Annotated in this window: 55 protein-coding genes and 4 pseudogenes (2 of these 59 cut by a window edge); 31 read left to right on the top strand and 28 right to left on the bottom strand. The window is 65.6% G+C overall.

All coding sequences use genetic code 11. From position 1 onward, the window contains the following. The 3 genes from NCCP691_RS01615 to NCCP691_RS01605 all read right to left on the bottom strand — a co-directional run. Positions 1 to 281 carry the 5' portion of an MFS transporter gene (locus NCCP691_RS01615; protein ID WP_220806478.1) on the bottom strand. The gene continues 943 nt to the left of window position 1, outside the view, so the window shows 281 of its 1224 coding nt (coding positions 1–281); its start codon is at positions 279 to 281; its stop codon lies beyond the left edge, outside the window. A gap of 146 nt (positions 282 to 427) precedes the next feature. Further along, positions 428 to 1990, bottom strand: coding sequence for a methyl-accepting chemotaxis protein (locus tag NCCP691_RS21490; protein ID WP_274387216.1), 1563 nt, complete (start codon positions 1988 to 1990; stop codon positions 428 to 430). 175 nt (positions 1991 to 2165) lie between these two features. Next, the gene (locus NCCP691_RS01605) at positions 2166 to 3281 is read right to left on the bottom strand and encodes a helix-turn-helix transcriptional regulator (protein ID WP_220806477.1); all 1116 of its coding nucleotides are present in this window, start codon (positions 3279 to 3281) and stop codon (positions 2166 to 2168) included. A 312-nt stretch (positions 3282 to 3593) separates the two neighbouring features. On the opposite strand from NCCP691_RS01605, the gene NCCP691_RS01600 reads away from it, so the two are divergent. Next, positions 3594 to 5387: a hypothetical protein gene (locus NCCP691_RS01600; RefSeq protein WP_220806476.1), complete on the top strand. Its 1794-nt coding sequence runs from the start codon at positions 3594 to 3596 to the stop codon at positions 5385 to 5387. 74 nt (positions 5388 to 5461) lie between these two features. On the opposite strand, the gene NCCP691_RS01595 is transcribed toward NCCP691_RS01600, so the two are convergent. From NCCP691_RS01595 to NCCP691_RS21280, 3 genes are read right to left on the bottom strand one after another with little or no spacing between them, the layout of a single operon-like run. After that, a complete protein-coding gene (locus NCCP691_RS01595; protein ID WP_220806475.1) occupies positions 5462 to 6040 on the bottom strand; it encodes a YceI family protein in 579 nt (192 codons plus the stop codon). A 25-nt stretch (positions 6041 to 6065) separates the two neighbouring features. Next, positions 6066 to 6626 carry a YceI family protein gene (locus tag NCCP691_RS01590; protein WP_220806474.1) on the bottom strand — a complete coding sequence of 187 codons (561 nt, stop codon included), beginning with the start codon at positions 6624 to 6626 and terminating at the stop codon, positions 6066 to 6068. After that, a complete protein-coding gene (locus NCCP691_RS21280; RefSeq protein ID WP_274387215.1) occupies positions 6623 to 7225 on the bottom strand; it encodes a cytochrome b in 603 nt (200 codons plus the stop codon). Before NCCP691_RS21280 ends, NCCP691_RS01590 begins: the two co-directional genes overlap by 4 nt. A 121-nt stretch (positions 7226 to 7346) precedes the next feature. On the opposite strand from NCCP691_RS21280, the gene NCCP691_RS01580 reads away from it, so the two are divergent. Then, the gene (locus tag NCCP691_RS01580; RefSeq protein WP_220806472.1) at positions 7347 to 8297 is read left to right on the top strand and encodes a LysR family transcriptional regulator; all 951 of its coding nucleotides are present in this window, start codon (positions 7347 to 7349) and stop codon (positions 8295 to 8297) included. 50 nt (positions 8298 to 8347) lie between these two features. Then, positions 8348 to 8764, top strand: coding sequence for a secondary thiamine-phosphate synthase enzyme YjbQ (locus NCCP691_RS01575; protein WP_220806471.1), 417 nt, complete (start codon positions 8348 to 8350; stop codon positions 8762 to 8764). Positions 8765 to 8804: 40 nt separating this feature from the next. Here NCCP691_RS01575 and NCCP691_RS01570 read toward each other — a convergent pair whose 3' ends face one another. The 6 genes and pseudogenes from NCCP691_RS01570 to NCCP691_RS01545 form a co-directional block, all read right to left on the bottom strand. Continuing rightward, positions 8805 to 9575: an SDR family oxidoreductase gene (locus tag NCCP691_RS01570; protein WP_238482264.1), complete on the bottom strand. Its 771-nt coding sequence runs from the start codon at positions 9573 to 9575 to the stop codon at positions 8805 to 8807. Positions 9576 to 9613: 38 nt separating this feature from the next. Then, entirely contained in the window at positions 9614 to 9937 is a 324-nt protein-coding gene (locus NCCP691_RS01565) for an ester cyclase (protein WP_220806470.1), read from the bottom strand. Between the two features lie 30 nt (positions 9938 to 9967). Beyond that, positions 9968 to 10612: pseudogene (locus NCCP691_RS01560) on the bottom strand (NADPH-dependent F420 reductase); the annotation flags it as partial. A 221-nt stretch (positions 10613 to 10833) separates the two neighbouring features. Continuing rightward, positions 10834 to 11331 (bottom strand): carboxymuconolactone decarboxylase family protein, encoded by a 498-nt coding sequence (locus NCCP691_RS01555; RefSeq protein WP_220806468.1) that lies wholly within the window; start codon positions 11329 to 11331, stop codon positions 10834 to 10836. 44 nt (positions 11332 to 11375) lie between these two features. Further along, positions 11376 to 11630 (bottom strand): Atu4866 domain-containing protein, encoded by a 255-nt coding sequence (locus NCCP691_RS01550; protein WP_220806467.1) that lies wholly within the window; start codon positions 11628 to 11630, stop codon positions 11376 to 11378. A gap of 267 nt (positions 11631 to 11897) precedes the next feature. Beyond that, positions 11898 to 13094 (bottom strand): MFS transporter, encoded by a 1197-nt coding sequence (locus NCCP691_RS01545; RefSeq protein WP_220806466.1) that lies wholly within the window; start codon positions 13092 to 13094, stop codon positions 11898 to 11900. Positions 13095 to 13470: 376 nt separating this feature from the next. Between NCCP691_RS01545 and NCCP691_RS01540 the strand changes: the two genes are divergently transcribed. Next, a complete protein-coding gene (locus tag NCCP691_RS01540; RefSeq protein ID WP_220806465.1) occupies positions 13471 to 14028 on the top strand; it encodes a flavin reductase family protein in 558 nt (185 codons plus the stop codon). Between the two features lie 85 nt (positions 14029 to 14113). On the opposite strand, the gene NCCP691_RS01535 is transcribed toward NCCP691_RS01540, so the two are convergent. Further along, positions 14114 to 14533, bottom strand: coding sequence for a DoxX family protein (locus NCCP691_RS01535; protein ID WP_220806464.1), 420 nt, complete (start codon positions 14531 to 14533; stop codon positions 14114 to 14116). A gap of 186 nt (positions 14534 to 14719) precedes the next feature. Here NCCP691_RS01535 and NCCP691_RS01530 point away from each other — a divergent pair, with 186 nt between their 5' ends. After that, entirely contained in the window at positions 14720 to 15310 is a 591-nt protein-coding gene (locus tag NCCP691_RS01530) for a glycosyltransferase (protein ID WP_274387214.1), read from the top strand. A gap of 55 nt (positions 15311 to 15365) precedes the next feature. On the opposite strand, the gene NCCP691_RS01525 is transcribed toward NCCP691_RS01530, so the two are convergent. Continuing rightward, a complete protein-coding gene (locus NCCP691_RS01525; RefSeq protein WP_220806462.1) occupies positions 15366 to 15917 on the bottom strand; it encodes a Cif family virulence factor in 552 nt (183 codons plus the stop codon). 989 nt (positions 15918 to 16906) lie between these two features. Here NCCP691_RS01525 and NCCP691_RS01520 point away from each other — a divergent pair. Next, positions 16907 to 17065, top strand: a complete 159-nt coding sequence (locus tag NCCP691_RS01520; protein WP_220806461.1) for a DUF4148 domain-containing protein — start codon at positions 16907 to 16909, stop codon at positions 17063 to 17065. Between the two features lie 5 nt (positions 17066 to 17070). Next, positions 17071 to 17319, top strand: a complete 249-nt coding sequence (locus tag NCCP691_RS01515) for a DUF4148 domain-containing protein (RefSeq protein ID WP_220806460.1) — start codon at positions 17071 to 17073, stop codon at positions 17317 to 17319. Here NCCP691_RS01515 and NCCP691_RS21575 read toward each other — a convergent pair. Further along, positions 17302 to 17379 (bottom strand): annotated as a pseudogene (locus tag NCCP691_RS21575) (DUF3649 domain-containing protein); the annotation flags it as partial. The gene NCCP691_RS01515 and the pseudogene NCCP691_RS21575 overlap by 18 nt on opposite strands. Before the next feature lie 86 nt (positions 17380 to 17465). On the opposite strand from NCCP691_RS21575, the gene NCCP691_RS01510 reads away from it, so the two are divergent. Next, a complete protein-coding gene (locus NCCP691_RS01510; protein WP_220806459.1) occupies positions 17466 to 18197 on the top strand; it encodes an SDR family oxidoreductase in 732 nt (243 codons plus the stop codon). 114 nt (positions 18198 to 18311) lie between these two features. Here NCCP691_RS01510 and NCCP691_RS01505 read toward each other — a convergent pair. The 3 genes and pseudogenes from NCCP691_RS01505 to NCCP691_RS01495 form a co-directional block, all read right to left on the bottom strand. Further along, positions 18312 to 18694: pseudogene (locus NCCP691_RS01505) on the bottom strand (type II toxin-antitoxin system VapC family toxin). Further along, positions 18691 to 18894, bottom strand: a complete 204-nt coding sequence (locus tag NCCP691_RS01500) for a type II toxin-antitoxin system VapB family antitoxin (RefSeq protein WP_220806458.1) — start codon at positions 18892 to 18894, stop codon at positions 18691 to 18693. The pseudogene NCCP691_RS01505 and the gene NCCP691_RS01500 overlap by 4 nt, the downstream one beginning before the upstream one ends. Before the next feature lie 208 nt (positions 18895 to 19102). Beyond that, entirely contained in the window at positions 19103 to 20248 is a 1146-nt protein-coding gene (locus tag NCCP691_RS01495) for a DUF3616 domain-containing protein (protein ID WP_220806457.1), read from the bottom strand. A gap of 414 nt (positions 20249 to 20662) precedes the next feature. Between NCCP691_RS01495 and NCCP691_RS01490 the strand changes: the two genes are divergently transcribed. The 3 genes from NCCP691_RS01490 to NCCP691_RS01480 all read left to right on the top strand — a co-directional run bounded on the left by NCCP691_RS01490 (position 20663) and on the right by NCCP691_RS01480 (position 23748). After that, positions 20663 to 21865 (top strand): NHL repeat-containing protein, encoded by a 1203-nt coding sequence (locus tag NCCP691_RS01490; protein WP_238482263.1) that lies wholly within the window; start codon positions 20663 to 20665, stop codon positions 21863 to 21865. Further along, positions 21862 to 23316: a HupE/UreJ family protein gene (locus NCCP691_RS01485; protein ID WP_220806456.1), complete on the top strand. Its 1455-nt coding sequence runs from the start codon at positions 21862 to 21864 to the stop codon at positions 23314 to 23316. The genes NCCP691_RS01490 and NCCP691_RS01485 overlap by 4 nt, the downstream gene beginning before the upstream one ends. A gap of 117 nt (positions 23317 to 23433) precedes the next feature. Further along, on the top strand, positions 23434 to 23748 hold the full coding sequence (locus tag NCCP691_RS01480) for a hypothetical protein (protein WP_220806549.1): 315 nt from the start codon (positions 23434 to 23436) through the stop codon (positions 23746 to 23748). Between the two features lie 36 nt (positions 23749 to 23784). On the opposite strand, the pseudogene NCCP691_RS01475 reads toward NCCP691_RS01480, so the two are convergent. Further along, positions 23785 to 24688 (bottom strand): annotated as a pseudogene (locus NCCP691_RS01475) (LysR substrate-binding domain-containing protein). 153 nt (positions 24689 to 24841) lie between these two features. Between NCCP691_RS01475 and NCCP691_RS01470 the strand changes: the two are divergent. Beyond that, complete coding sequence (locus tag NCCP691_RS01470; RefSeq protein ID WP_220806454.1) at positions 24842 to 25075, top strand: hypothetical protein; 234 nt, start codon at positions 24842 to 24844, stop codon at positions 25073 to 25075. A gap of 21 nt (positions 25076 to 25096) precedes the next feature. On the opposite strand, the gene NCCP691_RS01465 is transcribed toward NCCP691_RS01470, so the two are convergent. Next, the gene (locus tag NCCP691_RS01465) at positions 25097 to 26014 is read right to left on the bottom strand and encodes a LysR family transcriptional regulator (protein WP_220806453.1); all 918 of its coding nucleotides are present in this window, start codon (positions 26012 to 26014) and stop codon (positions 25097 to 25099) included. 120 nt (positions 26015 to 26134) lie between these two features. On the opposite strand from NCCP691_RS01465, the gene NCCP691_RS01460 reads away from it, so the two are divergent. After that, entirely contained in the window at positions 26135 to 27070 is a 936-nt protein-coding gene (locus NCCP691_RS01460; RefSeq protein WP_220806452.1) for a 2-hydroxyacid dehydrogenase, read from the top strand. Between the two features lie 35 nt (positions 27071 to 27105). Then, the gene (locus tag NCCP691_RS01455) at positions 27106 to 28086 is read left to right on the top strand and encodes a Bug family tripartite tricarboxylate transporter substrate binding protein (RefSeq protein ID WP_220806451.1); all 981 of its coding nucleotides are present in this window, start codon (positions 27106 to 27108) and stop codon (positions 28084 to 28086) included. A gap of 32 nt (positions 28087 to 28118) precedes the next feature. On the opposite strand, the gene NCCP691_RS01450 is transcribed toward NCCP691_RS01455, so the two are convergent. Then, positions 28119 to 29036 carry a LysR family transcriptional regulator gene (locus NCCP691_RS01450; RefSeq protein WP_220806450.1) on the bottom strand — a complete coding sequence of 306 codons (918 nt, stop codon included), beginning with the start codon at positions 29034 to 29036 and terminating at the stop codon, positions 28119 to 28121. Between the two features lie 123 nt (positions 29037 to 29159). On the opposite strand from NCCP691_RS01450, the gene NCCP691_RS01445 reads away from it, so the two are divergent. The 4 genes from NCCP691_RS01445 (at position 29160) to NCCP691_RS01430 (ending at position 31004) form a co-directional block, all read left to right on the top strand. Further along, positions 29160 to 29759, top strand: coding sequence for a short chain dehydrogenase (locus NCCP691_RS01445; protein ID WP_220806449.1), 600 nt, complete (start codon positions 29160 to 29162; stop codon positions 29757 to 29759). Positions 29760 to 29943: 184 nt separating this feature from the next. Continuing rightward, a complete protein-coding gene (locus NCCP691_RS01440) occupies positions 29944 to 30162 on the top strand; it encodes a DUF3072 domain-containing protein (protein ID WP_220806448.1) in 219 nt (72 codons plus the stop codon). Positions 30163 to 30169: 7 nt separating this feature from the next. Beyond that, positions 30170 to 30451, top strand: coding sequence for a DUF4326 domain-containing protein (locus NCCP691_RS01435; protein WP_220806447.1), 282 nt, complete (start codon positions 30170 to 30172; stop codon positions 30449 to 30451). A 259-nt stretch (positions 30452 to 30710) separates the two neighbouring features. Continuing rightward, entirely contained in the window at positions 30711 to 31004 is a 294-nt protein-coding gene (locus NCCP691_RS01430; RefSeq protein WP_220806446.1) for a hypothetical protein, read from the top strand. A 236-nt stretch (positions 31005 to 31240) separates the two neighbouring features. Here the strand turns inward: NCCP691_RS01430 and NCCP691_RS21485 are convergent, their stop codons facing one another. After that, a complete protein-coding gene (locus NCCP691_RS21485) occupies positions 31241 to 31918 on the bottom strand; it encodes a hypothetical protein (RefSeq protein WP_220806445.1) in 678 nt (225 codons plus the stop codon). Between the two features lie 224 nt (positions 31919 to 32142). On the opposite strand from NCCP691_RS21485, the gene NCCP691_RS01420 reads away from it, so the two are divergent. Continuing rightward, a complete protein-coding gene (locus NCCP691_RS01420) occupies positions 32143 to 32973 on the top strand; it encodes an Ntn hydrolase family protein (RefSeq protein ID WP_220806444.1) in 831 nt (276 codons plus the stop codon). 86 nt (positions 32974 to 33059) lie between these two features. Here NCCP691_RS01420 and NCCP691_RS01415 read toward each other — a convergent pair whose 3' ends face one another. Then, on the bottom strand, positions 33060 to 33338 hold the full coding sequence (locus tag NCCP691_RS01415; RefSeq protein WP_220806443.1) for a DUF1488 family protein: 279 nt from the start codon (positions 33336 to 33338) through the stop codon (positions 33060 to 33062). Positions 33339 to 33686: 348 nt separating this feature from the next. Here NCCP691_RS01415 and NCCP691_RS01410 point away from each other — a divergent pair, with 348 nt between their 5' ends. After that, positions 33687 to 34523 carry a hypothetical protein gene (locus NCCP691_RS01410; RefSeq protein ID WP_220806442.1) on the top strand — a complete coding sequence of 279 codons (837 nt, stop codon included), beginning with the start codon at positions 33687 to 33689 and terminating at the stop codon, positions 34521 to 34523. A gap of 18 nt (positions 34524 to 34541) precedes the next feature. On the opposite strand, the gene NCCP691_RS01405 is transcribed toward NCCP691_RS01410, so the two are convergent. After that, on the bottom strand, positions 34542 to 34796 hold the full coding sequence (locus NCCP691_RS01405) for a hypothetical protein (RefSeq protein ID WP_220806441.1): 255 nt from the start codon (positions 34794 to 34796) through the stop codon (positions 34542 to 34544). A gap of 154 nt (positions 34797 to 34950) precedes the next feature. Here NCCP691_RS01405 and NCCP691_RS01400 point away from each other — a divergent pair, with 154 nt between their 5' ends. The 4 genes from NCCP691_RS01400 to NCCP691_RS01385 all read left to right on the top strand — a co-directional run bounded on the left by NCCP691_RS01400 (position 34951) and on the right by NCCP691_RS01385 (position 41387). Next, complete coding sequence (locus tag NCCP691_RS01400) at positions 34951 to 35421, top strand: hypothetical protein (protein WP_220806440.1); 471 nt, start codon at positions 34951 to 34953, stop codon at positions 35419 to 35421. A gap of 166 nt (positions 35422 to 35587) precedes the next feature. Further along, a complete protein-coding gene (locus NCCP691_RS01395; RefSeq protein ID WP_220806439.1) occupies positions 35588 to 37387 on the top strand; it encodes an ATP-binding response regulator in 1800 nt (599 codons plus the stop codon). A 100-nt stretch (positions 37388 to 37487) separates the two neighbouring features. Continuing rightward, complete coding sequence (locus tag NCCP691_RS01390; RefSeq protein ID WP_220806438.1) at positions 37488 to 38597, top strand: glycerophosphodiester phosphodiesterase; 1110 nt, start codon at positions 37488 to 37490, stop codon at positions 38595 to 38597. Positions 38598 to 38798: 201 nt separating this feature from the next. Continuing rightward, entirely contained in the window at positions 38799 to 41387 is a 2589-nt protein-coding gene (locus tag NCCP691_RS01385; RefSeq protein ID WP_220806437.1) for a sensor domain-containing protein, read from the top strand. Here NCCP691_RS01385 and NCCP691_RS01380 read toward each other — a convergent pair. After that, the gene (locus NCCP691_RS01380; protein WP_220806436.1) at positions 41353 to 42072 is read right to left on the bottom strand and encodes a methyltransferase family protein; all 720 of its coding nucleotides are present in this window, start codon (positions 42070 to 42072) and stop codon (positions 41353 to 41355) included. The genes NCCP691_RS01385 and NCCP691_RS01380 overlap by 35 nt on opposite strands. 118 nt (positions 42073 to 42190) lie before the next feature. On the opposite strand from NCCP691_RS01380, the gene NCCP691_RS01375 reads away from it, so the two are divergent. From NCCP691_RS01375 to NCCP691_RS01355, 5 genes are all read left to right on the top strand, one after another. Next, positions 42191 to 43438, top strand: coding sequence for an RDD family protein (locus NCCP691_RS01375; protein ID WP_220806435.1), 1248 nt, complete (start codon positions 42191 to 42193; stop codon positions 43436 to 43438). Positions 43439 to 43694: 256 nt separating this feature from the next. After that, positions 43695 to 44459, top strand: a complete 765-nt coding sequence (locus tag NCCP691_RS01370; RefSeq protein ID WP_220806434.1) for a DUF3348 family protein — start codon at positions 43695 to 43697, stop codon at positions 44457 to 44459. Then, positions 44456 to 46624, top strand: a complete 2169-nt coding sequence (locus NCCP691_RS01365; protein WP_220806433.1) for a DUF802 domain-containing protein — start codon at positions 44456 to 44458, stop codon at positions 46622 to 46624. The genes NCCP691_RS01370 and NCCP691_RS01365 overlap by 4 nt, the downstream gene beginning before the upstream one ends. Then, complete coding sequence (locus tag NCCP691_RS01360) at positions 46624 to 47259, top strand: OmpA family protein (RefSeq protein ID WP_220806432.1); 636 nt, start codon at positions 46624 to 46626, stop codon at positions 47257 to 47259. Before NCCP691_RS01365 ends, NCCP691_RS01360 begins: the two co-directional genes overlap by 1 nt. Further along, entirely contained in the window at positions 47256 to 48008 is a 753-nt protein-coding gene (locus NCCP691_RS01355) for a DUF2894 domain-containing protein (RefSeq protein WP_220806431.1), read from the top strand. Before NCCP691_RS01360 ends, NCCP691_RS01355 begins: the two co-directional genes overlap by 4 nt. A 9-nt stretch (positions 48009 to 48017) precedes the next feature. On the opposite strand, the gene NCCP691_RS01350 is transcribed toward NCCP691_RS01355, so the two are convergent. Beyond that, a complete protein-coding gene (locus tag NCCP691_RS01350) occupies positions 48018 to 50513 on the bottom strand; it encodes a hypothetical protein (RefSeq protein ID WP_220806430.1) in 2496 nt (831 codons plus the stop codon). 450 nt (positions 50514 to 50963) lie between these two features. Here NCCP691_RS01350 and NCCP691_RS01345 point away from each other — a divergent pair, with 450 nt between their 5' ends. Next, positions 50964 to 51347: an OsmC family protein gene (locus NCCP691_RS01345; RefSeq protein WP_220806429.1), complete on the top strand. Its 384-nt coding sequence runs from the start codon at positions 50964 to 50966 to the stop codon at positions 51345 to 51347. Between the two features lie 52 nt (positions 51348 to 51399). Here NCCP691_RS01345 and NCCP691_RS01340 read toward each other — a convergent pair whose 3' ends face one another. Continuing rightward, entirely contained in the window at positions 51400 to 51648 is a 249-nt protein-coding gene (locus NCCP691_RS01340; RefSeq protein WP_220806428.1) for a hypothetical protein, read from the bottom strand. Positions 51649 to 52090: 442 nt separating this feature from the next. Further along, a complete protein-coding gene (locus NCCP691_RS01335) occupies positions 52091 to 52975 on the bottom strand; it encodes a DUF4142 domain-containing protein (protein ID WP_220806427.1) in 885 nt (294 codons plus the stop codon). Positions 52976 to 53089: 114 nt separating this feature from the next. On the opposite strand from NCCP691_RS01335, the gene NCCP691_RS01330 reads away from it, so the two are divergent. Beyond that, positions 53090 to 53681: the 5' portion of a DUF3306 domain-containing protein gene (locus NCCP691_RS01330; RefSeq protein ID WP_220806426.1), read on the top strand. Its footprint extends 5 nt past the window's final position; the window shows 592 of its 597 coding nt (coding positions 1–592); the start codon lies at positions 53090 to 53092; its stop codon lies beyond the right edge, outside the window.

Below are 53681 nucleotides of genomic sequence, written 5' to 3'. Positions count from 1 at the left end.
CCGCCGATGAGCAGCGCGCTCACCAGCAATTGCCCGGCCAGGCAGCATGCCAGCACCCGCCGCCGGTCGAAGCGGTCCGCGACCTGGCCGGTGACGAGCGCCAGCGCCAGCGCCGGCAGGAATTGCGCCAGGCCCACCATGCCGAGATCGTAGGCGCTGTTGGTCAGGTCGTACATCTGCCAGGCCACCACCACCATCATCATCTGGCTGGCCATCGTCGTGGTGAAGCGGCTGATGAAGAAATTGCGAAAGGCGGGGTATTCGGCGAGCGGGCTTCTCATGCTGTGGCGGATGTGAGCGGGCGTGCGGCGGCCTGCGGAGAAGCGGGCGGGCGCGGCATTGTCTATGCAATGGAAGATGCCTGCGCGGGATGAAGGTTCCGGATACCGCGCGCGAGGCGGGCAGGGCGCCCGCCCGCCGGCAGCGCTCAGGCGCGCGCCGCCTCGTCGCCGGTCTTGAACACGCTGACCGCTTCCGCCAGCGCCCGCGCCTGCTGATTCATCGACTGCGAGGCCGCGCTCGCCTGTTCCACCAGTGCCGCGTTCTGCTGGGTCGCCTCATCCATCTGCGTGACCGCGCGGTTGACCTGTTCGATATTGGCCGCCTGCTCCTGGCTGGCGCGCGAAATCTCGTTGATCACCTGCGTGACGCGCGCCACGCTGTCGACGATCTCGTGCATCGTGGCGCCGGCCTGATCCACCAGGCGGGCGCCGGCCTCGGCGTTCTCGACCGAAGCGCCGATCAGCGCCTTGATTTCCCGGGCCGCGCTGGCCGAGCGCTGGGCGAGGCTGCGGACTTCCGCCGCCACCACCGCGAAGCCGCGGCCCTGCTCGCCAGCGCGCGCGGCTTCGACCGCCGCGTTGAGTGCCAGGATATTGGTCTGGAAGGCGATGCCGTCGATGACGGTGATGATGTCCACCGCCTTGCGCGACGATTCGTTGATGCTGCCCATGGTGTCGACCACCTGGCTCACCACCGCGCCGCCCTTGCTTGCCACTTCCGAGGCGGCGCTTGCCAGGCTGTTGGCGTTGCAGGCGTTGTCGGCGTTCTGCCGCACGCGTGCCAGCAGCTCTTCCATGGTCGACGCGGTTTCTTCGATCGTGGCCGCCTGCTGCTCGGTGCGGTTGGACAGGTCGAGATTGCCGGCGGCGATTTCCGACGAAGCCGCGACCACGCTTTCCGAGCCGCTGCGAACCTGGGCCACCAGCGTGCCGAGCGCGTCGCGCATTGCCGCGAGCGCGCGCAGCAGGTCGCCGAACTCGTCCGCGCGCAGTTCCGGCTTGCGCGGGCTGAGGTCGCCGTTGGCGATGCGGTTGGCCATGCCTGCGGCCTGCTGCAGGGGATTGCGGATCGACCGGATCAGGAAATGGGCGCCGATCAGTGCGCCGATGATGATGGCGATGATGAAGAAGATCGAGATCTGCATGACGCTGGCGGTTTCTGTCGTCAGCTCCTTGCGCAGCTTCTTCGTGATCTCTTCCTGCAGCGCGACCTGTTCCTGCAGCGCGCCCATGTACTCGCTCATGGCGGGCGTGAGCTGCTGCATGTACAGGCTGTCGGCCTCGGCGCTGTTGCCCGCCGCCCTGAGCTCGCCCAGCTTGCGCAGCAGGCCGAGGACCACGCCGCGCTTGTCGGCGATCTTTGCGAGCTGGCGCCGCTCTTCATCGGTGCTGGCGAAGGTTTCCACCTGTTTCTGGATCTCGGCGATGCGTGCCTGGTCCTTCGCATTGAGGTCCTTGAAGGCTTCTGCCAGCTCCGGGCTGCCGCTGAGGACGATCGCGCTCATGCGCGCGCCGACCGTTTCCGCCAGTCCGGCCCACTGGGCGACCAGCTTGACCTTTTCCAGGCTATTGAGCGTGAGCTGCTCGGATTTACCGCGGACCTCGGCGGTGCGCGCGCCCGCAAGCACGAGATTGACGATCAACAGAACGATAAACAGGGCGACCGACAGCCAGAGTTTGGTGGCGACCTTCAGGTTGCTGAATTTCATACGGGCGATTGAGGTGTGCCGCTGCCGACACGGCACTGAAAGTTGAGGAGGGAAAGCAGGCATCACCGATGCGGGCCGGCGGCCGACAATTGCCGGAAAGCAATTATAACGATGTTAGCGCCCCGGCCGGCGCCGGTCGCAAAAAAACCACACCGGCACCGCGGCGCCGTGGGGATCAGCTGTCGACGACGTTATGCGGCAAGTGAAGCAGCAGGCGGATCAGGTCGGGCTGGCGGTTGGTCGAGGTCTTTTGATAGATCGCGCGCAGCTGCTTGCGCACCGTATCGTGCCGGGTGCCGAGCGCGTCCGCGATTTCCTTGAGCGCCAGCCCTTCGGCCAGCAGCGTGGCCACCCTGCACTCGGCGGGCGTGAGTCCGAAGGCGGCATAGAGCAGGTCGGAGTCGATGCCCGGCGCGGACATCGGGTGATAGAAAAACAGCATCACGATCGGACGCAGTCCGAAGCTGCCCATCACATCCTGCGGCGCGAGCATGCTGAAGAAGGTATAGAGACGTTCGTCGCGGCCGCCCTCGCCGGGGCAGCTGTCGATCACCGGCAGGGTATGGAAGCGTGGCGCGGCGGGGGCGGTGTCATCCGCCGACTTCAGGGCCTGCTCCAGTGCCATGCACTTGCCGAGCAGTTCGTCCTGCTGAGGGGCCGGCAGACACAGCTTCCCCGCCTCGATGCGCACCAGGCGGGTCTGACGCAACAGGCGCTGTGCCGACTCGTTGATGTGCACGACCTCGCCCGCGCTCGACATCAGCACGACCGGCTGGCGCAGCTTGCTGACCAGCGTATGCCCGACCAGCGCCTGCGTGGAATAGATGAAGTTCTTCACGCCGAGGCGGCAGGCGCGGGCAAGATGCGGCATCAGCCGGTCGAGAAAGGCAACCGATTCCGGAGGCAGCGGACCCTCGGCCGCTCCCCGCATCACGGCGAGAATCAGGATCGCGTCGCTGCTGTCGACCACCTTGCAAGCGGTCAGATAACGACGGTCATACGGAATCAGGAACTCCTGATAGAACGGGTTTTTCGCGACGAAGTCTTCGTCGAGCACCTCGTGGCAATGCAGCCATTCATAGACGGGACGTTGCAGGATGATTTCCAGGCGCGGATCGATGAAACGATACCGCTGCATGTAGGCCAGTTCGCCCTGCACCGGCAGATTGGCGCCGTCGCTGTAGGAGAGGGTGCCGTGGCGCTTGTCGATGCCGAGCATGTGGATCGACTTGGCGCCGATCGTAGTCGTCAATTCTTCATAGAAGCCGCGCCACTCAATCCGCGACTCCATCTCCTCATACGCTTTTGTGATGAGTCGTTCGAGAGCTCGGTCGGACAGGTCCATCGGTGCGGCCTCCACGCGATTATTCCACTTGTGCAACGAGTATCGCACTGCAAGGCCCTCATGGGAATTGATCGCGTAAATTGTCATTCTTGAAAGTGCTCGCGGTCATATGCCTGCCGCTCGACCGGCGCGCATTCCCCAATTGGGGAATGGACTGCGAATTGATCGAAATCAATAATTGCCCGAAGAAAATGAAATCCGGGCGGGCGACCTAACAGAGAAATCGCCCGTCTGCCTATCAACCAGCAGGGAGGCGGCATGCAATTTGAGATGAAGAGAATGACGGCGGCGTGCGTGACGGCACTGGCTGTTGCAGGGTGCGGCGGCGGCGGGAGCAATACTGCGAGCGGCGGAGGGGCTACCGCACCCGCCAGGACCCTGACGCTCTCCGGCACGGCGGCTACCGGCCTGGCAATGTCGGGAGGAGCGGTTATCGTGAAGTGCTCGTCTGGTACCGGTACGGCGACCACAGGCGCAAGCGGGAGTTATACCGTTTCCATCACTGATGGCGTCCTCCCGTGCATGATCGAAGTCTCCGGGACCGTGGACGGCACTGAAATCAAGCTGCACTCGATTACTGAAGCCGGCACGGCGTCCGGCAATAACATTGCCGCCATCGCCAACGTTACTCCGCTCACCGAGCTGATCGTCGCAAAGCTGGCCGCAGCAATCCCCTCCGACTTGTTCGCTTCATTCAACTCGGGCACGCAGATATCCTCCGCCGACCTGACTGCGGCCACGACGGCGGTCGTGACGGCGCTTAAGGAGGCAACCGGTATCGATCTCGGCAGCATCGACCCGTTCAAGACAACGCTGGTTGCCGCTACACCGTCCGCACCGAATGCCGGCAACGACTACGACAAGGCGCTGGATGCGCTGAAGGAAAAGGTGTCCATTGAAACGCTGCCGCAGGTTGTTGCGCAAGTGGCCGCCTCCGCGACCAGCTCAGCCACGGATAGCGACACAGTGACCCTGAAGGATGTGATGAACGGCGTCAGCAGCGGTGCGCTGGAAGGCTGTCCCTCCGCGTTGTCCGGCAAATACCGGACGATCGATTACTTCGGGCGTACGCGGGTGGCCTACCTCGATTTCAACAAGGACAATCCTGGCTGGTTCAGCCCCGACAAGGCGACCAAGATATTCCCGATCACCAAATCGTCGACCGACGCCTGCCGTTTCACCGCCGCTGGCCCGAACACTGCTGGCGAAAACGTTACCTACGATATCGTTATCGGCCGTTCCGGCGTCGGTGCGTACACTGCTCGCAATACAACGAGAAACACTGCGACGGTCGGATACATCTTCCCGGTCCAGGCTCACGCTCTCGCGAACGTCGAGGGCGAATGGAACTTCGTGCAATCGGGTGTCTCGCCGCTTGAAAATTCGCTGGGTGAGTTCGACCATTTTTATGGCAAGCTTGGGCTGAATGCGGCCGGCAGCGTGGCGATCTGCGAATATGCGCCGGACGGTTCTTGCGCACCGGACGACGAGGCGCCGACATCGATCGTAGGCCGGACGGATGGCGGTTTCAATCTGACCGATGGCACGTTCACCGTCCCGGTTTATGCGTACAAGGCGCCGAACGGCAGCGTTGTGCTGTTCGGCACCACCAATCCGGAAGGCGCCACCGACGCCAGCGTGGAGCGCAGCGTTATCGTCGCCACCCGTGTGCAGACTCTCAGCCTTCCCGCGGTGAGCACGACCGAGTCGAAGTACTGGGACCTGACACAGATCCGTCGTACGCTGGTCCAGTCGACTCCGCCGACTGTCAACGTAACCGAAAACATCGGGTCGGACGGTACGACCGTCATCGAGACGCTTAGCGCAAATTCGTTCAAGCGCAGGCGTACCAGTGACGGCCGCGAGGACATCCTTACTATCAACAGCCCGTTCAACGGATGGAGAAGCCGTGCTCCGGCAAGCGGTGCGCCAGGCATGAATCAGCTGATGGTCAACGGCCTGGGACTCTCGGTCGCGACGAACAGCGGGCCCACGTCGCCCACCGACGGCTACCAGGGGCACTTCTACGTCATCAGCGTCGTTCGGCCCTGATCCAAAGCGCAAATAACGACCCCGTCTTCGGACGGGGTTTTTTTTCGCCCAAAGGCTAGCGGGACGCTGCCTCCTTATTCCTTGATCGCTTCGAGCGCGATATCGATGCGCACTTCGTCGCCGACGTACGGCGCGTACTTGCCGGCGTTGAATTCGGAACGCTTGACCACGGTGAAAGCGTTCGCGCCGATCGCATCTTTCTTCAGCATCGGATGCGGCATGGCCTGGAAGCTGGTCACGGTCAGGGTGACCGGCTTGGTGACGCCCTTAAGCGTCAGGTTGCCTTCGATCTTCGACGGCTTGTCGCCTTCGAACACGACCCTGGTCGACTTGAAGCTGGCGGTCGGATACTTGGCGGTGTCGAGGAAATCCTCGCCCTGGATGTGCTCATCGAAGGTCGCAAAGCCGGTGTCGACCGACTTCGTGTCGATCACGATATCGACGGAGCCGGTCCTGGCGGCGGCGTCGAACACGACCTTGCCGGTGGTCTTGTTGAAGCGCGACATCTGCGTCGAGTAGCCGAAGTGGCTGTACGAGAAGCGCGGGAAGCTGTGCGAGTTGTCGAGTACGAAGGTCTGCGGCGCGGCCAGCGCGGGCGCGGCGACGGCGGCGGAGAGGGCGAGAGCGGCGAAGAGTGCGGATACGTTTTTCATGTGGGTTGTATGCGTTGAAGTGGGTTTAGTTTGCGGCGGCGGTGATGCGGAAGGTCACGGTCACGTCGTTGGCGACGATGTCGAACTTCGACCAGGAACCTTCGCCGATGGCATAGTCGCCCCGGCGCAGCGTGAAGCTGCCATTGAACACGCCTGTCTTGCCTTGTTCGACAAACGTGGCGGGCACGACGATGTCCTGCGTCTTGCCCTTGATGCTGAGTTTTCCGGCGACTTCGTAGCGGTTGCCGCCGAGCGGCCTGACGCCGGATGAAACGAAACGCGCGGTCGGAAATGCCTTGCTGTTGAACCAGGGCTTGCCCGCGACTTCCTGCTCCGCTTCGCCGGAACCGAGGTCGACGCTGAGCAGATCGACGTCGAAACTGGCGGCGGCCGTCGCCGGCTTGGCCGGGTCGAAGCGCAGCTGGGACGAGAACTTTCTGAACTTGCCATCCATCTTCACGCCCATCTGCTGATAGGCGAAGCCGATGTTGCTCTTGTCGCTTTGCACCTGGGTGTATTCGACCGCGTGTGCGGCCGGAGCCGAGACGGCGAGAGCGGCGAATGCGAGTCCGATGTAATGCTTCATGCGTTTTCCTTGTTGTGACGCCGACCGGGCAGCATGCGCGCGAGCACGCCATCCCTGTCGATGAAGTGATGCTTGAGCGCGGCCGCCAGATGCCCGGCGATCGCGGCGATCAGGATCATGTTGAGTCCCCAGTGCAGGGACTGGAGGAGGTCGCCCAGCTCGCGGTTCTTTTCCACCAGGTCCGGCAAGGGCAGCACGCCGAACCAGACCGTCTGAAAACCCTTGGCCGAACTCATCAGCCAGCCTGACAGGGGGATCGCGAACATCAGCACATACAGCAGGCCGTGACCGGCGTGCGCGGCGAGCCTGATCGCCGCCGGCATCCCGGCCGGCAGCGGCGGAGGGGCCTGCCGGACGCGCCAGGCGAGGCGCACGACCGCCAGCAGGAAGGCGCAGACGCCGGCCCACTTGTGCCATGAATACAGCTTGAGCTTCTCGGGCGAGAGGGCAAGGCCGGTCATGTACAGGCCGAGCGCCAGCAGGCCGACGATCAGCAGCGCCATCGTCCAGTGCAGGACGATCGCAGGCGCTGAATAGCGCTCCGCTTCCGGCCGATGCCGTGCGGCGCTGACGCTGGCGAGAGAAGTAGACGATTCCACGAAGGCCAGGCCCCTTTTCTGAGAGGCATTTGATTGACAAGGCGCCAGTGTATTGACAAAGCCGGCGCCTGCGATCCAACTGGATTGACGGTAATATTCAAAAAATTTGAATGATCGACCGATGCAGAAGCAAAAAACCTCCACTCCGCGCGACGTCCTGACGCCCGAAGCCCTTGCCATGCTGCAGACCATCGCCCGCAGCGGCAGCTTCGCGGGCGCCGCGCGGGAGCTGGGCATGGTGCCGAGCGCGCTCACCTACCGGGTACGCCAGATCGAGGAAGCACTCGACGTCTTGCTGTTCGACCGGCGCTCCCGGCAGGCGAGGCTGACCGAGGCCGGCCTCGAACTCCTGCGCGAGGGCGGACGGCTGCTGACCGAGATCGACGCGATGGCCAACCGCGTCAAGCGCATCGCCACCGGCTGGGAGCCGCGCCTGACCATCGCCGTCGATACCGTGATCGATCGGACCACGGTGCTCGAGCTGTGTGAAAAATTCTTCGCGCTGCAGCCGCCGACGCAATTGCGGCTGCGTCATGAGACCCTGTCGGGGACGCTCGACACCCTCATCACCGGGCAGGCCGACCTGGCGCTGGGCGTGTTGGCCGATGCCGCGCCGGTGGCCGGACTGCAGGTGCGCACGCTCGGCACCCCGCGCTTCGTGTTCGCGGTCGCGCCGCACCATCCGCTGGCACGGGAGCCCGAACCGCTGAGCGATCTGCTCATCCGCCGGCATCGCATGGTCGCGGTGGCCGATTCCATCGCGCGCGGAGGGGGCCTGACGCTCGGGCTGCTGCAGGAACAGGAAGTCTTTACCGTGGCCTCGATGGACGCCAAGCTGGAGGCGCAGGCGCGCGGCCTTGGGGTGGGTTTTCTGCCGGCCGGTCTGGCGGCGCCGCATGTCAGGGCCGGCCGCCTGCTGCTCAGGCGCGTCGAACGCGCCGAACGGGAACTGAATCTGAGCTATGCGTGGCGCCGCACCGGCACGCCGGCGCCGGGAAGGGCGCTCGCCTGGTGGCTGCAGCAGTGCGAACACCCGGCGACCCGCGAAGCCTTGCTCGGCGGCGACCTGTAGCATTCGGGCCGGGCACAGGCGTGCGCAGCCATGTTCAACAAGGATCGGAAATGAGCCATCAATCCATACTGGAATTTTCCACGCCCGGGCGCGGCACGCGCGACATTACCGGCGCGGTGGCGGAAGTCGTGACGCGGTCGGGGGTGCGATGCGGCCTGGTGCATGTGTTCGTGCAGCACACCAGCTGTTCGCTGACGATCACGGAGAACGCCGATCCCGATGTCCGGCGCGATCTCGAAACCCTGATCGCGCGGGCCGCGCCGGATGGCGATCCGGCTTACCGGCATGACCTGGAAGGGCCGGACGACATGGCGGCGCATGCCCGCAGCGTGCTGACCGACACCGGCCTGACGGTGCCGGTCGGCGGCGGCCGGCTGTTGCTCGGGACCTGGCAGGGGATTTTTCTGTGGGAGCACCGTACCGCGGCGCAGCGGCGCAAGGTGGTGGTCACCGTGCTGGGCGACTGATCACCGGCCACCGTCGTGGCGGCCGGCCATGGCGAGGACATCAGATGACGTTGAGCAGGCCGCCGTCGACGATCAGCGAGATGCCCGTCACGTAGCTCGACATGTCGGAGCCGAGCCACACCACTGCATCGCCGATCTCGGACGGCTTGCCCAGGCGCCGCAGCGGCGTGCGCCGGCGGAAGCCTTCCGCCGCCTCGGCGATGCCGGGGCTGTTGCGCAGCAGATGGGTATCGATGGTGCCCGGCGCGACCGCATCGACGCGGATGCCGTCCGGGCCCAGCGCGTCGGCAAGCGCCTTCGCCATCACGACCACGCCGCCCTTGCTGGTGGAATAGGCAACCGTCATGCCGGCGCCGGCGATGCCGCCCATGCTGGCCATCAGGACGATGCTGCCCTGCTTGCCGCCGGCCTTCATCTGGCGCGCGGCGGCCTGTGCGCTGAACAGGGTGCCGTCGAGGTTCACCGACATCAGCCGGCGATAATGATCTTCGTCGACATCCGCCCCGTCGCTCGGCAGCGTGATGCCGGCATTGGCGACCATCACGTCCACGCCGCCGAACTCGGCCGCGGCATCGACCAGCGCATCCACGTCGGCCTTCTTGCTCACATCGGCCCTGACGAAGCGGGTCGCCACGCCGAGTGCCTCGATCTCCTGCGTGGTGGGCGTGCCGCCCTCGCGGGGAATTTCAGCGATATCCGATACCAGTACCGCACGGGCGCCGTGGCGGGCGGCGGAGACGGCGATCGCACGGCCGATGCCGCTTGCCGCGCCGGTGACGACGACGACCTTGTTCTCTAACAGATTGCTCATGATGTTCTCGCTTTCTCGGTAAGGGGGTGGTCGCGGTCTCAGGCCGGCAGCGCGCCGAGCTGCTGCATCAGCGAATACAGGTGGGCCACGCCCCAGTGCTCCGTGATGCGGCCGTTCTGCACGCGCATCACATCGACGGTGTCGAAGTGGATCTTTCGGCCGGTGGGCGCCCGCAGGGCCTTGTACAGGGCGCGGGCGCCGGCCTTGTCGGGCGTGCCGCCGGGCTGCGGCGTATGGTCGAGAAAATCGTCGGCGAACAGTTCCTCGAACAGTTCGAAATTGCCGCCGCCCTGGACTTCTTCGGTATTGCGGCGGACCACCGCCTTGGCGGCTTCGCTGATCGGATTGATAGTGGCAGTCATGTCATTCTCCTTAAGATGTGTGTGAGGGGATCAGGCCAGTTTGACGAGGTTGACGGCGGGCAGGGGGCCGCCGGGGAATTGCTGCAGGGCGCCGCCGACTTCGAGGCTGCCCAGATCGATGCTGGCGAAGCCGAGACGGTCGGCCAGTGCCGCAACGATCGTTTTTGCCGGCGCGTCATCGCCCGAGATGAACACCACCCGGCGTCCGCCGTTCTGCTGCGGGTCGGCCGCGAGCACGGATGCAAGCAGGGTATTGAAGGCCTTGACCACACGGGCGCCGGGAACGAGGCCGGACAGCACCTGGCTGGAATTGCGGCCGCCGAGCTCCGCCAGGCGGAAGCCGGGCAACAGCACCGGGTTGGTAGCGTCGATCAGGATCTTGCCGCGCAGGTCGATGCCTTCCAGCGCCGGCCTGACGGCGGCCCAGGTCACGCTGAGGAATACGATGTCGGCTTCCGCTGCCTGGCGCACGGTGCCGGCGCGGGCATTCGGGCCGAGCTGGTCGACGACGGCGGCGAGCGAATCCGGGCCGCGGCTGTTGCTGAGGATGACCGGTATTCCCGCACGCGCCAGCTGCTTCGCCATGGCCTGGCCGATGGCGCCGGCGCCGATGATGCCCACGCTGCCGATCGTGTTCTGCTTGTTCATGATGTTTTCCTTTCTCGTTGAGTGGCGCCGCTGGCGCCGGGCTGTTCAGGCTGCGGATCTCGTGTTCCGCTGCTGATGAAGCCAGTGTAGATATCCCCGGCAGAGTGATAAACAGGCGATAACGCGCATCACTGTTCCATTCAGGGTGATAAAAGGAGGGCCCGGGCTGGCGCGGCCGGGGTGGGGCGAGGAGCGGGAAGGTGACGGCGGCGGCCGGATGCCCGTCGACGGAACCGGCCGCCCTCGTGCTAGGGGCGCACGCCGTTGGCGGCGAAGACTTCACGCAGCGCATTGGCCGCGTCTATCGCCCTGGGAAAGCCGGCGGTGACCGTCGTCAGGTAGACGATCTCCTTCAGCTCGTCCGGACTGACGCCGAGCCGGAGCGCATAGCCGGCATGAACCTTGAGGACGGTGAGATTCCCCTGCGCGGCGAATGCCGCCACGGCGGCGAGCTGACGGGTGCGGTCGTCGAGGCGGCCCCGTCCCCATACTTCGCCCAGCGAATAGCCGACAATCGCGTCCGCCAGGAACGGGAAGTCCTGGCGAAGGGCATTCAGCACCGGCTGCCCCGCGCCGCCGGACAGCTTGTTCATGACTGCCTGGCCGGCCGACTGGCGGTCGTCCCCGCCGGCTGAGGCCGCGTCGGCCCGCGCCGGAGCAGGGGGGGCGACATCGGAAGACAAGGCCGGCGAACAGAGGAGGCCGGCGGCCACTGCCAGTACTCCCGAAGCGATGCATTTAGTCATAGCGTTTCCTTTCCAGTCGTGAGTTGAACAATGGGGCGGGCCTGCTACTTCCGCTTGCCGTCCCGCTCCCGGTACAGAACCATCCCGGCGTGATAGAGGACGTCGTCCCTGAAGTCGCCGTCGGCGGTGAAGCCGGTGTCATCCCAGTACTCGATATGGTCGCCCGTGATTTCATAACGCCCCTGATAGGCGCTCTTCCTGTCGCCCCGGGCCTCGTCGTAGCGGCCGTTCGGCAACAGCTCGTGGCGGATATACCCGTCTTTCGTGACCCACATTCCCACATATGGATGTGCTTGCATGACTGCTCCTTTCTGTTTCGATGACAGAGCCTCTGTTTCGCCGCCGGCGGTCAGGGATGCCGCCGCAAGCAGCGCGATGAGCGCCCGGGATGTTTGCGGAAGCCGGCGTGCGCGTGCAGCAGACGCATCTCGCCGGCAGCCGATGCTGACAAAGCGATGCATGTTGCGAAGGTTCATGACCAATTCCTCCTTCAGTTCCAGTTGCCGATCGTGTTGAAAACATTCGCCGGGGCCGCCTCGTCGGCCCTTCGCCGCAGACACCGCGCGTCACAGACGCCGGGAAAGGTTCACCAGAACGAAGCCGAGCAGGAGCGCGGCGCCGATCCACATTAATGCAGGCGCGATGCCGCCTGCCGCGAATGCACTGACGGCCTGGCCGCCCAGGCTGCCGCCGAGGAACATCGAGAATGCATACAGGGCAGTCGCCGCCCCGCGTTCCGCCGGTGCCGCCTGGCCGATCCGCTCCACCAGCGCGGGGGCGCTCACCGCAAGCGCGCCGGCCAGCAGGAAGAGCGCAAGAGCCTGGTGACTCAGCTGGCCATCGAACAGCGATGCCATCACGGCGGCGCCGGCGGCGACGAGGAAGCCCGCGGCCGCGCGGTCGATGGCGGAAAAACGCTGCAGAAAAGCGACCAGGAAGGGCACGGCAAGCATGGCGGGCAACCCCGCTACGCGCAGCACGAGAAGGCTGTGGGGGTCGTTCGACACCCCGCCGATCGCGATCGCGGTGAACACGCCGACAAAACTTCCGAGCAGCGTCATGGTCGCGAGATAGAGAACCAGGAGACGACGCTGGCAATACAGGCGGGGCATGCGTGCGAGCGCCGAGAGCAGGCTCGTCCCGCCGCTGCCCGGCGTCGGCCGCAGCAGAAAATGCGTGCCGAGCGCGACAATGCCCAGCGCCGGCGCGCAGGCAGCGAAGGCGGCTTCCCAGCCCAGCGCCGAGACGACCTGCTGGGCGGCGAGCTGCATCAGCACGGCGGACGCGAGCATGCTGCTGGTGACGCAGCTGAGCACGAAGACCCGGTGCCCGGGACGCACGCGCATTGCCACGTATGAGAAAGCCGCCGGGGCGAACGTGGCGGCCGCCGCGCCCTGCAGCGAGCGAAGCACGGTGGCGGAGACGAGGCCTTGGGCCATGGCGACGAGCCCGGTCAGCACAGCCGTCGCCAGCAGGCCCGAGACCATCATGCGCCGCGGGCCATAACGGTCCGACATCGGCCCCGCGAACAGGAAGCCGATGGCATAAGCGATGCCGAAAGCAGTGGATGTCCACGCGGCCGCGGACGTCGTCACGGCGAAGTCCGAGGCCATCGCGCCGTACAGCGGCATCACGATGTACATCTGTCCGACGACGAGGATGGACGCGACCAGCAGCACGGACAATACCGCGGCAGTCGAGTCCCAGTCCGACGTGTTCGCGGCGGAGCGGGAGGGTGTTGCGGGGGCAAGCGTTTCGCGCATGATCGACCTCTCGTGTGGGTAGCCTGACGAAGCGCCGGCACGGCTGGCGAAACCCGCCGCCGCACCGGCGCTGATCCATGACGACCATGCTAGTTATCAGGTGGCGGCGGGTAAATGGCGAAAGATATGGACGCCTTGCCTATTCCTGCAGGCGCGTGCCGGGCATGGTCGGGGACAAGGCAAGCCGGCGCCTGTCACGGTAGGCTGGCAGCGGTGTATCCGACAGGACGACCGCCCGCGCGCGTCCCGTGGAGCAATAGGCAGCCTGCGGCGAGGATCAGGCATGGTCCGGCCGGCGGCGACCATCTAGACTTTTCCCATGCATGCGGCGGCACGGGCCGCATCGATTGCACAACACTGGCGGAAGGAGAACGAGATGTTCAAGAAACTCAATCCTGCAAAGTCCTATCGTTTGCTCGAATCCGGTCCGATAGTCCTCGTGACCACGCGCGCCGGCGGGAAAAACAATGTCATGACCCTGGGGTTTCACATGATGATGCAGCACGAACCCGCGCTCGTCGGCTGCATCATCGGTCCCTGGGACTACAGCTATCAGGCCCTGCGCGAAACCGGAGAATGCGTGATCGCACTGCCCACCGTCGACCTCGCGCAGCAGGTCGTCGACATCGGCAACTGCTCCGGCGAAGAGGTCGACAAGTTCCGGCGGTTCGGACTGACTGCCCGGAGCGGCGAGTCGGTCGAGGCGCCGCTGATCCGGGAATGCGTGGCGAATCTCGAGTGCCGCGTCGTCGACGATGCCATGGTCGACCGCTACAACATGTTCATCCTGCAGGTGGAGAACGTCTGGGTGGATCGGGCAAGACGCGAGCAGCGCCTGCTTCACCACCGCGGCGACGGGGTCTTCATTGTCGATGGCGAGACGATCGACCTGGGCGAGAGAATGGTGCGCTGGCGGTACCTGATGGACGACTGAGCATGCAGCGTCGACCAATGCGGAAGCGGGGAGCGGCCGCTGCCGTTCCCCGCTTGCCGATGTCGGCCGCCGCGCGGCGGATCGCTCAGGCCGTGGCCGGCGCGGGCCGGGCCTTGCGTGCATCGAGGCTGTAGAGGCCGGCGCCGAATGCGGCAACCTGGAGCAGGCCGCCCGCCATCGCGAAGTTCTTCAGCAGATGGATCAGCTGGTTCTGGTCACCGATCGCGTTGTGGAACACCAGGCCGGTGACCACCGAGAAGGCGGCGAGCAGCAAGGCTACCAGGCGCGTCTGGAATCCGAGCACCAGCAGGATGCCGCCGCCCACTTCGACGGCGATTGCCAGCGCCACGCCCAGCGCAGGCAGCGGCAGGCCCATGGCGGCGATATAGCCGGCGGTCGCGGCCGGCGCGGCGATCTTGCCGAGACCGCTGATGATGAAAATCGCCGCCAGCAGGATACGGCCGATCAGGGGGAGGGTGGAAGCTTGTTGATTCAGGTTGTTCATGACGGCTCCTTCAGGATGTATGTCGGTTGGATGTGGATTGCTTCGATCGCTGCCGATTGAAACCGGGGTTTCGTTCAAGCTTTGATGAGAGGAGTCTAGCTATCGCAGCCGCCGTGATAAACGCGATATATTCGGCACGAGTATTCATGGAACGGTGATAATCCCCGCAAAACCTCGAATATTGAGGTGCCGGCCGGCACGGAATACCGCGCCCGCAACCTCGAGCCTTACAGAGGCTTTCATGTTTTCATGCGCTCGCTGCCCGCGATCCTCGCCCGGTGGCCGGACCTCCAGGTGCTGGTGATCGGCGGCGACGAGGTCAGCTATGGCAAGCCTCCGCCCGAAGGTTTCGCCAGCTACCGGGACGCCCTGCAGACCGAACTGGCCGACAAGAGCATCGACTGGAACCGCGTACACTTCCTCGGCAAGCTTCCGTTCGCACGCTACGTGCAGGCGCTGCAGGTGTCCAGCCTGCACGTCTACCTGACCTACCCGTTCGTGCTCTCCTGGTCGATGCTTGAAGCCATGGCCGCGGGGACGCCTGTTCTCGAGTCCGCCACGGCGCCGGTACTTGAAGTGATCCGGGACGGAGAAAACGGCTTCCTGTTCGATTTTTTCGACACAGCCGGGCTTGCGGACCGCGTCTGCGATCTGCTCACGCGGCGCGACGAGCTTGCGGCCGCGGCAGCCGCGGGGCGCGCCACGGTAATCGGGAATTACGATTTCGAGCGCACCGGCTTGCCGGTCTATCAGTCGATGTTGCGGCCGCTGGGGTGAGGCCGCCCCGGGCGTGCCGGGCGCATCCGGCACGCGGCCGAAACCGGACGGCTTGTTACTTCGCCCGATGGTAGACAGAAGCTTCGACCGGCTTGGCCGAGTTATGCTCCTTGTAGATCTTCCAGCCGTCGGCACCGCAACGCCACAGGATAGACGAGCGCGAGATCAGGTGCATCACGTCGCCCTGTTTCGGCGTCACTTCGAACACGAACTCCATCACCGAGTGGCCGTAGCCGGGGCCCACCGGCACCGCGGTCGGTCCCTCGGTAATCTTGTGCTTCACGCTCCTGAACTTCGGCACCAGTCCGTACCAGATCGTGCCGTAGTCGTCGGCGGTGTTCCGGACCTTGAGTTGCGGGTCGAAGTCGTCGAACAGATTCAGGTCGTCGCGCGTGAAATCGTAGTACTTGCCCACGTCCTGCCGGAAGTTGAAATCGGGGTCGCCGGCGTCGCGCTCCCAACCGATCATCAGCCAGTCGTGATGCAACTGTGCGATGCCCTCCTGGCCGGAAGCCGGGCAGTCGTTGCGGGGCTCGGCAGACAAGGCGGACGAGCAGAGGAGGCAGGCGGCGAGTGTCAGTGCGGCCTTGGTCATGGCTTTGGTCATAACGTTTCCTTTCCAGGTCGTGGTTGATGAAGCGTTGATCGGATTGTCTTCACGGTCGCGCGTGCACCCGCTCCGGATCGCGGACGCCCGGTGCAAGGCAGGGAACGCCCTCCGGGATCGCATCCGATGGATGCTCGCTATGGGAGGCAGTGTAGAGAAGCGGCAGGAGAGAGGAAATGCTGAGAGGTACGGCTGTCTTGCCTGATTCTCTGAAGTTTGATTCGCGACGGCGCGCGTGCGCGGGCCGGCCCGCGAAGCAGCGCGGAGCCTGCGTCCCAGGTCTTCATTGGCAATGCCGATGCTAGCGGCGATACCGGCCGCGCGGAAGCCATTTTTTTTCGATGGGCGTTATGCGGGAAAGCGATAGTTTCCGGCGGTCGTGGACCTTGCGGACAGAATGCGCGGTGGGCCAGCCACCCGGGTGGAGGGCTGAGAAGAGAACTTGCTGCGCGTCTGGCTCGCGGAGCGTGACAAGCTCAGTGAAGCAAGACCTGATTCGATGACTTCCCTCGTCCGCGATGTCAATAATCTAGTAGGGCACCTCGTGGGGTGTGTGCGAGGGTGACCACAGAAGATCTCCCAAATCGTGAAGCGGCGGAGCGCACAGAGAAGGGCTTCCTTCTCATGATTAAAGATTGGCAGTTCCCATGCTGCTTGTGTCCTCTGCCTGTTCAACCCTATCCATTGCGGGCCTCATCACCACGCCGCCAATTCGCGGTCGGTGAAGTTATGGAGGCGTGTAGAGGGGGGCTCCTGGGACGAGAATGCCTTTCCGTCTACGGTGCTTACCTGAAGCTACGAAGTGATGGAGCAGGGTGCGGACGCGATGCGGCGCCAGCGTGGCCGGATTGCACTTCCAAGAGAATTAGGCAATAACTTCACAAGATCCTGTTATCGCACGCGAGCTGCGCAGCCGTACATTGCAATCGTCCCCGCGCTATTTGAAGGGGCATCCTAACGCTACCTTTACCATACTCGGAGAATTTGAAATGAAAGTGAAATCGATTGTTGCAGCAAGTGTTCTCGTAATGAGCGCCGCCGCGGGCCAGGCCCAGGAGTATGTCGCGCCGGACGCCGGTTTCGTATCGTCCAAAACCCGGGCACAGGTCGTTGCCGAGCTCGAGCAGGCGAAGGCGGATACTCGCTGAACTACGTGAACAGCGAGTATCCGCAGTTCGTGGTCGTGCCCTCCACCGTCACGCGTGAGGCGGTGCTGCGGGAGCTGCGTGAAGCGCAACTGAGGGGAATGGCGGTAACCCAGCGCATGGACGGCGTCGACACGCCGGCGCCGGTGGTGTCGACGAAAACACGTGCCGAAGTGATCGCGGAACTGGAAGCGTACAAGCGTCAGCGTCCCGCTCGCGATCTCTACAGTGGCAACACCTCAGGTTTCGGCGGCTGATCGGTGTTCGCCCGCTCCGGGAATCCCGGTCCACGCGCGTTGCGCGGACCGGGTGGAGAATCAGGCAAGCACTCTATATTGCGCGAGTACAGATCATCTTTGATGTCCATGTTTGAGTTTGGCTTTGAACTCACAAGGAAAGCGATATGAATGACATGAAAGTTATTGCAATCACAGGCGCAAGCAGTGGTATCGGGCGCGCCACGGCACGTTTGCTGGCGAAGAAAGGTCACGCAGTCGTGCTCGGCGCCCGGCGTGAGGTTGAGCTTGCGGCCCTGACGAGGGAGCTTATTGATGCGGGGGAACGAGCGAGCTACTGCGTGACCGATGTGACACGGCGCACTGATCTTGAAGCCTTGGTTGCTCACGCGGTCGCCCACTTCGGACGACTTGACGTGATAGTGAACAACGCCGGAATTGGTCCGATTTCGCGCTTCGACGCGCTGAAAGTAGATGATTGGGACGCGATGATCGATGTGAACCTGCGTGGCACGCTATACGGCATCGCTGCTGCTCTGCCTGTGTTCGCGAGGCAGGAAAGCGGTCATGTAATCAATGTGATATCTACAGCAGGCCTGACGATTTTACCGACAATGGGCATATATGCGGCCACCAAGAACGCTGTGCGCACCGCAACGGAGGCGTTACGACAGGAGGCGGGGCCCAACCTCCGTGTTACCGAGATTTCGCCGGGCATGATCGATACCAACTTCGGAGAATCAATAACCGTTCAGGCAACGCGGACCGAAATCGAAGATCGTTTGAAAGCCATAGCGATTTCGCCGGATTCGATCGCCCGGGGCATACTCTTTGCGATCAATCAACCGCCCGAGGTGGATGTAGGCAGCATCGTAATTCGGCCGACCGCCCAGGGCTGAGATTTGGGATCGCCCCCGCGGGTTGAGCGCAATCCCAGCCTTTTCCCAGGCATCGCCGTTGAATAGACGCATTTCGACAAATAAAGCCAGTCGTGACGTTTGAAGCTGGCGCTGCTAATGCACTGTGGGTTGGTGCAGTACGCCGAACCGTTCGGCCAGTCCGCCCAAGCGTTTGTCGAGCGTCCACAGCGTTGTGCCCGGCGTGACTAACGTGGAAGCCAATAGGACCATGTCGACCAGTCCGCACCCCGGGCCATATAGCTGTTCGCGTTCGATGAACTCCATGACTTCGCGCAAGCTGGCCTGCTGCGTCTGTTGCAGCAGACCGATGTCCTTGAGTGTCTGCGCGCGCGGGGGCGGCGGCGTCCCGCAAGCCAGTTCAACTAGGATCATGGGATGGGTCAGTGCCAGATCCAGGTTAAGGAGGTGTACCAGCGTCTCGTTGCGCTCCGGAAGTGGTCGACCCAGACCGAGGTGTCGACGAGGATGCCTTTCATTGCGCTGGGTCTACACGCCGGCGCGGCACGTCTTGCATCTGCGGCGCGGAAGCACCCAGGGCCGCTAGGCGCTTGGCTGCTTGCACCCGAACGAAGGTCTTGATCGCCTCGCGAAACAGATCCGCCTTGTCCATCGCGGGATCCGCCATTTCCAAGGCCTTTTCATACAGCTCGTCATCAATTGTCACGGTCGTTCTCATGTCAGCTCCTAGCATCATACTGGATGTGAGCGTGCATCAGACTCGACATCACTGCAACTACATATGTGCCGCATCTGGCGTAAAAGACAATGATTTCTGCTTCGCAAAAACGCGGGTAATCTGTATTATGTAAAGCGCGGTCGCCATCTCAGCGCTGAGATTCCCCCGACCGCTCCCCCCGCATCGCCCCCAAGGCAGCCCCCCCGCGTTACCGCCCGTTCTTCTTCCGCCGCGGTAACGGAAAGACGTCGGCAACCACCGTGCTTTCGCCTATCTGCCGGCTTGGCGAGGCGGCGTCGTGGACGACCAGCAGTCCCTCTTCGCTGCCGTTCATCAGCGGGAACAGCGTCATGCCCTCGGGATGATCGACGCCGTGACCGAATGGCAGATCGAGGACGCGTTCGAGTTCGTCCGCGCTGACGATGGACTCCTTGTCGGGCTCCGCGCCGCCTGGCCAGCGAAAAACCACGACCGGACCGTCGAGGTCCATCGTCGGTCCGGCGAGGATCAGCAGGTCTTTGCCCTGCACGCAGAGATCGCGGATGCCGAGGCCGCCGAGGTCCAGAAAATGTTTCCGGTACAGCCGCCCATCGCCATCCTCGACCGGTGCCAGCCGCAGTTGCGTCGGCTGTTCGTCCTCCGCGAGTGCGATTTCGACGATCGCCGCCCAGCCGCGCAGGACCGGCCCGCGCAAGCCGACGAGCAGGTGCTTGCCCGCGACGGCCAGGCCTTCGATGTCGAAGCCATTGTCCTTGCCCGGAATCGCGAGGAATGGCCCGAAGTGTTCGTCATGCAGCAGCAGCAGAGTCAGTTCGTTGCCATGCGCGTCGCCGCGCAGCCGTGCGGCAGTACGCAACCTGCCCTTGTGCTCCGTTTCCCGCACCAGCGTATGGGTGCCGTCCTGCTCGACCACGGGAATCCGGGCCAGCAGATAGCGGTTGCCGTCGGCGCTGACGGAGGCGAGCCGTTTCTGCGCCTTTTTCGTGCCGTCGCCGGCTTTGGGATTCTTTCGCCGCAGGCTGTGGGATCCGGCAATCCAGAGATACTTGCCGTCGCATGCCAGGCCTTCGATGTCCGCTTCATGCAGTGCTTCCGGGTCGCCGCCGGGAGGCAGAGGCAGCGCCAGAAAATCGGCCAGCGAAAACTGCACATGGCCGTGCGTCATGCTGCTCGTGCCCGTGCTGTCCTCGGGCGACAGGGTCAGCCTTTCGAGACTGAGCGATTCATCGTTCGCGACCCACAGGTTGTTTCCCATTCGCAGGGCAACCGACAAGCCGTCCCGCAATTCCTTGTCCCTGGTCAGGTCATCCCGCTCGGGATGGAATTCGAGCAGAACGATCGCGGATGGATGCATGGTATTCACCCCGGCATGGAAAGATTCGAGCATATCGCCGTGCGCACCGGTGCGGTCGACAACGCACAAACACCATGTGCGGGGCAACCTGCGGTCATCCATCAGCGGCTTTGAGAATTATCAGCGCCTGACCGGGACCGTCAACTAGTTTGATTTACATGCGCCCGGCTACCGGCGCGCGAACAATCAAGTCCGAGGAGACAAGCATGGTCACGTCCCGCTACCGGGGCCACCGGCTTCGAAGTCCGTCCGTCGCCCACATCTGTCCGGATGCGCCCTCCTGACCAGGAACGCCCGCCGACATCGATGCATCCCGATGCAATCCATTGCCCGCCGGCCGGGCGGCCGGACGGGATGCGCCTGTACTTCTATAAGAACCATAGTCATCAGTGGAGGCACCTGAAAGGAGACATCATGAAAGCATTTCTTGCCGGGCTTGCACTGCTGCTTCCGATCCTGGGCATGGGGCCCAATGCATTGGCGGTGAATGGAACGAACGGAACGAACGGAACAAACGATGGAAACGGCAACGCCGAGTTCAGGGTGGATGCCGGCTGGCCCAAACCATTGCCGAACAACTGGCTGCTGGGACAGGTGGCGGGCATCGCGGTGGACCGGAATGACCATATCTGGATCATCCAGCGTCCCGGTTCGCTGACTCCCGACGAGGCCGGTCTCGCGCAGACACCGCCCCGCTCCGAGTGCTGCCTGCCGGCTCCGTCCGTGATGAAGTTCGACCGCGAGGGCAACCTGCTGCTCGCATGGGGAGGCGCCGCCGATCCCGGCTTCCTGACCGAGCGCTGCACGCCGGCCAGGGGATGCGAGTGGCCGACGAACGAGCATGGCATCTTTGTCGACCACAACATGAATGTCTGGATCGCCGGCAATGGGGCCAATAATCATCAGGTGCTGAAGTTCAGTGCCGACGGCACCTTCCTCCTCCAGGTCGGCAAGGCGGGCGCGACGGGCGGCAGCAATGCGACCACCGGCGGGCTCGGCGACACGCCGCTGCTCGGACAGCCGGCCGACATCGAGGTCGACCCGACCAACAACGAGGCGTATATCGCCGACGGCTACCAGAACAAGCGCGTGCTTGTCGTCGACGGCAATACCGGCCGCTACCTGCGGCACTGGGGCGCCTACGGCGCGACACCGAACGATGCCGACCCGGGCCCCTTCACTGCCGGACAGGCGCCGGCGAGGCAGTTCCGCAACCCGGTTCACTGCGTGCGAATCACCAATGACAATCTGGTGTATGTGTGCGACCGGGTGAACAACCGGGTGCAGGTGTTCCAGAAGAACGGCACCTTCGTGCGCGAATTCTTCACCGCGCCCAACACCCTCGGCAACGGCTCCACCTGGGACCTCGACGTCTCTCCGGATCAGGCACGCATGTATGACGCCGACGGCGAGAACAACAAGGTCTGGATCCTCAACCGGCTCGCCGGCACGGTGGCCGGCTCCTTCGGGCGACATGGACGTTATGCCGGGCAGTTCCACTGGGTGCACAACCTCGCCGTCGACTCGCAGGGCAACATCTATACGGCCGAGGTCGATACCGGCAAGCGTACCCAGAAGTTCGTGCCGGTCAACCGCGGCAACAACGGCCAGCAGTGACGGCGACGGTACAGGCGCAAGGATGCGGCGGGAGGCGCGGCGCCTCCCCGTCGTCGCCGGCCCGGGCGCTGCTGAAGGCTGTCCTGGCCTGCGTGCTGCTTGCCATCGCACTCAGCCCCCTGTCGCTGCGGGCGCACGATGTGCCCGGCGAAATGCGCATGCATGTGTTCGTCAAGCCGGAGGGCGACCGGCTTCACCTGCTGGTGCGCATGCCGCTCGCCCTGCTGCTCAACATCGATCTGCCCAAGCGCGGCCCCGGCTATCTCGCGCTGTCGGAGATCGATGCCGGGATCGCGCGCGCCGTGGCCGCGACAGACCGCGGCATCGTGCTCACGGCGAATGACCGCCGGCTGGCGATGGCTGAGGGCCGGGGCCGCATCTCCCTGCCCTCCGACCGCTCCTTCGACAGCTACGAGCGGGCGCTCGCGCTGCTGGACGGGCCGCGCCTGCCCGACAGCACCTATGTGTTCTGGAATCAGGGGTACTTCGATGCCCACCTGGTTTATCCGATCGACGCCGCGCAGTCCACGTTCGAGGCCAGGTTCGGGATCGCCCCCGGACTGCGCGACCGGCTGAAGATCGACCTGCGTTACATTTCCCGTAGCGGCACGGTGCGTGCTTATGACCTTGCCACTGGCGGCGACGCGGTCGCTCTCGACCCGAGCTGGCTGCAGGCCGCGTCGACCTTCGTCAGGTCGGGCTTCGCCCATATTCTCGACGGCCCGGATCACCTGTTGTTTCTGTTTTGCCTGGTCATTCCCCTGCGCCGCCTGGACTGGACGCTGGCCGGCGTGGTCACCGCCTTTACCGTCGGACATTCGGTCACGCTGATATCGGCCGCTTACGGGCTCACGCCTGCGGGCGGCTGGTTTGCGCCGCTGATCGAATTCCTGATCGCGGCGTCCATCCTCTACATGGCGCTCGAGAATGCCGTCCGGCCTTCGTTGCGCCACCGCTGGGCGCTGAGCGCGATATTCGGCCTCGTGCACGGCTTCGGATTTTCCTTCCTGCTGCAGTCGCAGCTGCAGTTCGCGGGATCGCATCTGCTGCTGTCGCTGCTGGCCTTCAATGTCGGCATCGAGTTCGGACAGTTGCTGGTCCTGGCGCTGGCGCTTCCACTGCTCGTGCTGCTATACCGGTCCGGACTCGCGCCCGAGCGCGTCATCACCCTGACGCTCTCGGTACTCATCGGCCATACCGCGCTGCACTGGGCGGGGGAACGCTTCGAAGCGCTGCGCGATGCCGACGCCGACGGGGCGGCAGCGATGCTCCTGGTGCCCGCGCTTGCGCTGGGCATTGCGCTCGCGCTCCCGATGCGGGCGGCGCGTCGCCGGCGGGAAACTCAGGCGCGAGGCGATGGATCCACCCCGCGGGCCGGCGGCGTACAGGCGGCAAGCGCGGCGTCGCCGGCTCCTCCCGTCACGCATGCATCCACCTCATGCGACCCATGAGTTTTCCGAGATTGAAGCGGCGCGCGGCGGCGGTTAGATTGTGACAGTGCGACGGTCTTGTCCGGCCCACGGGAGACCTTTGCGCCATTCATCAATCCGGGCCGGGGGAGCGCTACGATGATCACCGCCATCACCACATTTCAACTGCCGCAAGCGATCACAAGGGAGGAGGCGCGGCGGATTTTCCTGAGCACCGCACCGAAATACCTGGACGCGGCCGGGCTCTTCCGCAAGTGCTATATCCTGTCGGCGGACGGCAGGACGGCCGGGGGAGTCTATCTCTGGCATTCCCGTGCCGAGGCGGAGGCGATGTACACCGAGGACTGGCGGGTGTTCGTCCGCGAGAAGTACGGCACCGAGCCTTCGGTCACGTACTTCGACACGCCGGTCGTGGTCGACAACCTCACCCACGAGATTCTTTCGGACGCATAGCGCCGCCTGTCCTCGCCGCCTGGCCGGCACGCCCGGTTACATGCCACGCGCCTCGGAACGTACCCACGCCATCATCGTCATGACTTCCGGCGCCGGCTTCGCGTCCGCGTGGATGAGCCAGTAGGCATGGTCGTTCAACGGCCCCGGACGCGGGGTCGAGCGCTATCAGGCGTCCGTCGCCCAGCATCTGCGACACGAGTGCGCGCCGGCCGAGTGCGATGCCCTGCCCCGCCACCGCCGCGTGGATCATCTGATCGTACTGATTGAACCGCAGCATGCCCTTCGGCTGGACACGCTCCCAACCCTGGCTGGACAGCCACGCTTGCCATTGCAGCCACGGCCGATAGGGGCCGTCGAACTCGAGCAGCATCTGTTTTTCCACCGCGGCCGTGCCGTCGAGTGCGGTCAGCCCCAGCGACGGATGAGCAACCGGGACGACGGTTTCGTCGAAAAGATGCTCCGTCCCATCCGGCATCGCGTCGCGGCTACCGTATCGAATTGCGAGGTCGACGCCCTCCGCATGCAGGTCCACCACGCGGGTGCTTGCAGCCAGGCGTACCTCGATATCCGGATGTGCCTGCAGAAAGGCGCCGAGCCGCGGCATCAGCCAGAGGCCGGTGACCCCCGTGGTTGACGTGATGGTCACCACTCGCTGCCCCGTCGTTCCCCTGAGCGCACCGACCACGTCCTGCAGCTGCTGCAGCGCGCTGTCGGCACTGCGGAACAGGCGCTCGCCCTCCGGCGTGAATGCGATGGATCGGTGGCCACGCACCAGCAGCTTCATGCCGAGCGACTCTTCCAGGGTGTGAATCTGGCGGCTTACCGCCGACTGGGTGAGGCAGAGATCGCGCGCGGCCAGGGTAATGCTCATGCGGCGGCCGACCGCCACGAAACCGCGGACCAGATCAAGCGAAGGCAGGCGAACCAAGGGTGCTGACATTCTTCATCCTCATGCGAAAGACGACGAAATCTCGTTTGAGCAGCATACCTGAGCAGCGCTAGATTGACATGTGAAGCCCTCGCTTCGGTCCAGCCGGCAGGCGCAGTGCACTCACGTCCGGTGAACACATGTCCGACATGAACAGGTGAAGCCATGCATCGCATTTCTTATCGCTCAATGTGCGCCAGCATTATTGCGGTGGCCGCGGACTGCGGCGCCGCCATTCGCCACCGCCTGGCGGCGGCGAGATCCCGGCTGCGGCCGCGCGCCGCCTGTCCCGCGTACTGGAACGACGGACTTCTGAAGGACCTCGGCCTCGGCCACGGCGACGAGTACGCGATCGGCGCCGGACTGTACGAAGGCGACGCCACCCGCAGGCGGCGATAGGAAAGCCGGCGGCCTGCTGCTTTACGCGGGGACGGCGGAGCCGCGGGCAGTGCCCGAAAAATGCTGTTTCACGAATCCGGCAACGATCTCCACGGCGGGATTGCTCGACTCCGGGCGCCAGGCGAGGCAGAGTTCCGCAACGATGCCTGAACGCCAGAGCGGCCTGAACTGAACCTCGCGAAACGGCAGCATCATGGCCGAGGCGGGGACGATCGCCATGCCGACGCCGCCGCGGACGAGTCCGAGGATGGTGTGCGTCTGCCCGATATGCTGGACGTGGCGGGTCTGCACGCCCGCGCTCGCGAACAGACCGCTCACCAGTTCATAGAAATATCTGCCGTCGTCCGGCGAGTACATGATGAAGCGCTCGTCCTGCAGATGCTCCGGCCGGATGTCCTTCTTGCGGGCGAGCCGGTGGTCGGCATGTACCGCAAGGACCAGCGGGTCGCGCAGCAGCAGATGCCGACTGGTCGACGTGCCGGCGCCGGAAAGCGGCCGAACGAAGCCGATATCGATTGCCCCGGATTCCAGCGCTTCCAGCTGGTCTTTCGACACCATTTCCCGCAGCACGACGTCCGTCATCGGAAACCGCTGCTGGGCCGCGGACACGATGCGCGGGAGCAGGTCGTAACCGGCGACCGCGGTGAAGCCGACCGTGACCCGGCCCGCTTCGCCCTTCTCCACCCGCTTTGCCAGCGCCGCCGCCTGGTCCGCATGGCGCAGGATGGAGACGGCGTCGCGGTAGAAAACTTCGCCGGCCGCGGACAGCCGTACCGAACGGCTGGTCCGTTCGAGCAGCTTCACCGACAGCGCATGTTCCAGCAGCTGGATCTGGCGGCTCAGCGGCGGCTGGGTCATGTGCAGCCGGGCGGCGGCGCGGCCGAAATGCAGTTCCTCGGCGAGGGTGACGAAACAGCGCAGTTGAAAAAGCTCGAACATCGATACAATTCCTGAATCAATCAATTCAGTATCTAGCTTAGACGAATATCGTTGTCTTCACTACACTCTCAGTGTCAGGCATGGTCCCTCGCGACCGGCGCCACTTCCCCACTGTGCCTCATGAAGAAAACCATTCTGCAGAACGGACCTCTGATGCCCGACCTGGAAGCCCGGCTGGCGGAGGGATACGACGTCCTCCGGCTCGACGGCGGGTCCGACGCACGGGCACTTGCCCGCCGCCATGGGGAGAACGTCAGCGCGCTGGTCACCTCGGCGCCGGTAGGCGCCGACGCCGCGCTGATCGAGGCGCTGCCGCGCCTTGAGCTGATCGCGAGTTTCGGTGTCGGCTACGACAAGATTGCGCTCGATACCGCGCGCCGCCGCGGCGTGAAGGTGGCCTACACGCCGAACGTGCTCAATGACTGCGTCGCCGATCTTGCCTTCGGCCTGGTCATCGATGTGGCGCGCGGCATCAGCGCCGCCGACCGCTATGTCCGACGCGGCGAATGGCCGAATGCGCGCTTCCCGGTACGCACGCGGGTCAGCGGAAAGAACATGGGCATCGTCGGCCTCGGCAGGATAGGCCAGGCCGTCGCCCGCCGCGCCGCAGGCTTCGACATGAACATCGCCTACAACAACCGCCGGCCGGCCGATTCGCCGCATCGCTTCGAACCGTCGCTGGCGGCGCTGGCGAACTGGGCCGACTTCCTCGTGGTGACGGTGGCCGGCGGCGAACATACCAAGGGCCTGATCTCGCGCGAAATCCTGGCCGCGCTCGGCCCGCAAGGCTATCTGATCAACGTTTCGCGGGGCACCGTGGTGGATGAGAGCGCGCTGGTCGACGCCCTCCGCGCCGGGGCGATCGCCGGCGCCGGGCTGGACGTGTTCGACAAGGAACCGCATGTTCCGCCCGCGCTGCTCGGTCTCGACAATGTCGTGCTGCTGCCCCACATCGCCAGCGGCACGACGGAAACCAGGGCCGCCATGAGCGAACTGGTGCTGGCCAATCTGGCCTCGTATTTCTCATCCGGCGAACTCGTCACGCCGGTTGCCTGACGACGGGCACAATCATTACAGACAAGGAGACACGCATGAAAAAAATCTTGCTGGCGGCACTGACGTCGCTCTGCGCGCTGGCGTCCGCACCGGCCGCACTGGCCCAGGCGTCGCCCAACTATCCCGTCAAGCCGATCAGGATCGTCGTGCCCTTCCCCGCGGGCGGCACCTCCGATGTGCTGGCCCGGATGGTGGGTCAGAAACTGACCGAGGCCTGGGGACAGCCGGTGATCGTGGACAACCGGCCCGGCGCCAACGGCAATATCGGCGCCGACCATGTCGCCAAGGCCGATCCCGACGGCTACACCTTGCTGCTGATGGACATGGGCAACCTGACCATCAGCCCCACCCTCTATCCGAAACTGCCCTTCAATCCGCAGGTGCACCTGGCGCCGGTGACGATGCTCGCCTACTCGCCGCACCTGCTCGTGACCAGCAGTGCGCTGCCGGTCAAGACCACGGCGGAGCTGATCGCGCATTCCAAGGCAACCCGGGGCAAGCTCAATTTCGCGGCCGCGGCGGGCACGGGCAGCGCGCCTCACCTGGCCGGCGTGCTGTTCGCGCAGCGCACCGGCGCGGAATGGGGCTACATCCCCTACAAGGGCGGCGCCCAGGCGCTCGCCGACCTCATCAGCGGGCAGATCGACGCGACGATGAACGGCATGGTCGCCACCTATCCGCATGTGAAGACCGGGAAAATCCGCCTGCTCGCGGTGTCGAGCAAGAACCGCCTGCCCCAGCTGCCCGATGTGCCGACGATAGGCGAAACCGTCCCCGGTTTCGTCTCCGGCAGCTGGCAGGGCGTGATGGCGCCGGCGGGCACGCCGAAGCCCGTGATCGCGAAGCTCAACGCGGAGATGGCACGCATCGTGAAGCTGCCCGATGTGGTCGAGAAAATGGCGGCCCAGGGCGCCGAACCCCAGACCAACACGCCCGAGGAATTCTCCGCATGGATGAAGTCCGAGATCGCGCACTGGGGCAAGGTCATTACCGACGCAAAAATCACGCTCGACTGAGCGCTCGGGGGCGGCGCGCTCCGCAGGCTCAGTCATCGCGCGCGCTTCGCACGTGCCGGCCGGGTGCGCTGCGCCTGATGCCCGAATCGCTCGAGCATGAAGGCGATGAAGGTCTGCATCTTGGGCGTCGGCTGGTGGTCGCGCCGGTAGATGAGCGACATCGGCCTCGGCTCCGGCAGGTAATCGGGCATCAGCACAACCAGGCGCCCCGCATCGATATCCTCGCGCAGCAGCATTTCCGGCTGCATCGCGATGCCGTGTCCGGCGATCGCCGCCATCCGCAGCGCCTGGCCATTGTTGGAGCGGAAGCGGCTCGCCGGAAATTCCCCTTCGATGCCTTTCAGATTCCAGTGCACGCGCCTGCCATGCGGCGAGAAGTCCAGGCACTGGTGGCGCGCGAGGTCGGCCGGCCTGCGCGGGACGCCCGCCTTGCTCAGGTACTCCGGTGAGGCGCACATCACCATCTGGTAAGGCATCAGTGGCCGCGCCACCATCGTCGAGTCCTGCAGATCACCGATTCTCACCGCGGCATCGAAGCCCTCCTCCACCAGGTCCACCACGCGATCGCTCAGGTTCAGATCCACGCCGACCTCCGGGTAGGCGGCGAGATATTCAGTGATCGCGGGCGCCAGCCGCTGGGTGCCGAAGGATACCGGCGCGCTGATGCGCAAGCTGCCGCGCGGCGCGCTGCGCAGCGCCTCCGCGCCAGACTCCGCCGCGCGGATCTCGGCAAGGATGAGCCGGCAGCGTTCCGCATACGCGCGCCCGGCCTCGGTCAGGCTCTGGCGGCGCGTGGTGCGGCTGATCAGGCTGATGCCCAGCCTTTGCTCGAGCTGGCGCACATGCTTGCCGACCATGACGGCCGACATGCCGAGCGACTCCGATACCGCCGCGAAGCTGCCCGCGTTGGCCACCGCCACAAACACTTCCATGCTCCGCAGTCTGTCCATGATTAGAAATCCGTAGTTAGGAATGAACGTCATGTTAGTCCATTTATTCCTGACCGGGCGGAATCCACAATGGCTGCACCGGTGAGACACACCGGCAAGTCAACCACTACTGAGGAGAATGCAATGAAAGTCATCGTCATCGGCGGCAACGGCACCATCGGACGCGCGGTCGTCGAGGAGCTGGGACAGCGTCACGACATCGTCAGCGTCGGACAGTCGAGCGGCGAACTGCGGGTGGACATGACCCGCCCCGAGAGCGTGCAGCAACTGTTTCGCAAGACCGGGCCGGTGGACGCCGTCGTCGTCGCCGCCGGCAAGCTGCATTTCGGTGCGCTGGCCGAACTGACGGCGGAGCAGCTCGCAGTGGGCCTCCAGGACAAGCTGATGGGACAGGTCAACATTGCGCTCGCCGCACAGCACCACCTCAGGGACGGCGGCTCCATCACGCTCACCAGCGGCATCGTGTCGGACGAGCCGATCCGCTTCGGCGTGAATGCGACGATGGTCAATGCCGCCGTGGACGGCTTCGTCCGCGCGGCCGCGATCGAGCTGTCCCGGGGCTTGCGCATCAATGCCGTCAGCCCGAACGTGCTGGTCGAATCCATGCCGGCCTACGGTCCCTACTTCCTCGGCTTCGAGCCGGTGACGGCGGCGCGCACCGCGAAGGCCTACAGCCGGAGCGTGGATGGCTTGCAGACGGGGCAGGTGTACCGGGTGTGGTGAGCTGGCCGGGCAGCGAGCGCGGCCGGAGGACGTCCGGCGCGCGCTTGCCGCATCCGCCTCTGGCAATGCCCGTGCCGGCGGGCATCGCGCCCAGTCCCTTTTGGGGCCGAACTCCTGAACGCAATAGCACGGGAACCGCTGTATGCATATACAGTCATACCGGATTTAGCGAGAGGAGATTGCCATGACCACGAAACGCCAGCCGCACGCCGCGGAAACCGGCAACATGATCAAGGACCCGAAGGACTGGAAGACCGGGGATGAACCGATGACCGGCGCACAGCGCTCCTATCTCGGGACGCTGGCGCAGGAAGCCGGAGAAGAAGTGCCCCCGGATCTTTCCAAGGCCGAGGCGGCTGAGAAAATCGAGGAACTGCAGGAGCAGACAGGAAGGGGCAAGTAGGCCCGCCATGCCGAGAACGCTGAACAGGTACCGTGACGGCATCCCGGCGGGCGCGGTTTTTATCGGTCGCCCCAGCAAATGGGGAAATCCTTTCGTGATCGGCAAGGACGGCACGAGGGCCGAGGTCATCGCCCGCTACCGGGCGTGGCTGCTCGGCCGTCCCGGGCTGCTCGCCGCGGCGAGAACGGAACTGGCAGGCAGGGATCTCGTGTGCTTTTGCTCGCCCCGGCCTTGCCACGGCGATGTGCTGATCGAAGTGGCCAACCGGCCGTCACCGCCCTCGCCCTGACACGCGGCGCGGCTCTCGACGCCGGGCTTTTCCCATCGCGGGACGAGTGCGCTCCGGGGACCGCATGCCCCGGGGGCTGCGATCAGCACGGGGTGCGGGCCGTGGCACACCGGGGCTGACCGGTCATCCTCCCCGCGCAGTTCCGCCCGCCTGGTTCTGTCCGTCGGATTTCTTCTTCTGTCCCGGCGCATCGGTCTTGCCGCGTGCGCCGCCCGATTTGTCGCGGGCGTATCCGGATGCACCCGGGGCGGGTTCGGCCGTGCTGCCCGATGAATCCGATGTGCTCTTTCCGCTCGGCCCGCTCGCGCTTGCGCTGCTGCCCGGGCCGCTCGCGCTGGTGGCGGTGCCGCCCCGGCTGCTCTCCGTGCCGGCGGATGAGCCGCCGCTGCCGAGCGTCGACGCGCTGACGCCGCTTCCGGCAGTGGCGCTTCCGCCGCTGCCGCTGGCGCTGGAACTGCCGGCCGCGCCGCCGGAGCCGCCGGTGCTGGTGCCGCTGGTGGTGCTGCTGCTGCTGCTCTGCGCCTTGCGCACACCCGTGCCGCCATCGGCATGACGTCCGGCGGCGAAGCCGCTGCTTTCAGTAGTGCTGCTGCCGCCCGAAGTGGCGCCCTGCGCATGCAGGTTCATGGACACCGAGACGGCGAGTGCGCCCGCAAGCAGGCTGATGCCAATACCGGGTTTCATGTTGCATCTCCTTGTGCTGTGCCCGCCCCGGCGATGATTGCGCGCCGCGTGCGGGCGATGCGCGTCCCCCGGGAGGAATCGCGCGGATGAATCACCGTGCCTGAATCAGCAGCGACCCTGCTTTTCCAGTCCGGGCGGGCAGTCCTTGCTGTTCTTGTGCACTTTGCGACCCTTCTTGCCGCCGGCGTCGTCGTCCACGGCCGTGCTGCCCGCAGCGCCGGCGCCGACGGCGGATCCGCTGCCGCCGGACGTCGCGCCCGAACCCCTGGCACCGTGTGCGCCCGAGGCATCGCCCGCGCCGGCGGAACTGCCGCCGGTACCCACCGCGGAACCCGTCGAGCCGCCGCCCGCCGAACTGCCGCCGGTACCGATCGTCGATGCGCCTGAGCCGACGGACCCTCCGGAACCGCTTCCGGCGGAGCTGCCGGTCGTCCCTAACGATGAGCCGGTCGACCCGCCGCCGGCGCTGCTGCCGCCCGTGCCGAGCGTGGAGGAACTGCCGGAAGACTGATCGCCGCCCGCGCTGCTGCCACCGGTACCGAGCGCCGAACTGCTCGATCCGTTGCCGGCAGCGCTTGCGCCCGTGCCGAGCGTGCTGGAACTGCCCGAGGATGGAGACCCGGCGGTGCTGCCGCCGGTACCCAGCGAGGAGCTGGCAGCGCCGTTTCCGGCACTGCTGCCGCCCGTGCCGAGAGTCGTGCTTGTCTGTGCAACAGCGGTTGCCGAGGCGGCGGTGAAGAAGACCGCCATGAGGTAAGAGAGTCGCTCGTTCTTGCGTCGCATATGATTCCTCCAAACGAAATACAGGGTGCTCCCTGAACAGAAATCACGTCACAGGGATACCTTCAATCGACTCCTGTTGATGCGCCGGTGTTCTGTCCATCTCGTAACAGATTGTCAGACTGCACGATCTTCGATCTGGATCATGCGTGCGAGGGAACCGTTGCGCGACGTCCTTCCCTGCATGGCGCCGGGTAAAGAACGATCCCCTTGCGGCTCCGTCTGACATGAAATGGGATCAGGCGGAAAGGAAGACTATCGTGACGGTGCTGGTATCGGTAAAGATCAACGACGGCGTGGTCATGGCCACCGACAGTGCGAGCTCCTTCGCAAGCGGCATGGTCTACAACAGTTCGCGCAAGATCATCCATCTGCGCGAGGACCTGCCGGTCGCCGCGATGGTGACGGGCGCGGGAGGCATCGGCAACGAGTCGGTGGCGACGCTGCTCAAGGACCTCGGCCGGCGTTTCAGCGGGCACGACGCCGACCATGCGGACTGGCGCATCGATGCAGGCAATTACGACGTCGAGGGCATCGCGTCGCGCCTGCGGCAGTTTCTCTTTGAAGAGAAGGCGGTGCCGCACGGCGCGACCACATGGACCAAGGTGCGGATATGCGGTTATTCGGCGGGACGTCCGCTGGCGGAGGTCTGGGAAGTCAACATGATGGGCGAGCACTGCCCCGCGCCGTCATGCATACAGGCGGAACAGGAGTTCGGTCTGCGCTGGGACGGCGAGTATGAAGCGCTGGACCGCCTGGTATTCGGGCTGGGGACCCGGTTCAACGAGATCGTCGTGCGGCAGGGCATGAGCGAAGAGGATGCCGCCAGGCTGCGCGAAAGCCTCGTTCCCGAGCTGTACGAACTGCTCTTCATCGAGGCGATGCCCCTGCAGGACGCGATCGACCTCGCCCGCTATCTGGTGGAGACGACGATAGGCTTCATCAAGTTCTCGGTGTCGCGGCCGAAGATAGTCGGCGGACCGATCGAGATCGCCGCAATCAGCAAGCACGAAGGCTTTCAGTGGGTGCAAGTCAGCGGCCGGAATCCCGGCGCGTGACTTTCGACGCCGGATGGGACCGATGCTACGGAAACCGTTGCACAGTGGCGTGATCGGTCCGGCGTGGAAGGAACGCGGACGCGCTGCTAGTCGGTATGCGGCGCGCTGAAGGTCGCCTTGTTCATGAGCAGCGGGTTGCCCGCCACCCTTGCGCCGACGAGCCGCCTGGCGACGCCGCTGATCTTCGCTTCATACGCATGAAAGATGCCGAGCAGGCCGCCTCCTGCGTCGTCCATGGATTTCAGCTGCGACAGCGTCTGCAGGGCGTCGCGCGTGACGACGCAATTCCGGCGGACGGATTCGACGGTCACGCTGAAGAGTATGCCGTCCTGGGTGAGGCGCGGCTGGGTTGTTGTGCTTGTCATGATGTTTTCCTGATTGGGTTGAGCGGCGGGCGGCGCATGCGCCCCGATCGCTGAAGTCGTACCGCAAGTCGTTACGCGGCGAGCGGATGCCGGCGTCGCCTGCGCGGGCACCGGTGCGGTGGTTCCTGGTACAACACCGGTATGTGGAGGGGATTCGTCCGCAGGAGGTCTTGGAGGAAAACTCGCGGCCGGCAGGGATGTGGTTGATGAACGATGCAGGCGCCGTCGAGTTGCTGCCAGTATGACAGCAAGAAGCCGCTTCGGTTTGAATTGGCTGAAAAATAAAATTGCCCGAGATACTCGTTCGCCCCGGCACGCCGCATGACCTCGCGTTTTTTTCGGTGGCGCATGACCGCGGTGAAACCTTGGCGCGGCGTTCATCGCGGCCTTCTCCGAACCAAAGCCACCCTGCCACGTCAATCAGACACCCGGCGAAGCGCCTCACGCAGCATCAACCAATGGGACACCATGAACATGCGATCCGAACCTTCCCTGCAATCGATCGATCAGTCCGCCGTGGCCGACGAACTGGCCGCGGCGCTCATTGCCGTCGTCTCCGACGCATCGAGCGCCGACTCCGCCCTCGCCGGCCTGAAAAAGGCCAGGGACGACTCGGTCCCGGCGGCGCAGCGCGCCGCAGTGGCGGCCCTGCAGGCATATGGCGCCGAATGCGCGGCCGATGTGCTGGCAGCCGGACTCGATCCCGAGGCGAAGGACAGGGCCGGCCGCCTGCATGACGAACTGGAGGCGGAATCCGGCGATGACATCCTCGCGCTCCTGCGATCGGACGGCGACGCGGCCCGGGAATTCACGTCGAGACTGTCTCTGCGGATCGCAGACCGGTGCGCGGAAATGGTCGCCGCCGAGATCGAGCGGGACAAGCAGGGCCGTTTCACCATCCTGAATGAGGAAGACGCGGCGATTTTCGCGTCGCAGCGCGAAGCCCATCGCGCGCAGCGTGTCGAGGCGGCAAGCAGTTTCCTGGCATCGCTGCCGCAGCGCTATCCTTCGTTCGGCGCGGCACTGTTCGCCGATATCCGCAGCGAGGTTCAGCGTCAGGTGGAAGAGCGGCACAAGCGGCCCGACATACACGAGGCGGTCGCGTCGCTGTTCCAGGCTGCGCTGGACCGCATGCCCGCGCCGGCACGCGAAGCCGTGGAGCGCGCGGGACAGCCGCGGCACTGAGCTCGGGGCGCCACGGACTCACTCGTTCTGCGGTCTGGCGGAATGCTGCATGATGTCCGCCACGTCCTGCCGGGCATTGAATTGCTCTGCTCCCGCCCTGTACAGGACCGCGCCGACGTGCACCAGCGTCTCGAAGTTCTCCTTGGACAGTCTGCCGCGCGATTCCGCCAGGAGATCGGCCAGCACGAGGATGGTTTCGTGGGCGGGTGTTGCTTCTGGCGGCAACCCGGCCGCCTCGTGCCGGAACATCTCCAGTATCTCGTCTTGCGTCATGTCTGCTCCCGGTCTGAAGCGGCCCAGTCTACGCGCTTTGCCGCGGCCCGCCCATTTGTTTCGGCCCATCCCCGCCGAGGACGCGCGGCTTCCCGCCGAGGACGCGCGGCTTCCGTATAATGCCCGCTTCCTTTCCTGTCTTGCCGTCCCCGCCATGTCCGATCCCGATTCCGATCTTCCCATCCACCAGGACCGACTCTGGAAGGACGACGGCTGGACCGCGCGCGTCATCAAGAACGAGGATGACGAAGGCTGGGCGGTCGCCATGTACAAGGACGGCGAGTCCGAGCCGGCGCTGGTCGGCCCCTGGACCATGGGACGCGACAAGAAGAATCCGAAACCGCTCGATGCCGGCGCCTTCTCGACCCTGGTCAAGACGGCATCCGAAGTCTTGCGCCGCCACGAGCAGCAGCTGCAGGCATCGCTCAACAAGAGCGTCGGCATTTCCGTCGGCGACGCCTCGCTGACCGTCACGCTCACCATCGTGCCCGACGATTACGAACCCTACGCGGTGCTCAGGGCGCTGGACGAGCACGGCGAGGCGATCGCCGAGAAGCGCGTCGCGCCGACGTTCAGGCTGAACCGCCAGACTGCCTCGGAATGGGCGGAGAAGAATTTCGCCTGACCGGCGGGGCCGCCGAATTGCTCTCTTGCACGGGAGCCAACAGGGATAAAATGCCGGTTCCCGGCTGCGCCGCCGCAACGCCTGTTTTTGCCTCTCTCGCCTGAACAGACCGTCCTGCACCGGCCGCCGCATCGACAACCCAGCCCGGCGCGCCCGGCGAGTATTCATGCAAACATCCGTCGGATCGTTCTTTCAGCGTCTGATCCAGAGCCGGGCCGCGGCGTCGGGCAAGCTGTCCAGCGCCGGGCGCCGCGTCAAGCTGGAGTTGCTGCTGCAGCGGGGCAGCCCCGCGCGGACTCTCTACTCCCTGCCGTTCGCGACCTCGATGCTGGCGATCTTTTACATGCATCGTCCGTCGGCGGCGATCGTCGCATGGTGCGCCATCCTGTACCTGCTGAAGGGGTTCAATTATCTCGAGACCCGGAAGCTCAACGAGCGCGGTCCGATCGAGGACCATGAGCTGGCCCCGATGCTGGCCCGCCGCACCGTCTATCTCTTCGTGTTCGGCTGCTACTGGGGCGCCACGCCGTGGGTAGTCATGCCCTTCGACGAGCCGGGCTACGTCGCGCTGATGTCGACCTTCATCGTGGCGGCGATTTCGACCGGGGCCGCGATGCTGGCCTCGCATCGGCGCACCACGGCGGTCTTCATCCTGCCCGCCGGCCTGGGGCTGATTTCAGCGCTGGTGTGGGCGGGCGGCGTGGTGCAGTGGATTCTCGCCCTGGGCCTGGCGCAGTTCCTGGCGATCATACTCAAGTGGACCTTCCAGCAGGCGCACCTGCTGGAAGAAGCGCTCAACGTGCGCTTCGAAAAGGAGGATCTCGCGCGCCGCCTGGCGCAGCAGGTGGCGCTGGTCGAAGAGGCCAACCGCGAGAAAAGCCGCTTCCTTGCATCCGCCAGTCACGACCTGCGTCAGCCGCTGCATGCGATCTCGCTGTTCACCTCCGTGCTGCAGCGGTCCGAGACCGACCCCGCGCGCGCGCAGACGGTGGACCAGCTCGGCAATTCCGTCGCCATGCTTTCCCAGTCGCTCGACGCGATGCTGGACGTTTCGAGACTCGATGCCGGCGCGGTGCAGCCCCGCCTGGAGGCGCTCAGCGTGCATGAGCTTTTCATGTCGCTACACACGACATTCGCCGGGCGCGCGCAGGAGAAAGGCCTGCAACTGCGCCTGCGCGCGCCGGGCGACCTGGCCGTTCTCAGCGATCCGCAACTGCTCGAGCGCCTGCTGGGCAACCTGATTGACAATGCGCTCAAGTACACGGAACGCGGCGGCGTGCTGGTCGCGGCCCGCGTGCAGGCGGCGGGCAAGGATGAACGGGTGCGCTTCGAGATCGTCGACACCGGCATCGGCATTCCGCAGCAGTATCACGACCTCGTGTTCGACGAGTTCTACCAGCTGGGCAATCCGGAGCGGGACCGGCGCCGCGGACTGGGCATCGGACTGTCCATCGTCAAGCGGCTGTCGGAGCTGCTTGCGCATCCGGTCGCGCTCGATTCCCAGCCCGGCCGGGGGACGCGATTCAGGGTCTGGGTGCCGCGTGCGAACGTGCACGCGGGCCGGGGCGGCACCTGCGGGGCCGGACAGCGGCAGGATATGCCTTTCCATGGCGCGCTGCCGGCGCACGTGCTGGTCCTAGACGACGAGCCGGACAGCCGCGAAGCACTCGCGAGCCTGTTGCGGTCCTACGGCTGCGAAGTGCTCACCGCCGCCAGCGTCGAGCATGCCGAGCGGCTCTGGCGGCAGCAGGCGGTGGATGCGGTGGTGGCGGATTTCCGCTTGCCGGGCGAGCGCAGCGGCCTGGATTTCCTGCTGCAGGTGCGTGCCGACACGCCGAACGTGCGCACCCTGCTGGTAACGGGGGAGACAGCCCCGCAGCGCATCGCCGCGATCAAGGCCAGCGGCGTGCCCTGCCTGTTCAAGCCCGTGCTCGCGCAGCGTCTGCTCGATGCGCTGGCCGCCTGAGAACGAGGGCATGCGCCGCCATGACGGTAACTCTTTGACATCATCCCGTAACAAGCCTGGACCACAATGAGCCCTCCTCCCACGGCACAAGGAAACTTGCATGAAACTGACTTCGATCGCGGTTTTGCTTGCATCCGCCTGCTCGCTCCTTCCGGCACAGGCCTTGAGCACTAACATGAATGTCCCGCATCCTCACCTGCCCAAGATGCTCGTGATCGGCCATCGCGGCGCGAGCGCGCTGCGGCCCGAGCATACGCTGGCCGCCTACACCAAGGCGGTCGAGGACGGCGCCGACGTGATCGAGCCGGACCTCGTCAGCACGCGCGACGGCGTGCTCGTCGCCCGCCACGAGAACGAGATTTCCGGCACCACCGACGTCGCGGACCGGCCCGAGTTTGCCGGCCGCAAGACCACCAAGACGATCGATGGCGTCGCCATCACCGGCTGGTTCACCGAAGACTTCACCCTCGCGGAACTGAAGACCCTGCGCGCACGGGAAAGAATTCCCGCGAACCGCCCGGCCAACACCCAGTACAACGGCCAGTTCGAGATCCCGACGCTGCAGGAGATCATCGATCTCGCCAGGCGCCTGTCGCAGGAGACCCGGCGCACCATCGGCATCTATCCGGAAACCAAGCATCCGAGCTATTTCAAGTCGATAGGATTGCCGCTTGAAAAGCGCCTGGTCGATACCCTGCATGCCAACGGCTATCGCGGCAAGCATGCGCCGGTGTTCATCCAGTCGTTCGAAGTGTCCAACCTGCGCGAGATGCGCGGCATGACCGATCTGCCGCTGGTGCAACTGCTGTCGGCGAGCGGGCAGCCGGAAGACTTCCGCTTGTCGGGCGACAGCCGCGGCTACCGCGACATCGCCAGCGCGGCGGGACTGCTGGAAGTGGCGAGCTACGCAAACGGAATCGGCCCGGCGAAGGACATGGTGATCCCGCGCGACGCCGCCGGCAATCTCGGACAGCCGACCACGCTCGTGAAGGATGCGCATGCGGCGAAGCTGCTCGTGCATCCCTATACCTTCCGTCCGGAAAATCCTTTCCTGCCGACGAACCTGCGCCTGGGCGACCCGAAGTCGCCGTCGACGCGCGGCAACCTGGCCGCCGAGATCAGGGCATTTCTCGAGGCCGGGGTCGACGGCATTTTCATCGATGACCCGGCGGTCGGCCGGGCGGTGTTCGATACCCGCGGCAAGAAGTAGCAGGGCCTGAAAGCGCCGGGGCGATGTGCGCGCCCCGGCGGGCATGCGCCTGTTGCGCATCGCTTGCGGAAAGGAAGTATTGCCGGCGGCACGCGGCCGCGCTCCGGCCGCTGCATACTTTACTGGCAAAGCGCGGTCCAAGCGCTACGGTGTATGGATGCAGGCGACTTCCGCCTGCGTCCATGACCGAAACGGACCGCGATGAAAGACGCCACGCCATCACATGAAAAGCCGCCCGCGCCGTCCGCTCTGCACGCGGCGGCCGAGAACGCGCAGGCATGCGATGTCCAGGGCGAGATCGCCCGCTACAAGCGGAACCAGGAACGCCTGGAGAGCCTGCTCAACGCGGCCAGGACAGAGTACCGCTCCACCTTCGAACTGGCCGCCGTCGGCATCGCGCACGTCGCTCCCGACGGCACTTTCCTGCGGGTCAATCCCTATATCTGCCGGATGCTCGGCTACGCCGCCGATGAAATGCTCGGCAAGAGCTTCCAGGACGTGACCTATCCCGACGACCTGGCCGGAGATCGCGAAAAACTGAACGCCGTCCTTGCCGGCGAGCTGAACAGCTATGTCCTGGAGAAACGGTATATCCGCAAGGATGGAAGCACGGTGTGGGGGCATCTCACCGTGTCGCTGGTGCGCGACCAGTACGGGCGGCCGGTGTATTTCATCGCCGTCGTCAAGGATATCGATGAGCGGCGCCGCGCGGTCGATGCGCTGGCACGAAGCCGCGCAAGACTGAAGGCGGTCCTGGAAACCCTGTCCGAGGGCGTCCTGGTGTTCGATGCCGGCGGCCACGTGCTGGAAGCGAACTCGGTCGCGATGGCGCTTTTCGGCTATCAGCGGCAGGAGGAGATTTCAGGCAGCCTGGAAGACCTCGACAAGACTTTCGATGTATTCGATCCGGAGGGCAAGCGGGTTCCTCCCGCCGACTGGCCGGTCCGGCACCTGCTGCGCGGCGAGCCGGTCAACGGCGTCGAACTGCTGGTGCAGCGCAAGGGGACGCAGCGGCGCTGGACCGGACGCTTCAGCGGATGGATGGTCAGGGTCGACCACAATGACTCGCCCCTGGCAGTGCTGACCGTCACCGACGTGACGTATCAGCGGCAGGCCGAGGCGGCGGTCCGCATCGGCAAGGAGCGCCTGCGCCTCGCCTTCGACAGCATTCCCGATCCAATGATCATCTACGACGGGAACATGCGGGTGCGCGCGGCCAACGAGGCACTGCTGCGGGAGACCGGCCTGCGCAAGGAAGACCTGATCGGCAGGAGGGATCACGAGTCCTGCTCCCTGTTCCTCGCGAGCGTGCGCCCCACGCTGGAGCGGGCGTTCCGGAGCGGAGTCGCGCAGTCGGACGACGTGGCCTTCTCCGACGGCGAGGCGCTGCGCAATCTGATGGTCACCTGCGTTCCCCTTCCCGGACCGGCGGGCTCGCAGCACGAGGTGATGGTGGTCTGCCACGAATACACCGAGCGCAGAAAGGCGGAAGAGAGCGCTCGGCACGCCGCCCTGCACGATCCGCTCACCGGCCTGCCGAACCGCGCGCTCCTGTTCGAGTACGCGCGCCATCTTTTCGCGGGCGCACGTCGGGCGGGTGAAACCGTGGCGGTGGCCTTCATCGACCTCGACCGTTTCAAGCCGATCAACGACATGCACGGGCACGCGGTCGGCGACGCGGTGCTGCGCGAGGTCTCGTCCCGGCTGCAGCGCTGCGTGCGCGGCGAGGACATCGTGTTCCGTCTCGGCGGCGATGAATTTCTCATCCTGCTTCCCGGCCTCGATCCGCGGCAGGAGCCGGAGGCCGTCGCCCGCCACATCCTCGACGCGCTGCAGGCGCCGTGCCGGGTGGGCGTGCTTGAAATCGGCCTGTCCGCGTCGATCGGCATCAGCCTGTTTCCCCTTCACGCTTCCGACATCGATGCGCTCGTCAGTCATGCCGACGCCGCGATGTACGAGGCCAAGCTGCGCGGGCGCAACCAGGTCCAGTCCTATACCCCGGAAGTGGCGGAAAAAGTGCGCAGCCATGTGCAGATAGAAGGCGTGCTGAAACAGGCCTTGCGGGAGAACGGGCTCTGCCTGCACTACCAGCCCGTCGTCGACATCCATACCGGCCGTCTCGTCAGCGTCGAAGCCCTGGTGCGGTTCGCCGACGGCGCCTGGCCGCCCGACCGCTTCGTGCCGATCGCCGAGTCGAGCGGGCTGATCGCGGAGCTTGGCGAATGGGTACTGGCCGAGGTCTGCCGGCAGCTGGCGAAATGGCGCCGTGAAGGCATGCCGCCGGTTCCGATCGCGATCAATGTGTCCGCCCTGCAGTTCCGCAACAACGTGTTCATGGAAAGCCTGTTCGCCGCGATCAAGGCCGGGCGGGTGCCCGCAGGGGAAATCCAGATCGAGCTGACCGAGACGGCCGTGATGGAAGACCTGCGGGTCGCGGTCGGCATGCTGCAGCGCCTGCGGGGCGAAGGCGTGAAAGTGGCGCTGGACGATTTCGGCACCGGTTACTCCAGCCTGAATTACCTGAGCCAGCTTCCGCTGGACAAGATCAAGGTCGACAAGACTTTCATCCACCGGCTTTTCACGGATGAAGCCAGCCGGGCGGTCACGGATTCCATCATCGCGCTCGGCCGCGCGCTGAACCTGGAGATCGTCGCCGAGGGTATCGAGTGCCGGGAAGAGCTCGCCTATCTGCGTGAGCTTGGTTGCGACCAGGCGCAGGGGTACTACCTCTGCCGGCCGATATCGGGAGACGAATTCAGCGCCTGGTACCGACGGCACGGCCAGGCGTGAGCGACGGCGTCGCCGTTGACTTCAGCTCCGCGCTGCCTGCGCGTGGCCGCATGGCGGGCCAGAAGAAAGGCACGCCGCTGCGCAGCCAGGCATCGTAGGCGCCGCCGTAGGCTTCCCGCAGGCGTGCTTCCTCGTGCAGGCTGCCGATCATCAGATAGGCGCTGCCGACCGCGCTGAACGCGAGGCGCCGCGTGGTCATGTGCGGCGTCAGCCAGAACAGCGGCACGCCCGCGAAATTGAGCGGATGCCTGCTGTAGCGAAACGGGCCGCCGGCCAGCAGCATGCCGTCGTCGCCGCACTCCGGCCCCTGTGCCGCCGGCGCCGCCGGCAATGCCAATCCGCGCCGCCAGGCCTGCAGCCTGTCGATGCCGGCCCAGCGCCTGAATCCGATCTCGCGCAATCCGGACAGCAGTTGCAACGCGCCGGCGGCCTGGCCCGCGCGCATCAGCAGCGCGCCCGGCCCGCGGATGCGATAGACGGTGCGCGTGGGCAGGCTGGCGCAATACGCCGCCAGCGCGCCAAAGGAAAGCAGCCCCTGGGCGACATAGAACACGCGGTAGGCCGCCGCCGCGCGTTCCGCGCCCAGCAGGCTTGCGGCGGCCCGCTTGGCCTGGCGGGTGGCGAGTGCGCTATGGATGACGGCAAAGGCAAGGGTGGCGATCGCTGTCCTGGCGGCGGTATGCATGTCGTGTGAATGGCAAGCTCAGGGGACCGATGCGCTGCAAATGCCGTGCCCGGACCGAGCCCTGCTTGCCTATTCCATGCCTGAGCTTCATCATTCCGGTTTTGCCCCGGAGCAGGGAATGAATGGTTGGTGGTACATCCGCGACGATGAACGGGTCGGCCCGGTGGGCGTCGACACGCTGCAGCAGCTCTATCACGAGGGGCTGATCGACGCGGCCAGCATGGTCTGGCAGGAAGGCATGGACCAGTGGGTGCCGCTGGACGAGGTGCCGGGCCTGAAGGAAGCGGTCCATGCCGTCCCGCCCCCTGCCCCGCTCGGCCGCGACGACGAGGCCCGCCATGCCCTGCCCCTCGCCGGACGCTGGCCGCGCTTTCTGGCGCGGGCATTCGACCTGTGGTGGGCATCGCTTGCCGTCAGCGCATCGCTCGGCTTCCTGCTCAGCCGGATGTTCGCCGGCTTCGTCGAATGGATGAACGGCCCCTTGTCGGCTGAACTGTTCATGCTCGCCTGCCTGCCCCTCGCGCTGGCGCTCGACGCGGTGATCTATTCGGTACTGGGCAATACGCCGGGCAAGGCCCTGCTCGGCCTGCGGGTGACATCGGTGCGCGGCGAGCTGCTGCCGCTCGACGCTTACCTGCGCCGCAACCTGCGGCTGTGGATGGCCGGCCTCGGATTCGGCATTCCGCCGGTTTCGCTTCTTACGATGGCCCGGCAGAGCAACCGCCTGGTCAAGGGACTGCAGGCGAGCTATGACGAAGCGGCCGGCCATCGCGTGCACGCGCGGGCGGCCGGCATCGGCAGGCGCGCCGCCTTCGGTGTGCTGTTCTGCGTATCGGTCGCTTCGCTCGCCGGCCTGCGGTACATGGAGCTGGAACGGGACAGGCAGCGCGTCGAAGCGGCGGCGCAGAAGTTCTACGTGTGGACCAACCCCGAGACCGAGCAGAATGTCATCGTCGACGCCCGCTGGCGTCTCGAGGCGCAGACCAACGACTATGGCACCCGCCTGTTCGTCTTTTCCGAGCTGACCGGCCGCGGGCAGATCATTTTCGGGCCGGAAGACGTGCCGAACGTCGACTTGCCCGATTACGCGAATGCCTTCCTGCAGAGCATGCGCAGCAGGATGCAGTTCAACGGCAGGGGCCGGTTCTTCGAGGAAGACGGCCTGCCGGTGTGGGAAGTCGAGGGCACGATGCCCGGCAAGAAGGGCAGCGTGCTGTCGGTACGCGTCATACAGCTCGACGATGTGTTCTGGCGTCTCATCGTGGTGAATCAGCCGCCGCTCGACTACTCGGCGCCGCTCGCCGACACCATGAAGAAATCGCTCTGGAACAGCGTGCTGCCGCAGGAACCGCGCCCGACCACCTGATGCGGCTTTCGCCCCCGGGCCGGATATAGCGCGCAATGCCCCACGCCACAATTGAACAGAGGACCGTGTTGTCTTCCATGCACGTCCTCGTTTGAGTTCCCTTTTCCTACGCGATATAATCCGCGCCTCTTTTTCGCCATTGGACGGCCGCCGCGGGCGGCCCGGATTCGCCAGGGCAGTCCCTGACCTGTCTTCATGCGCGGCACGGCATGAACGGCATGTTTTCCTGCTATTTCGATTTTGTTCACACCGGCCTATGACGCCTGCGCTCCCGCGTACGAATTTCCACGGTTCGACACTGATCCGGCATCTCGCCGACCTGGCGGTCGTGGACGCGGCCGAGCCGGTCGACGGCTTCGCCGAGAAGCTGGGTCAGTGGATTCATTTCGCGGACGCGATCACGCTGTCGGCGGTCCATGCAGAGGCAGTGCGGGGTTCACGCGCGATGACCGGGGCGCCGCTCAACGAGATCCGGGTCCGCGCGGCCGCCGAATTCGACCGCATGCGGAACGCCATGCAGGAATCGATCGCGAAAAGTTTCTCGCCCGACGCCGGCAAATCCCATATCAAACTGCCCACGCTCCTGCCCGAGCTGCCGCTCGAGCCGAAGACCGCCTACCCTCCCTACCGCCGGTTCTACGCGGCCCATCAGCGCGACATGGAACTCGGCCTGCAGCCGCTCCGGGTCAACCTGCGCGAAGCGCTGGCGAAATCATCGGCGCGCGGCGCCAAGCTCGCCGAGCTGGACGCCACGTTCGAAAAAATACTGCGCGAGCGCGAGAGCAGGCTGCTGGCGAGGGTGCCGGCGCTGCTGGCGCGACGCTTCGGGCAGTTGGTCGACGAACACCGGCAAGCGCTCGCGGCCGCCGGACAGGATGACAACCCCGCCGGCTGGATGAAGCCGGGCGGCTGGCTGGCGCGCTTTTGCGGCGACATGCGCACGCTGCTGCTCGCCGAGCTGGAGCTGCGCCTGCAGCCCGCCATGGGCCTCATGGAAGCACTGAACCAGGATACGCAATGAACAGACATCTCTTTGGCGCCGCCTTCGCGCTGGGCGCACTCGCGATCGCTTGGGTCGCGGCAGCGTTCATCGATTCCAGCCTGCTGGCGCTGTCGGTGACCTTCGCGGTTGCCGTGGTCTACTGCGCCGGCGCGCTTGAACTTCGGCGCTACCGCGAGGCCACCGCTTCGCTGAACCAGGCGCTGGCGGAGATTCCCGCCGACATGACCGATCCCGGAGACTGGCTCGGCAGGCTGCATCCCTCGCTGCAGAACGCGGTGCGCCTGCGCATCGAGGGCGAGCGCGTCGCGCTGCCCGGTCCGGCGCTCACGCCCTACCTGGTCGGCCTGCTGGTCATGCTGGGCATGCTCGGCACCTTCCTGGGCATGGTCGTCACACTCAACGGCGCCGTCTTCGCGCTGGAAAAGACCGCCGACCTGGAGGCCATCCGTTCCGCCCTCGCGGTACCGGTCATGGGACTCGGACTGGCGTTCGGCACCTCCATCGCCGGCGTAGCCGCATCCGCCATGCTCGGCCTGATGTCCGCGCTCAGCCGCCGCGACCGCACTATGGCGGCGCAGTTGCTCGACACCCGCGTCGCCACCAGCCTGCGTCGCTTCTCGCTCGCCCACCAGCGGCAGGAAAGCTTCAGGGCGCTGCAGCGGCAATCGGAGGCCTTGCCCAGGGTCGTCGATCGTCTCGAAGCGATGATGGCGCAGATGGAGGGCATGAGCCAGCAGCTGAACCAGCGGCTGCTCGGCAACCAGGAAGCCTTTCACGCCGACGTCAGGGAGGTCTATACCGGCCTCGCGCACGCGGTGGACGAGTCCCTGCGCGAGAGCCTCGGCCAGGCGGCGCGCGCGGCCGGCGAGAGCATCAGGCCGGTGGTCGAGGCGGCGATGAGCGGCATGGCCCAGGAAGCCAGGCTGACGCAGGCGCGCGCGGCCGAGACGGTGCAGCGCGAGCTGGAGGGGCTGTCCGCGCGCTTCGACGAAACCGCCGGCCGGGTAACCCACAGCTGGGCGGCGGCGGTGAAGAACCAGGAACAAGCGAACGCCGCGCTTGCCGGCGAACTGCGGCAGGGCCTGCAGGCATTCAACGAGACCTTCGAACAGCGCTCTCTCGCGCTGGTCGCCGGCCTCGATGAACGCCACGCCGCCCTGCAGGCCGGCCAGGCGGAGCGCGAGGAGCGGGATCGGCAGGCATGGACGCAAACGCTGCAGGCGACGGCCGCCGGACTCGTCCGCGAACTGCAGCAGTCGAATGCGCAAACGCTCGCGCAGCAGCAGAGCATCTGCGAAAGCGTGACCCGCACCGTGCGGGATATCACCGAGCATGCACGGGCAAGTGCCGGCACGAGCCTGCAGGAGACGGCGCGCCTGATCGCCGCGGCAGAGGAACTGATGCGTTCGCGCATTGCCGCCGAAGCCGACTGGATGGCTCAGCATCGCGAGCGCATGGACCAGCTGGCCGCCCTGCTGCGCGCCGAACTCGGCGCGCTGCGCGATGAGGAAGCCGGGCGCGGCCATGCCGCCGTGGAGCGGCTGGGGCAGCTGCAGGCGGCGCTGGCATCCCACCTGACGACGCTGGGCACCGCGCTCGAAGCACCGATCGCGCGACTCATCGAGACCGCCTCGGAAGCGCCGCGCGCCGCCGCCGACGTGATCGGCCAGCTGCGCCGCGAAATCTCGATCAGCGTGGCGCGCGACAATGAATTGCTGGAGGAGCGCAGCCGCATCATGGAAACCCTCAACGCACTGCTCGATGCAATCAATCACGCATCGGTGGAACAGCGTGCGGCGATCGATTCCCTCGTGGCGTCCTCGGCGAAGGCGCTCGACGCGTCGGCTGCCGCCTTCTCCGACAATCTCGCCGCCGAGGCGACGAAGCTGTCGGACATCGCGGCCCATGTCGCCGGCAGCGCGGTCGAGGTATCGAGCCTGAGCGAGGCGCTCGGCGTGGCGGTGCAGTCGTTCGGCGAAGCGAATGAGAAGCTGATCGAAAACCTGCAGCGCATCGAAGGCGCGATGGACAAGTCGATGGCGCGCAGCGATGAGCAGCTCGCCTATTACGTGGCGCAGGCGCGCGAGATCATCGACCTGAGCATGTCCTCGCACAAGGAAATCGTCGAGCAGCTTCGCCAGCTGCCGGCAAGACGGGCGGCGCTGGCCGATGAGGTGCGCTGATGGATGAGCACGACGCCTCGGTCGAACACGCCGCGCCGGTATGGCCGGTCTTCGGCGACCTGATGTCCAGCCTGCTCGGCGCATTCGTGCTGATGTTGGTGGCGGTGACGGCGGTCCAGATGGAACTGACCTCGAACCTGCGCAACGAGGTGAAAAAACGCGAGCAGGAGGAACAGCGCCGCATGAGCCTGGAAAAGGCTCTCGCCATTCCGCTCGCCGCCGGGCGCATCACGCTCAATAACGGGCGCATCGGCATCAGCGGCCAGGTTCTGTTCGCGCCCAATTCCGATGAGCTGCAGCCGGATGGCCGCCAGTTGCTGAAAAGCCTGGTCGCGCCCTTGCGCGCCTACCTCGGCGCCCGCGACGAAATGCTGATGGTGAGCGGCTTCACCGATGACAAGCCGATACGCGGCGGTCCTTTCGCGGACAACTGGGAGTTGTCCGCGCAGCGCGCGCTGACGGTCACGCGCACCCTGATCGAGGAAGGCATGCCATCCTCCCTGGTCTTTGCGGCGGCCTTCGGCGCCGAACAGCCGGTGAAGCCCAATGTCGACGATGCCGCGCGCGCCCAGAACCGCAGGGTGGAGATGGCGCCGGTGCCGAAGACATCGAAGGCCGGGAGCCCTCCCGCATGAACGGCGCGGAACCGCTGCCGGCCTCTCCGGACTCCGCGTCGGCGACCGGCATGCCGGATGCCGGCGCGCTGATCGCTTCCCTGCGGGCGGCGGGTGCCGCAGGTTTCGACCCGGCGCGCCTGCACTATCTCGAAACGCTCGCGCGCCGCGCCGCCGGAAAGGACGGCCCGGTCGGCCGGGTGCTGCAGCAAGCGCTGGCGGAGGCACTGGCGGCGTTCCGGCAGCGCTTCGAACGCGCGCGAAGCGACGCCGCGGAGAGCCTCGCCCGGCACACCGCGCGGCATCCCGCCGCGTCCGCCGAGCTTCACGCTCTGCACGCGGCAGGCGATTTCCGCGGCATGCGCCGGCTTGCCTCGCGGCTGGAAGCCGCCGAAGCGCGGGAAAGCCTGCGCGGGCTGGTGAGCGCGCTGAACCAGCTCACGCCCGACGATGCCGACGGCCAGCCGAAGTCATCCGTCGCGGTCCCCCGCCCCGAACTCAAGGCCCTGCGCAATTTCAGAAGCACCTGGTCCAGGCTGAGCGTGGACAAGCAGGTCTCGAGAGCGCTCGAGCAGGCGCCGAGGAATGCCGGGCCGATCAATTCCCACATGCTGGCGCTGCGGTCGCTGACATTGATGCGCGAGATCTCCCCGGGCTACCTCGATCACTTCATGACCTACGCGGAGACGCTGCTCGGCCTGGACCAGGATGAACCCGAAAAAACGGTCAAGCAGAAAAAACGCCCGGCGGCGAAAGCCGCGAGGAAATAGCCGGCCGCCTCAGGCGCTGGCGCGTGCCCGCGCCACATTCTCTGCCTCCTCCCCGCCCACCGGCGACCAGTAGTAGCTGTATTTCTCCAGGTAGGCGGTCGTCGCGTCGAACGCTTCGTCGATATGCGTTTCCACGTCATTGTCGTCGCCCAGGACGTACAGCCAGTTGTAATCGGCGATGAACTGCTCGGGCTCCGGCGCGTTCCTCAATTCGAGTTCAAGATCGAGCTGGCCCTCATCTTTCCCGTCCAGCGCATTCGCGACCCAAAGCACCTCCGCCAGCGAGTGGCCGCCATCGTATCCGAGATACATCGCCGCCAGGAGCAGCGCGCTCTTTGCATCCACTGGAAAGCCTTTTGCCATCGCATCGTCAACGGCATGCAGAAACAGGTTCGTCACGCCGGAGAGATCGGTGCCGAAAGTCATGCCTTTCGCGAGGAAGCGCCTGGTCGTCTCTTTCAGCGTGTTTCTCCGGCGTGGAGCGGTGGATGGTCCGCCCGCCTCTTCCATCAGATGCGCGAAGTTCGGCCTGACCTGGGTGGAAGGACGAATCGCCCGAATCATCCAGTCCTCCTCGATCACCGGAGGCTGATGCGGAAGCGTCACGCCTCCCTGGTTCAGTTTCGGCGCGCCTGCCTTGAGCTGCCGCCTGATATGCCGGACTTCCTGCACCTTCTTGTCGTACTCGGTCCTGACGATCCTCCCGGAGGAGTACAACCCGTTCGCGCTTCCTAGCATCGATGTTGGAACGTCTTCGAGATTGTCCAGCCTGTCGCGCCGTGGAATGAGCAGGGAAGAATACTTGCCGTTTGCCGCCTCGCTCCAGCTCGGACGCAATGCCTTCCGCAGGTCGGCAAAACCGACCGCAATCAGATACGGGACCGCAATGCATTCCGGCCCATTCTTGTCCTCCTGCTGGAGGAAATTCCTGATAACGGCGGCGATGGCGTGGACATCGCGCTTATCCACTCGCTGGAGTTCCAGCAGCCCTGGGACCGCGCTCATCCAGGGGCGGGGATAATCGGTCACCATGTAATGGACGCCGCGCAGGCTCCAGACGCACTGCGCATCGAGCGGTTCACGCAGGAGACTTTGCTCAAGCCATTTGCTCATCGCCGATGCGGCCGCGATGACTCCGGACGTCGGCCGCTCCACCAGACTCTTCACCAGGGCCGAGTTGAAGACGCGGCCATACACGTTGTCGTGCAGGCGCGTCGCGAATGCAAGCGCCTCCTTGTCCAGGGTCAGTTCATCCTGCTCCTTAGTGTGAGCCCGGGCCGCCAGGGTACCGGCCAGCTGCCCGAGATCCGCAATGCCTGCCGCCGTCAGTCGCGATTCGGCGGAACTGAGCAAGGCGCGCACCGATTCCGGTGCCGGTTCCGCCTGCCGCTCCAGGTATTCCCGTGCGGTGGACAGCAGCCCCGCGCACAATTCCTGTTGCGCCGTGTCCAGCGTACTGGCGTCCGCCGCCTGTGCAAGCGTGGAAGCCCAGTGCGAAACGAGGTCGCGATTCTCTTCCGGCGAGCCCGGCATTTGCGACAGCAGGCGTCCGGCGACCTCGGCAAGCTCCGGCCGCTCGGTCTCAAGTTGCTCCTTCAGCGAGGCGAAGAATTCCCGCGTCTCGGCGAAGCCCATCGCATGGCTCAGCCAGCGTTTCTTGGCATCCGACAGCAGTTCCTCGCAGCGATTAGCCTGCCCCGGGAGGCCGCCCTCCTGGACCGCGCGCGCCAGGGTAGCGATCCAGTGCATCATGCATTCGGTCGGCGCGCGTTTTGTCTCGCGCGGCGCCCGGGAGGCCTCGACCCATGCGGGATGCCTGCGAAGCTCAGCGCGATGAACCTCTCCCGCCACCCGCCGTACGATGTGTCTGAACTGGTCCTGGTCGATCCGGTCGCCAGGACGGTGCCGGAGATTGCCGATGTAGCGGTGTATCAGTTCGTGGGGCTCGCTCCCCGCGGGGATCGCGTAGCAGTGCAGCGTGTTTTCAAGCGTCGCCATCAGGTGCACTCTCGCCAGTTTTCTTCCGGTGTCGCGCAGTTCCGCGCCGATACGCTCCAGCAGATCGAGAAACGCATTGCCATCGGCGAAGCGAGCGGGGTCCGCCCGCAGGCCGCGGCTTGCTTCGTCGATGAGGCGAGCCGCACGACTGTCGGACGCCGGCGAGTACGCGCTGGCGATATGCGCAAGGACGCTGATCTGCCAGTCCGCGTCTCCCCCTCTGTCAAGGATCTCGCGTGTGCCTTCGAACGCGCGTGGATCCTCCCGGCAGGCTTTCAGGTAAGTCTCAAGGCTGCGATCGAGGACGAGATCGATCCGCGACGCGCCGTCCGGGCCGCTTCGCGCCACCCCGAGCACTTCCGCCACTTCGCCGCCGGGGAACGGCTCGGGGGCGTCGCCCGCCTCGTCCGTCAAGGCCGGGAGATCGAAAATCGTCGGCCACTCCGGTGGGCGGCTTTGCGCACCCGCACTCGCCTGGGTGGAAGGCGGCCGCTGCAGCGAGCTCAACTCGATCGACCCGCCGGAACGTGCGCCAGCGGAAGTCTGGCTGCGGGCGGTTCGCCGCAGGCTTGCCGCGAGCGCGCTTGTGCTCCGGCCCGCGTGCCGGGAACTGCCGGCGGTGGCAGGCGGCGAAGCGGCCGGCTCCGGGGACGCGGGCGCAGGCTGTTGCTGAGCGGCCGGTGATTGGTGCGGACGAGGGCGGAAGCAGCAGAGAAGGCTGGACGCGACAGCGGAGAATCCAGGCATGTCAATTCCCATGAAAACGATGAGACGGGTTGAAGTCTCCCCGGCGGCGGAGGACAGCCGGAAGGTGCTCGGCAACGATGCCGGGCTTGCTTTATTCTTTGCGCAACATCCGACTGCCTCGCCTGAGTGAAGGCACCCGTGTCAAAGGTTCCAGCCCTCGCGACGGTCCGGTGGACGCCCACATCGTTTTTCGAGCCGAAGGAGAAAAAAATGGAAGTCAAGGTACATCGCGGGGAAGGCAAGCTGCAGCACGTGATCGAGATCGGCCCGCACAGGCTGCTGACGGATGCGCCGGCGGCCTACGGTGGGGAGGCTTCCGGGCCGGAACCGCATGACCTGCTCGCCGCGTCGCTGGCGGCATGTACCGCGCTGACCGTGACCATGTACGCGCGACGCAAGAACATGGACCTGCGCGATATCGACGTGCGCGTGGAGCACCGCCAGCAGGATGGCGTTTTCGTGCTCGAGCGGCATATCGCCTACGTCGGGGACCTGAGCGAGGACGACCGCCGGCGACTGAACGAGATCGCCGACAAGTGCCCGGTGCACAAAACCCTGTCGGGGCAGATCCGCATCGTCAGCCGGGCGGATTAGCGCGCAGGCGCCGGGCGCGAACGCGCTGGCACGGGCAGGTTCGTGTTCGGGCTCAGTGCAGCCAGCGCGGCGGCGCGTCGTCGCCGTCGTCGTTGTCATCCACCGGGGTGCCCTCTTCCCCGGCCAGCTGTTCCGCGATGCCCATGGCCAGGTCCTGGTCGACGAACTCGCTCACCATGTTGCCGTTCTCGTCCTCGACCCAGCAGAACGGGGTGCTGCCGCATTCCGGCATCTCCACCTGGCCTTCCATGACCAGATAGTGGCCGACGATGGATATCGGATGTTTTTCAAGAATTCGCATATGGCCTCCGGCGAAGCCGCCATTACACGCCCGCGGCGCCTCGCGGCCTTGATATCGGTCAGTGGCGCGGGCGGGCGCCCAAGGCGTGTCCTGTAGGAATTTTCCTGCATCGCAGGCACCGGTTTTTCAATCCCATATTCGAGGGAGAAAGCGGCCTTGTGCACATTTCGCGCCTCAGCGCGCGACGCCTCTCCGCGTGCCCGGGCCGTCGCGGCGCAATTGCGCTAAGTCATTGATTAGCAAGGAAGCCGCTTCTTGCTCATAAAATAGGCAGATTGTTTGCAGCCAAGGAAAAACAAGGGTCCGGGGCACTTTCCCTTGGCTTTTCCACATATTTTTCCACAGGCAATGTGGAGTACTGGGAAATTCCCTTCCCGGACAGGCAGTTAGGCAATTTCCCCTTCGTCCTTCCTGTTTTCCTACGTCATTTTCCCTGCGCGCGCTACCTGCTGACCTCGCCGGCCGGGCGTCCGGCCACGCTTGCATTGCCCTTGTCGCCGCTGTTGGTGCCGCCGCGCGCCAGGCCCGGGGCCGGGGCGCCCTGGGCGAGGAAAACCGACTGCCCGGCTTTCAGCGTGCCGCGTACCGCGGCGGCCGCCTTCGCCGGTTCGGCGTTCATGGTTTCCGCGAGCCTGGCGTGCTCCTCGACGACGGGGAGCAGCATGGCCGCGTGGTTGCGGACCTCGGGCGAGGACGCTTTCATCGCGGACTGGGCCAGCTTGTGCGACTGCTCATGCAGCGCGAGCCCTGCCTCCTGCAGATAGGCCCGGTCGAACTCCTGGCCGGTCAGCAGCGCCTGCTTGCGCAGCAGGGCCGCATGTTCGGTGGCGACGCCGCCCGGCAGCACCACGCCCGCCGTTCGCGCGACGCGGCGCAGGTTGTCGAGCGCGGCGTAATGTTCCTCGAGCATCTTCTGCGCGTACAGCCGTATTGCCTCGTCGCCCGATATCGCGGTGGCCAGCGCCGCCATCTTGATCTCCGCGAGGTGCGCGGCGCCGAGATCCCGCATCAGCTGGGCGTCGGCGTTGCTCACCCTCGGCTTTTCCTGCCGGTCCGGCTGGTGCGAAAAGGCTGCCCCGCCCTCGCGCCCCGCCGGCACCGGCGCCGACCGGGGATCGCCGAGCGCATTGCTGCGCCCGCCCGATGCCGCGCTGCCGCCCTGCATCGGCGCGGTGGCCGCGCTGCCGCGCGCGGCGCCGAAGCGGTTTCCCTCGCCGCTGCCCTCCGCGCTGGGAGCCGAACTCTGCGCGAGCGCCGGCTGCGAGAGCGCCGCCAGGCATACGGCCAGCGCGCATGCGCGGGCCGTCCTGCGTGAAATGTTGGCCATGCTGTTTCTCTCCGTTCGCTTGCGGCCGCCGCGCGCAAGCTTCATGCCACGGCCCGCGACAGATCGGGCGCAAAGATTGCTATGGCTTGCTGATCTGCGGACGCGGGGCAAGGCATGGCTGAAGGTTTTCTGACGCGCTGGGCAAGGCTGAAGTCCGCGGGCAAGCCGGAAGGCGAGCCCGCGCCGGCCGTTCCTGCGCCGGCCGCGGCCGACGCGCCGCAAGCGCAAGGACCATCGATGGAGGATGTGCGGATGCTGGCGCCGGACTCCGATTTCTCCCGCTTCGTCGCCAGGAGCGTCGATCCCGACGTGCGGCGCTCGGCGCTCAGGACACTCTTCTCGGACCCGCACTTTCAGCAGATGGACGGGCTCGATATCTATATCGATGACTACACCAGGCCCTCGCCCCTGCCGCCCGAAATGGTCGCGGCCCTCTGGCATGCGAGAAGCACGCTCAATCCGCAGCCGCTGTACCCCGTGCGCGAAGAGCGGACTACGGAAACGGTAACGCCGGCCGAGGCCGATGGCGATACCGCTGCCCTCGCCGCCGATAGGCGGCCGCAGGAATGCGAGCCCGACGCAACGGCGGAGCCGGACGCCGGCGATGCAGCAGAGGATTCTTCCGCGGAAGGAACGCCTCTTCCATTCAATGAACATGTCAATTTTTCACACGGGAGCGACGCAGATTGCAATACGCCGAAGTCCG

It is taken from the genome of Noviherbaspirillum aridicola (assembly GCF_019656455.1).
In the GTDB taxonomy this organism is placed as follows: Bacteria; Pseudomonadota; Gammaproteobacteria; order Burkholderiales; family Burkholderiaceae_D; genus Noviherbaspirillum; species Noviherbaspirillum aridicola.
This window is presented reverse-complemented; position numbering and strand designations above follow the sequence as displayed.

Bases quoted from the DNA above. Each gene is read 5' to 3' on its own strand.
- NCCP691_RS01405 (WP_220806441.1), bottom strand. From the start codon at position 34,796: ATGACGCAAGACGAGATACTGGAGATGTTCCGGCACGAGGCGGCCGGG.
- NCCP691_RS01520 (WP_220806461.1), top strand. From the start codon at position 16,907: ATGAAAGTGAAATCGATTGTTGCAGCAAGTGTTCTCGTAATGAGCGCC.
- NCCP691_RS01510 (WP_220806459.1), top strand. From the start codon at position 17,466: ATGAATGACATGAAAGTTATTGCAATCACAGGCGCAAGCAGTGGTATC.
- NCCP691_RS01465 (WP_220806453.1), bottom strand. From the start codon at position 26,014: ATGTTCGAGCTTTTTCAACTGCGCTGTTTCGTCACCCTCGCCGAGGAA.
- NCCP691_RS01420 (WP_220806444.1), top strand. From the start codon at position 32,143: ATGAAATGGGATCAGGCGGAAAGGAAGACTATCGTGACGGTGCTGGTA.
- NCCP691_RS01480 (WP_220806549.1), top strand. From the start codon at position 23,434: ATGATCACCGCCATCACCACATTTCAACTGCCGCAAGCGATCACAAGG.
- NCCP691_RS01355 (WP_220806431.1), top strand. From the start codon at position 47,256: ATGAACGGCGCGGAACCGCTGCCGGCCTCTCCGGACTCCGCGTCGGCG.
- NCCP691_RS01340 (WP_220806428.1), bottom strand. From the start codon at position 51,648: ATGCGAATTCTTGAAAAACATCCGATATCCATCGTCGGCCACTATCTG.
- NCCP691_RS01495 (WP_220806457.1), bottom strand. From the start codon at position 20,248: ATGCATCCATCCGCGATCGTTCTGCTCGAATTCCATCCCGAGCGGGAT.
- NCCP691_RS01370 (WP_220806434.1), top strand. From the start codon at position 43,695: ATGACGCCTGCGCTCCCGCGTACGAATTTCCACGGTTCGACACTGATC.
- NCCP691_RS01545 (WP_220806466.1), bottom strand. From the start codon at position 13,094: ATGCGCGAAACGCTTGCCCCCGCAACACCCTCCCGCTCCGCCGCGAAC.
- NCCP691_RS01415 (WP_220806443.1), bottom strand. From the start codon at position 33,338: ATGACAAGCACAACAACCCAGCCGCGCCTCACCCAGGACGGCATACTC.
- NCCP691_RS01500 (WP_220806458.1), bottom strand. From the start codon at position 18,894: ATGAGAACGACCGTGACAATTGATGACGAGCTGTATGAAAAGGCCTTG.
- NCCP691_RS01450 (WP_220806450.1), bottom strand. From the start codon at position 29,036: ATGGACAGACTGCGGAGCATGGAAGTGTTTGTGGCGGTGGCCAACGCG.
- NCCP691_RS01460 (WP_220806452.1), top strand. From the start codon at position 26,135: ATGAAGAAAACCATTCTGCAGAACGGACCTCTGATGCCCGACCTGGAA.
- NCCP691_RS01470 (WP_220806454.1), top strand. From the start codon at position 24,842: ATGCATCGCATTTCTTATCGCTCAATGTGCGCCAGCATTATTGCGGTG.
- NCCP691_RS01565 (WP_220806470.1), bottom strand. From the start codon at position 9,937: ATGACTGCCACTATCAATCCGATCAGCGAAGCCGCCAAGGCGGTGGTC.
- NCCP691_RS01580 (WP_220806472.1), top strand. From the start codon at position 7,347: ATGCAGAAGCAAAAAACCTCCACTCCGCGCGACGTCCTGACGCCCGAA.
- NCCP691_RS01590 (WP_220806474.1), bottom strand. From the start codon at position 6,626: ATGAAGCATTACATCGGACTCGCATTCGCCGCTCTCGCCGTCTCGGCT.
- NCCP691_RS01540 (WP_220806465.1), top strand. From the start codon at position 13,471: ATGTTCAAGAAACTCAATCCTGCAAAGTCCTATCGTTTGCTCGAATCC.
- NCCP691_RS01555 (WP_220806468.1), bottom strand. From the start codon at position 11,331: ATGACTAAATGCATCGCTTCGGGAGTACTGGCAGTGGCCGCCGGCCTC.
- NCCP691_RS01385 (WP_220806437.1), top strand. From the start codon at position 38,799: ATGAAAGACGCCACGCCATCACATGAAAAGCCGCCCGCGCCGTCCGCT.
- NCCP691_RS01400 (WP_220806440.1), top strand. From the start codon at position 34,951: ATGTCCGATCCCGATTCCGATCTTCCCATCCACCAGGACCGACTCTGG.
- NCCP691_RS01435 (WP_220806447.1), top strand. From the start codon at position 30,170: ATGCCGAGAACGCTGAACAGGTACCGTGACGGCATCCCGGCGGGCGCG.
- NCCP691_RS01605 (WP_220806477.1), bottom strand. From the start codon at position 3,281: ATGGAGTCGCGGATTGAGTGGCGCGGCTTCTATGAAGAATTGACGACT.
- NCCP691_RS21485 (WP_220806445.1), bottom strand. From the start codon at position 31,918: ATGCGACGCAAGAACGAGCGACTCTCTTACCTCATGGCGGTCTTCTTC.
- NCCP691_RS01335 (WP_220806427.1), bottom strand. From the start codon at position 52,975: ATGGCCAACATTTCACGCAGGACGGCCCGCGCATGCGCGCTGGCCGTA.
- NCCP691_RS01455 (WP_220806451.1), top strand. From the start codon at position 27,106: ATGAAAAAAATCTTGCTGGCGGCACTGACGTCGCTCTGCGCGCTGGCG.
- NCCP691_RS01390 (WP_220806438.1), top strand. From the start codon at position 37,488: ATGAAACTGACTTCGATCGCGGTTTTGCTTGCATCCGCCTGCTCGCTC.
- NCCP691_RS01600 (WP_220806476.1), top strand. From the start codon at position 3,594: ATGCAATTTGAGATGAAGAGAATGACGGCGGCGTGCGTGACGGCACTG.
- NCCP691_RS01595 (WP_220806475.1), bottom strand. From the start codon at position 6,040: ATGAAAAACGTATCCGCACTCTTCGCCGCTCTCGCCCTCTCCGCCGCC.
- NCCP691_RS01535 (WP_220806464.1), bottom strand. From the start codon at position 14,533: ATGAACAACCTGAATCAACAAGCTTCCACCCTCCCCCTGATCGGCCGT.
- NCCP691_RS01550 (WP_220806467.1), bottom strand. From the start codon at position 11,630: ATGCAAGCACATCCATATGTGGGAATGTGGGTCACGAAAGACGGGTAT.
- NCCP691_RS01445 (WP_220806449.1), top strand. From the start codon at position 29,160: ATGAAAGTCATCGTCATCGGCGGCAACGGCACCATCGGACGCGCGGTC.
- NCCP691_RS01410 (WP_220806442.1), top strand. From the start codon at position 33,687: ATGACCGCGGTGAAACCTTGGCGCGGCGTTCATCGCGGCCTTCTCCGA.
- NCCP691_RS21490 (WP_274387216.1), bottom strand. From the start codon at position 1,990: ATGAAATTCAGCAACCTGAAGGTCGCCACCAAACTCTGGCTGTCGGTC.
- NCCP691_RS01365 (WP_220806433.1), top strand. From the start codon at position 44,456: ATGAACAGACATCTCTTTGGCGCCGCCTTCGCGCTGGGCGCACTCGCG.
- NCCP691_RS01525 (WP_220806462.1), bottom strand. From the start codon at position 15,917: ATGACCAAAGCCATGACCAAGGCCGCACTGACACTCGCCGCCTGCCTC.
- NCCP691_RS01570 (WP_238482264.1), bottom strand. From the start codon at position 9,575: ATGAGCAATCTGTTAGAGAACAAGGTCGTCGTCGTCACCGGCGCGGCA.
- NCCP691_RS01360 (WP_220806432.1), top strand. From the start codon at position 46,624: ATGGATGAGCACGACGCCTCGGTCGAACACGCCGCGCCGGTATGGCCG.
- NCCP691_RS01380 (WP_220806436.1), bottom strand. From the start codon at position 42,072: ATGCATACCGCCGCCAGGACAGCGATCGCCACCCTTGCCTTTGCCGTC.
- NCCP691_RS01375 (WP_220806435.1), top strand. From the start codon at position 42,191: ATGAATGGTTGGTGGTACATCCGCGACGATGAACGGGTCGGCCCGGTG.
- NCCP691_RS01490 (WP_238482263.1), top strand. From the start codon at position 20,663: ATGAAAGCATTTCTTGCCGGGCTTGCACTGCTGCTTCCGATCCTGGGC.
- NCCP691_RS01345 (WP_220806429.1), top strand. From the start codon at position 50,964: ATGGAAGTCAAGGTACATCGCGGGGAAGGCAAGCTGCAGCACGTGATC.
- NCCP691_RS01395 (WP_220806439.1), top strand. From the start codon at position 35,588: ATGCAAACATCCGTCGGATCGTTCTTTCAGCGTCTGATCCAGAGCCGG.
- NCCP691_RS01575 (WP_220806471.1), top strand. From the start codon at position 8,348: ATGAGCCATCAATCCATACTGGAATTTTCCACGCCCGGGCGCGGCACG.
- NCCP691_RS01440 (WP_220806448.1), top strand. From the start codon at position 29,944: ATGACCACGAAACGCCAGCCGCACGCCGCGGAAACCGGCAACATGATC.